This window comes from Lactobacillus sp. LL6, from assembly GCF_007570935.1.
GTDB lineage: Bacteria > Bacillota > Bacilli > Lactobacillales > Lactobacillaceae > Lactobacillus.
This window is the reverse complement of sequence record NZ_VLLR01000002.1, coordinates 57134-114804: the sequence shown is the minus strand read 5'-3', so window position 1 is coordinate 114804 and position 57671 is coordinate 57134. Positions and strand designations below refer to the sequence as shown.

General features: G+C 30.9%; 49 protein-coding genes, 2 pseudogenes and 1 CRISPR repeat array (2 of these 52 running past the window's edge). Of the genes and pseudogenes, 27 read left to right on the top strand and 24 right to left on the bottom strand.

Annotation, left to right across the window (positions count from 1 at the left end):
- Window positions 1-1202, bottom strand: the 5' portion of a protein-coding gene (locus FOD82_RS09025) for an FAD-binding protein (RefSeq protein ID WP_144356142.1). The gene continues 394 nt to the left of window position 1, outside the view; 1202 of the gene's 1596 nt are visible here — the first part of the coding sequence; it begins with the start codon at window positions 1200-1202; its stop codon lies beyond the left edge, outside the window.
- 10 nt (window positions 1203-1212) lie between these two features.
- Window positions 1213-2463 (bottom strand): MFS transporter, encoded by a 1251-nt coding sequence (locus FOD82_RS09020; RefSeq protein ID WP_186277747.1) that lies wholly within the window; start codon window positions 2461-2463, stop codon window positions 1213-1215.
- Window positions 2464-2575: 112 nt separating this feature from the next.
- Here FOD82_RS09020 and FOD82_RS09015 point away from each other — a divergent pair, with 112 nt between their 5' ends.
- Window positions 2576-3487 carry a LysR family transcriptional regulator gene (locus tag FOD82_RS09015; protein ID WP_186277746.1) on the top strand — a complete coding sequence of 304 codons (912 nt, stop codon included), beginning with the start codon at window positions 2576-2578 and terminating at the stop codon, window positions 3485-3487.
- A 153-nt stretch (window positions 3488-3640) separates the two neighbouring features.
- On the opposite strand, the gene FOD82_RS09870 is transcribed toward FOD82_RS09015, so the two are convergent.
- From FOD82_RS09870 to rhaB, 6 genes and pseudogenes are all read right to left on the bottom strand, one after another.
- Complete coding sequence (locus tag FOD82_RS09870; protein WP_197734833.1) at window positions 3641-4318, bottom strand: bifunctional 2-keto-4-hydroxyglutarate aldolase/2-keto-3-deoxy-6-phosphogluconate aldolase; 678 nt, start codon at window positions 4316-4318, stop codon at window positions 3641-3643.
- Between the two features lie 21 nt (window positions 4319-4339).
- Window positions 4340-5278: pseudogene (locus FOD82_RS09865) on the bottom strand (sugar kinase); the annotation flags it as partial.
- Window positions 5279-5586: 308 nt separating this feature from the next.
- The gene (gene rhaD, locus FOD82_RS09005; RefSeq protein ID WP_144356139.1) at window positions 5587-6408 is read right to left on the bottom strand and encodes a rhamnulose-1-phosphate aldolase; all 822 of its coding nucleotides are present in this window, start codon (window positions 6406-6408) and stop codon (window positions 5587-5589) included.
- 22 nt (window positions 6409-6430) lie between these two features.
- The gene (locus tag FOD82_RS09000) at window positions 6431-7699 is read right to left on the bottom strand and encodes an L-rhamnose isomerase (RefSeq protein WP_144356138.1); all 1269 of its coding nucleotides are present in this window, start codon (window positions 7697-7699) and stop codon (window positions 6431-6433) included.
- 12 nt (window positions 7700-7711) lie between these two features.
- Complete coding sequence (gene rhaM / locus FOD82_RS08995) at window positions 7712-8038, bottom strand: L-rhamnose mutarotase (protein WP_144356137.1); 327 nt, start codon at window positions 8036-8038, stop codon at window positions 7712-7714.
- Complete coding sequence (gene rhaB, locus FOD82_RS08990; RefSeq protein WP_242450235.1) at window positions 8039-9460, bottom strand: rhamnulokinase; 1422 nt, start codon at window positions 9458-9460, stop codon at window positions 8039-8041. It lies immediately after the preceding gene.
- A gap of 203 nt (window positions 9461-9663) precedes the next feature.
- On the opposite strand from rhaB, the gene FOD82_RS08985 reads away from it, so the two are divergent.
- On the top strand, window positions 9664-10668 hold the full coding sequence (locus tag FOD82_RS08985; RefSeq protein ID WP_144356135.1) for a helix-turn-helix domain-containing protein: 1005 nt from the start codon (window positions 9664-9666) through the stop codon (window positions 10666-10668).
- Window positions 10669-10755: 87 nt separating this feature from the next.
- Window positions 10756-11052: a hypothetical protein gene (locus FOD82_RS08980; protein WP_144356134.1), complete on the top strand. Its 297-nt coding sequence runs from the start codon at window positions 10756-10758 to the stop codon at window positions 11050-11052.
- A gap of 66 nt (window positions 11053-11118) precedes the next feature.
- On the opposite strand, the gene FOD82_RS08975 is transcribed toward FOD82_RS08980, so the two are convergent.
- The 3 genes from FOD82_RS08975 to FOD82_RS08965 are packed head-to-tail and all read right to left on the bottom strand — an operon-like array spanning window position 11119 to window position 14525.
- Window positions 11119-11958, bottom strand: a complete 840-nt coding sequence (locus FOD82_RS08975; RefSeq protein ID WP_144356133.1) for a sugar phosphate isomerase/epimerase family protein — start codon at window positions 11956-11958, stop codon at window positions 11119-11121.
- Between the two features lie 60 nt (window positions 11959-12018).
- On the bottom strand, window positions 12019-13149 hold the full coding sequence (locus FOD82_RS08970; RefSeq protein WP_144356285.1) for a glycoside hydrolase family 88 protein: 1131 nt from the start codon (window positions 13147-13149) through the stop codon (window positions 12019-12021).
- Window positions 13150-13178: 29 nt separating this feature from the next.
- Window positions 13179-14525: an MFS transporter gene (locus tag FOD82_RS08965; protein ID WP_144356284.1), complete on the bottom strand. Its 1347-nt coding sequence runs from the start codon at window positions 14523-14525 to the stop codon at window positions 13179-13181.
- A gap of 542 nt (window positions 14526-15067) precedes the next feature.
- Between FOD82_RS08965 and FOD82_RS08960 the strand changes: the two genes are divergently transcribed.
- The 7 genes and pseudogenes from FOD82_RS08960 to FOD82_RS08930 all read left to right on the top strand — a co-directional run.
- Window positions 15068-15736 (top strand): rhamnogalacturonan acetylesterase, encoded by a 669-nt coding sequence (locus FOD82_RS08960; RefSeq protein ID WP_144356132.1) that lies wholly within the window; start codon window positions 15068-15070, stop codon window positions 15734-15736.
- Between the two features lie 99 nt (window positions 15737-15835).
- Window positions 15836-16681 (top strand): 5-dehydro-4-deoxy-D-glucuronate isomerase, encoded by an 846-nt coding sequence (kduI, locus tag FOD82_RS08955; protein ID WP_144356131.1) that lies wholly within the window; start codon window positions 15836-15838, stop codon window positions 16679-16681.
- 27 nt (window positions 16682-16708) lie between these two features.
- Window positions 16709-17536, top strand: a complete 828-nt coding sequence (gene kduD / locus FOD82_RS08950) for a 2-dehydro-3-deoxy-D-gluconate 5-dehydrogenase KduD (protein WP_144356130.1) — start codon at window positions 16709-16711, stop codon at window positions 17534-17536.
- 150 nt (window positions 17537-17686) lie between these two features.
- Entirely contained in the window at window positions 17687-18439 is a 753-nt protein-coding gene (locus FOD82_RS08945) for an IclR family transcriptional regulator (RefSeq protein WP_144356129.1), read from the top strand.
- Window positions 18440-19061: 622 nt separating this feature from the next.
- Window positions 19062-20150: a BMP family ABC transporter substrate-binding protein gene (locus FOD82_RS08940; protein ID WP_144356128.1), complete on the top strand. Its 1089-nt coding sequence runs from the start codon at window positions 19062-19064 to the stop codon at window positions 20148-20150.
- A 72-nt stretch (window positions 20151-20222) separates the two neighbouring features.
- A complete protein-coding gene (locus FOD82_RS08935) occupies window positions 20223-21731 on the top strand; it encodes an ABC transporter ATP-binding protein (RefSeq protein ID WP_144356127.1) in 1509 nt (502 codons plus the stop codon).
- Between the two features lie 11 nt (window positions 21732-21742).
- A pseudogene (locus tag FOD82_RS08930) lies at window positions 21743-22351 on the top strand (ABC transporter permease); the annotation flags it as partial.
- Window positions 22352-22515: 164 nt separating this feature from the next.
- On the opposite strand, the gene FOD82_RS08925 reads toward FOD82_RS08930, so the two are convergent.
- On the bottom strand, window positions 22516-23733 hold the full coding sequence (locus FOD82_RS08925; protein WP_144354583.1) for an IS110 family transposase: 1218 nt from the start codon (window positions 23731-23733) through the stop codon (window positions 22516-22518).
- A gap of 208 nt (window positions 23734-23941) precedes the next feature.
- Here FOD82_RS08925 and FOD82_RS08920 point away from each other — a divergent pair, with 208 nt between their 5' ends.
- Both FOD82_RS08920 and FOD82_RS08915 read left to right on the top strand, forming a co-directional pair.
- Window positions 23942-24541 (top strand): hypothetical protein, encoded by a 600-nt coding sequence (locus tag FOD82_RS08920; RefSeq protein ID WP_277950092.1) that lies wholly within the window; start codon window positions 23942-23944, stop codon window positions 24539-24541.
- A 3-nt stretch (window positions 24542-24544) separates the two neighbouring features.
- Entirely contained in the window at window positions 24545-25501 is a 957-nt protein-coding gene (locus FOD82_RS08915; RefSeq protein WP_144356125.1) for an ABC transporter permease, read from the top strand.
- Window positions 25502-25607: 106 nt separating this feature from the next.
- On the opposite strand, the gene FOD82_RS08910 is transcribed toward FOD82_RS08915, so the two are convergent.
- From FOD82_RS08910 to FOD82_RS08895, 4 genes are all read right to left on the bottom strand, one after another.
- The gene (locus FOD82_RS08910; RefSeq protein WP_242450234.1) at window positions 25608-26687 is read right to left on the bottom strand and encodes a serine hydrolase; all 1080 of its coding nucleotides are present in this window, start codon (window positions 26685-26687) and stop codon (window positions 25608-25610) included.
- Between the two features lie 161 nt (window positions 26688-26848).
- Window positions 26849-27910 (bottom strand): serine hydrolase domain-containing protein, encoded by a 1062-nt coding sequence (locus tag FOD82_RS08905; protein WP_242450233.1) that lies wholly within the window; start codon window positions 27908-27910, stop codon window positions 26849-26851.
- Between the two features lie 429 nt (window positions 27911-28339).
- The gene (locus FOD82_RS08900) at window positions 28340-28705 is read right to left on the bottom strand and encodes a hypothetical protein (RefSeq protein WP_144356123.1); all 366 of its coding nucleotides are present in this window, start codon (window positions 28703-28705) and stop codon (window positions 28340-28342) included.
- Window positions 28698-29474: a ParA family protein gene (locus FOD82_RS08895; RefSeq protein ID WP_144356122.1), complete on the bottom strand. Its 777-nt coding sequence runs from the start codon at window positions 29472-29474 to the stop codon at window positions 28698-28700. The genes FOD82_RS08900 and FOD82_RS08895 overlap by 8 nt, the downstream gene beginning before the upstream one ends.
- 1132 nt (window positions 29475-30606) lie before the next feature.
- On the opposite strand from FOD82_RS08895, the gene FOD82_RS08890 reads away from it, so the two are divergent.
- Together FOD82_RS08890 and FOD82_RS08885 are read left to right on the top strand one after the other, a co-directional pair.
- Window positions 30607-32007 (top strand): replication initiation protein, encoded by a 1401-nt coding sequence (locus FOD82_RS08890; protein ID WP_242450225.1) that lies wholly within the window; start codon window positions 30607-30609, stop codon window positions 32005-32007.
- A gap of 613 nt (window positions 32008-32620) precedes the next feature.
- Window positions 32621-34513 carry a collagen-binding domain-containing protein gene (locus FOD82_RS08885; RefSeq protein ID WP_144356121.1) on the top strand — a complete coding sequence of 631 codons (1893 nt, stop codon included), beginning with the start codon at window positions 32621-32623 and terminating at the stop codon, window positions 34511-34513.
- Window positions 34514-34629: 116 nt separating this feature from the next.
- On the opposite strand, the gene FOD82_RS08880 is transcribed toward FOD82_RS08885, so the two are convergent.
- Window positions 34630-34908 (bottom strand): hypothetical protein, encoded by a 279-nt coding sequence (locus tag FOD82_RS08880; protein ID WP_144356120.1) that lies wholly within the window; start codon window positions 34906-34908, stop codon window positions 34630-34632.
- A 280-nt stretch (window positions 34909-35188) separates the two neighbouring features.
- Here FOD82_RS08880 and FOD82_RS08875 point away from each other — a divergent pair, with 280 nt between their 5' ends.
- From FOD82_RS08875 to FOD82_RS08860, 4 genes are all read left to right on the top strand, one after another.
- Window positions 35189-37471 carry a helix-turn-helix domain-containing protein gene (locus FOD82_RS08875; RefSeq protein WP_144356119.1) on the top strand — a complete coding sequence of 761 codons (2283 nt, stop codon included), beginning with the start codon at window positions 35189-35191 and terminating at the stop codon, window positions 37469-37471.
- A gap of 247 nt (window positions 37472-37718) precedes the next feature.
- Window positions 37719-38579: a hypothetical protein gene (locus FOD82_RS08870; RefSeq protein ID WP_144356118.1), complete on the top strand. Its 861-nt coding sequence runs from the start codon at window positions 37719-37721 to the stop codon at window positions 38577-38579.
- A 299-nt stretch (window positions 38580-38878) separates the two neighbouring features.
- A complete protein-coding gene (locus tag FOD82_RS08865; protein WP_144356117.1) occupies window positions 38879-40516 on the top strand; it encodes a peptide ABC transporter substrate-binding protein in 1638 nt (545 codons plus the stop codon).
- 181 nt (window positions 40517-40697) lie between these two features.
- Window positions 40698-41165 (top strand): hypothetical protein, encoded by a 468-nt coding sequence (locus tag FOD82_RS08860; RefSeq protein ID WP_144356116.1) that lies wholly within the window; start codon window positions 40698-40700, stop codon window positions 41163-41165.
- A gap of 42 nt (window positions 41166-41207) precedes the next feature.
- Here FOD82_RS08860 and FOD82_RS08855 read toward each other — a convergent pair whose 3' ends face one another.
- Together FOD82_RS08855 and FOD82_RS08850 are read right to left on the bottom strand one after the other, a co-directional pair.
- Window positions 41208-41813, bottom strand: a complete 606-nt coding sequence (locus tag FOD82_RS08855) for a DUF5052 family protein (RefSeq protein WP_144356115.1) — start codon at window positions 41811-41813, stop codon at window positions 41208-41210.
- Window positions 41814-42060: 247 nt separating this feature from the next.
- Window positions 42061-43278 carry an IS110 family transposase gene (locus FOD82_RS08850; protein ID WP_144355721.1) on the bottom strand — a complete coding sequence of 406 codons (1218 nt, stop codon included), beginning with the start codon at window positions 43276-43278 and terminating at the stop codon, window positions 42061-42063.
- 480 nt (window positions 43279-43758) lie between these two features.
- On the opposite strand from FOD82_RS08850, the gene cas6 reads away from it, so the two are divergent.
- The 8 genes from cas6 (at window position 43759) to cas2 (ending at window position 52680) form a co-directional block, all read left to right on the top strand.
- Window positions 43759-44499, top strand: coding sequence for a CRISPR-associated endoribonuclease Cas6 (gene cas6, locus FOD82_RS08845; RefSeq protein ID WP_144356114.1), 741 nt, complete (start codon window positions 43759-43761; stop codon window positions 44497-44499).
- A gap of 16 nt (window positions 44500-44515) precedes the next feature.
- Window positions 44516-46264, top strand: coding sequence for a type I-B CRISPR-associated protein Cas8b1/Cst1 (gene cas8a1 / locus FOD82_RS08840; protein ID WP_144356113.1), 1749 nt, complete (start codon window positions 44516-44518; stop codon window positions 46262-46264).
- Window positions 46257-47159 (top strand): type I-B CRISPR-associated protein Cas7/Cst2/DevR, encoded by a 903-nt coding sequence (gene cas7i, locus FOD82_RS08835; protein WP_144356112.1) that lies wholly within the window; start codon window positions 46257-46259, stop codon window positions 47157-47159. The genes cas8a1 and cas7i overlap by 8 nt, the downstream gene beginning before the upstream one ends.
- A complete protein-coding gene (gene cas5, locus FOD82_RS08830; protein ID WP_242450224.1) occupies window positions 47140-47883 on the top strand; it encodes a CRISPR-associated protein Cas5 in 744 nt (247 codons plus the stop codon). Before cas7i ends, cas5 begins: the two co-directional genes overlap by 20 nt.
- The gene (gene cas3 / locus FOD82_RS08825; RefSeq protein ID WP_144356111.1) at window positions 47880-50213 is read left to right on the top strand and encodes a CRISPR-associated helicase Cas3'; all 2334 of its coding nucleotides are present in this window, start codon (window positions 47880-47882) and stop codon (window positions 50211-50213) included. The genes cas5 and cas3 overlap by 4 nt, the downstream gene beginning before the upstream one ends.
- Window positions 50214-50389: 176 nt before the next feature.
- A CRISPR array of direct repeats spans window positions 50390-50813; the repeat unit is 30 nt; unit sequence GTTTTTATTTAACTTAAGAGAAATGTAAAT.
- 57 nt (window positions 50814-50870) lie between these two features.
- Window positions 50871-51395 carry a CRISPR-associated protein Cas4 gene (gene cas4, locus FOD82_RS08820; protein ID WP_242450223.1) on the top strand — a complete coding sequence of 175 codons (525 nt, stop codon included), beginning with the start codon at window positions 50871-50873 and terminating at the stop codon, window positions 51393-51395.
- An 8-nt stretch (window positions 51396-51403) separates the two neighbouring features.
- Complete coding sequence (gene cas1b / locus FOD82_RS08815; protein WP_144356110.1) at window positions 51404-52393, top strand: type I-B CRISPR-associated endonuclease Cas1b; 990 nt, start codon at window positions 51404-51406, stop codon at window positions 52391-52393.
- Window positions 52394-52395: 2 nt separating this feature from the next.
- Window positions 52396-52680, top strand: a complete 285-nt coding sequence (gene cas2 / locus FOD82_RS08810) for a CRISPR-associated endonuclease Cas2 (protein ID WP_144356109.1) — start codon at window positions 52396-52398, stop codon at window positions 52678-52680.
- 199 nt (window positions 52681-52879) lie between these two features.
- Here cas2 and FOD82_RS08805 read toward each other — a convergent pair whose 3' ends face one another.
- From FOD82_RS08805 to FOD82_RS08785, 5 genes are all read right to left on the bottom strand, one after another.
- Window positions 52880-54043 (bottom strand): site-specific integrase, encoded by a 1164-nt coding sequence (locus FOD82_RS08805; protein ID WP_144356108.1) that lies wholly within the window; start codon window positions 54041-54043, stop codon window positions 52880-52882.
- Window positions 54044-54212: 169 nt separating this feature from the next.
- Window positions 54213-54911, bottom strand: a complete 699-nt coding sequence (locus FOD82_RS08800; RefSeq protein WP_144356107.1) for a hypothetical protein — start codon at window positions 54909-54911, stop codon at window positions 54213-54215.
- 172 nt (window positions 54912-55083) lie between these two features.
- Window positions 55084-56115, bottom strand: a complete 1032-nt coding sequence (locus tag FOD82_RS08795) for an Abi family protein (RefSeq protein ID WP_144356106.1) — start codon at window positions 56113-56115, stop codon at window positions 55084-55086.
- 350 nt (window positions 56116-56465) lie between these two features.
- Window positions 56466-56918 (bottom strand): hypothetical protein, encoded by a 453-nt coding sequence (locus tag FOD82_RS08790; protein WP_144356105.1) that lies wholly within the window; start codon window positions 56916-56918, stop codon window positions 56466-56468.
- Window positions 56911-57279, bottom strand: a complete 369-nt coding sequence (locus FOD82_RS08785) for a helix-turn-helix transcriptional regulator (RefSeq protein ID WP_144356104.1) — start codon at window positions 57277-57279, stop codon at window positions 56911-56913. The genes FOD82_RS08790 and FOD82_RS08785 overlap by 8 nt, the downstream gene beginning before the upstream one ends.
- 162 nt (window positions 57280-57441) lie before the next feature.
- Here FOD82_RS08785 and FOD82_RS08780 point away from each other — a divergent pair, with 162 nt between their 5' ends.
- Window positions 57442-57671, top strand: partial view of a helix-turn-helix transcriptional regulator gene (locus FOD82_RS08780; protein ID WP_144356103.1) — the 5' portion only. 10 nt of this gene lie beyond the right edge of the window; 230 of the gene's 240 nt are visible here — the first part of the coding sequence; it begins with the start codon at window positions 57442-57444; its stop codon lies beyond the right edge, outside the window.

The following is a 57671-nucleotide window of genomic DNA, read 5'->3' as shown; positions in this document are numbered from 1 at the left end:
GCAAGTTTATTATAACGAGTAATACTTCTCTTTAAATTACCAACAGGTAATTGTAATTTATTTGCAAGCTCTTCAATTGTATCAGCTTTTTGTACTAATCCATCTTTAATCCTTCGATTTACTTCTTCTTGTGCTTCTTCAGCTGTAAAAATACCTGGAAAACTTAGCCTAGAACAACCCAAAGTATGAAATTGTTTTAAAACAGCCTCACTCATCATCTTTTCATTCCAAATAGTTACTTCAAGATAGCCAGGTTGCTTAGAAGCTGAATTCATATCAAATTGATAAGGTGCACTCTCATTAAAGAAGCGTTCACCATTTAAATTTACTTTCAAGAATGGATAGCTACCTAACCATAGATACCCTGGATCATTGGGTGGAGTTAAATTAATTTTATAAAAGTCAATTGCATTAGTTCCAACTGGAACTGCCCCACGATTAAAGACAATTGAAGCTGGTTGTTCATCTTTAACTGCTCCAGCTTCAATGGCAGCAATAATACCTGACCCATCATCTCTTTGACTATCAGAATACATATTAGTTTTTAATCCTAACGGGTTCCACTTCTGCATTAACGCTTCATTTGCACCATAACCACCAGTACAAATAATAACATTTTTAGCATAAATTACATCAGTTTCTTTACTTACTTCATTTCTAACTATTAACCCTTTCACTCTACCATATTTAACTATCAAATGTTCTAATTTAGTTTGCCATGAAAACTCAACTCCTAAGTTTTGAAGTTTTTCTAAAAGCCAATTACCATATTCCATTTCCCAATAACTACCATCTTTATTGGTTACTTCATTTCCAGTTGGAAAAGCTGTATTAATTAAAGTTTTATATGGGGCATCGTTAGTAGCAGACATATACGCACCTCTAGGTTTCAAGATATTATCCTCAATCCAGTCCACTGGTTCAGCACTGTGATCAGCCCATATTCTTAATAATCTTTGATCAACATTATCTTGAGCGAAAGCTGATAAAAAGTTTAATAACTTTGTTTTATTAATTTTTACTCCCGCTCTTTTTTGAGCTTTACTACCAAGGGAAGCAATTGTGTCACGATATAAATAACCTGCACTCTTCATCTTATCAATGACCAATACCTTTTCACTATTTTGAATAGCAGTAGCTGCTGCCATTCCACCAGCATTAGAAGCTCCAACAATTACGATATCATAATTATTATATTTCATTTTTCTCTCCTTATAATTTATTTCCATATTGCTTATCAAAAGTATTGTTTGAACCGTATCCAATTAGTACAATAGTTAATAAAATTAAAATTGCAAAGAAAATATATACTGCATCAAAACCGTTGAATTTTTCAGCAATAAAGTTATTAAGTGGCATCGCAAACGCACCAATTACAAAACTAACTGAACTAACAAATGAAAAACCTTTTGCAAAAGCTCCCTTTCCCAAAAGTTCTGCTGCAATTGCAGTAATACCTGTACCTAAAAAAATATAAATTACATCATTAATCCCAGCACCTAAGATTGCTAAATCAGCTGAATGATTATTAGTAGCTACAATTAATAATCCATAAGAAAGCAAACCTACAATCAACCAAAGAATGCTACCTTTAAAAGCACCAACTTTATCAAAAGTAGCACCAATTAAAGGATTAAGAAAAATATCAAAGAACATTGCAGCTGTAACCATAAAACCACCAACTGTTTCTTTAAAACCAGCACTAATTGCATAAGTTGGAAACATCTGATTTAAAACTGCAGGAAACTGAAATAAACATAATAGAACCAGTAATATCCAAAAAGCTTTAGAGGTAAGAATTTTATGTGTTGACACAATTTTCGTTTTAGAAATTATTTTTTCTTTTTTATCTTCCTTATAACCAAATGGCTTTTTGCGAACCATCTCTGGTGAAAATTTGACTAAAAAAGAAAATGGAATACTTAAAATACCTACAATTATTGCCAAAATACTCAAAGTGGCTTTCCACCCTACTAACGTAATCCAATTGGCTAATAATGGACTCATAACTCCTTGATATACAGAGGTAACTGCCCAACAAATTCCAATAGCTAAATTAGTTTTATTTATAAACCAATTATCAACAATAATGCCGACAGGTACAAAAGACATAAATGAAATACTAATACCAATCACAATCGCTATTGCAAAAAACATCCAAATTTGTGTAAAGTTACCAATTAAAAATAAACTAATTGTCACTAAAATCGATGTAATTAAATATATCAAAGTATTATTAACTTTAGCTAAAATTTTAGGAACAATCGGCATCATCATAGCCATTACTAAAACAATTACAGTATAGTAATAAGAAGTAATAGAAACGGATACTTTCATTGATTGGCTAATTGGTGTTAAAAATGAGCCCATTAAAACCATACTCGATCCTAAACAAGCTGCTGAAATTAAACCCAATGATAGCATGACAATCCAAGGGAATATATTTACCGTAGCTTTTTTCATTACATTACCCTCCTTTTTTATTATCATTTACATGATTAATAATATACTGAAAAATTCTTTAGGTTTAACTATAATAAGAATAATGTCATGACGAATTGGAATGAGGAATATTATGAATAGCAATCAAATCAAAATTTTTTTAAATATAGCTAAGACTTTAAGCTTTACAGAAACTGCACAACAACTCTTTTTATCTCAATCTACTATTTCAAAGAATATCAAAAATCTCGAAAAAGAATTAGATGTTGAATTAATCAAACGTAGTCATCAAAAAATTTCTTTAACAAAAGCAGGTCAATTATTCTATGAACGAATGCAAAGAATTGATTCAGAAGTACAAAATTTAATTACTGAGTTACATGAGACAGATAAAACTATTCAACATACTGTAACTATTGGATATATGGATATTCCTTTTGAACATGAATATTTACCACTTTTTATTCGTCTTTTAGCACATCACACCAATATTGATTTAAGATTGCGACTAATTGATCCAAGTAATCAAGAAGATTTAGCAAGTTTATTAATAAATAAGAAAATTGATTTTTTAATTTATCAAAAAGATTACTTCAAAAATCATACTGAAATTGCCTTTACATCATTTTTAAGTCGGCCACTTTCTGTAATGGTAGGAAAAAACGATCCTATGTATTTAAATAATCATCTTTACCCAAATGAATTGCATAAAAGAAAGCTTTTTATTTGGCAAGCTACTAATCCATTACCAGCATTAGAAAGACTTCAATATGAACTAAAAACAAAGTTTAAAATTAATAATATTAAAACAATTTCAGATAGTTTGGTATTAAATGAACTTATCAAATTAAATAAAGGCCTTGGCATTGTTCCTGGAATTTTATATGACAAAGAGGAAAAAGAAATACGCTATATTCCTTTAGAAATGGACATTCAAAATATTTACGGAGTTGCTTATACACACGCAACTAAAAGAAAGGAAGTTTATCCAATAATTATAAAATATATGAAAAAATCTATTTCGATAGTACGTGAAAGCTGGTAATAAATATTTACTAAAAAACCAAAACCTCCTCAAATATTCTTACTTTTCTATAAAAAATTAAAAAAGTACTATAAAATATAGAAGTATTTTATAGTACTTTACATTAGGGATACTTTTTATAAAATTTTTATTAATAAATCTAAAAATTAAACATTATATACTAATTGGCAAAGCTTGGTTTTTCTGTTTTACATTATTTAATTCATCTTTAAATGCTCGCGCATTTGCAGTAACTCCTTCAAAATCATCTGATTTAGCTGGCTCTACCAAACTTCCTCCAATTCCTACCACATATGCACCTGCATTAAACCATTCATTCATATTATCAATGGAAACACCACCACTCGGCATAACGTTCACATATGGAAATGGTCCATGGATTTCCTTAATCATTTCTTTACCTGCAATAGAGCCTGGGAAAATTTTTACAATATCTGATCCATAGCTTAGAGCTTTTTGTATTTCAGTTGGACTAAAGCAACCTGGAATATATGGAACTCCATATAAATTGCATTCCTTAGCAGTTTCTTCATTAAAGGAAGGACTTACAATAAACTTAGCTCCAGCTATAATTGCTAATCTAGCTGTTTCAGCTTCTAACACCGTTCCAGCCCCAATTACTATATTAGGATTATTTGAATATTCATCGGATAACTTCTTGATGGTTATATTTGCACTTGGAGAAGTAAAGGCTAGCTCAATTGCTGTAATTCCTCCCTTAATACACGCTTGAGCTGTTTTATATGCGTTTTCTTCACTATTGCCTCTTATTACACCAACTATCCCAGCATCATGCACTTTTTCTAATGAAGTAAATTTTGGTAAATTCATTTTCTTTATTCTCTCACTTTCATAAAATTTTTTTAATTGATTTCTGGTAGGATAACCATCATTATCACCATGCGTTTGCACTTGCATAGCACCAATAGCATTTCCTCTCCTAGCAGCTTCTAAGTAACCTTTATTCTCCATTAACGCAGTAATTACTCCAACTGCAAACCCATCTCCGGCCCCAACAGTGTCAACTACTTTCTTCACTTTAAATCCTGGAATAAATTTTCCATGCTCATCAAGTTTCGTCTTTACATAAGAACCTTTGGAACCCACTTTTACAAATACAGCTTTAGTTTGACTACTCTTTAAATAAAAATCGGCAATCTTTTCTGGGTCACTTGTACCAGTTAAAAATTCTCCCTCTTTTTGACCAGGCAATATAATATCTGCATACTTTGCTAAATTGTTTATTACATTTTTCATCTCATTCAAATCTGTCCATAAGTGTGGACGTAAATTAGGATCAAAAGTTAAGAGAACTTTATTTTTATTACATTTTTTTGCAAATTCGAAACAACTTTTTCTGGCTTCTTCAGATATTCCAGGCATGATTCCCGTTAAATGTGCATATTTCACATGATTCAAATTGATTTTTTCAATAATCCTTGAAGAAATATGTGAAGCAGCTGAGTCTTTGCGAAAGTTATAAACATTTGGGTCACCCTGTGAAACCAATTGTTTCATCTGGTAACCAGTTAAATATTTATCAGTTTCTTTTAAATATTTAGTATTAATATGTCTATCTTTTATTTGCTCTTGTATAAATTTCCCCTGAGGATCTTCTCCAACTTGACTGATATATTCCGCACTATGCCCCAACCTATTGACTCCAATAGCCACATTGAGTTCTGCACCGCCGATTACCTTACTAAAATTAGTTGCATTAGTAACAGAAACATTCAATTGAGTTGAACAAAATACAACAAGAGGTTCACCCATTGTAATAAATTCATTCATAATTCCACTTCCTGTTTCTCTATAAGAAATATAGTTTATCTTTTACACTTATATTTTAGTCTTATATTTATTATTTGCAACATATTATCTCTAAATAATAAATATTATTTACTATTAAGAAACAAAGCGATTAATAAATAATATAGTGATCCACGATGCTTTAGTATGAGCTTCATGGGTCACTATAAAATTTTTCACTCGCTCTTCTTTAATCTGTTATTTCACCTTAGAGGGTAGTTATTAAAGTTTTCATTTTTATGTGAGATGATAAACGAAAAACTTTTTCTACTAAATTGTCTATTTAATTTTTAATCCAAGAATCCTTCTCTTGGTGTAACATTAAAGTACTTAGCAATTTCTACTAATTGCTTATCAGTAATTTCGTCGATACGATTTCCTCCTTGAGCTTGAATTGCAGTAAAAATTGTTGCAGCTTTTTCTACAGTTTCAATTAAACCAAAACATTCATCTGGTGTATCACCTACCGCAAAAATCCCATGATGTGGCCACATAACTACTCTAAATTTATCCGCAATTTTTTTAGCAGTATGTTCCCCAATAATTGTCGTGCCTGGAGTTTCATAAGGAATAATTCCTAATCCTTCTGGTAAAACTGGCATACTTTCAGCTTGCATCTTCCAAATAGTTTTTGAGAAGTATTTTTCATCAAGTGGTTGAGTAAATGACATTGCAATTAAGTTTGTTAAGTGACAATGCATAACAACTCTTTGCTTTGGATCAAGCTTAAGTCTTGCAATATGTGCCATTAAATGTGTTGGAAACTCACTGGTAGGCTTTGCACCATCAGTATAGCCCCAAACAATTTCACCTTTTTTACCATCACTACTTATCCGAACTAACCCCAAATCTTCTTCAGTATTTTGAAATACATTCCTAAAGTAGCGTCCCGTTCCCGTGACCAAAAAGGATTGCCCTGCCACGGCACGAGCGTCAAAACCAAGGTCAAACGATCTTTTAACTTCTTTAACATCATCGTATTCACCTATTTCTTCCGGAGTAATACGAATACTCATATTACCTCCGTTACGCTCATCCCAGCCATTATCATAACTTTGACGAGTAATATTTTTCATATCTCTAATAAAAACCGAGTCAATAAATTTTGCCATTTTTCTTCATTGTCTCCTAAGATTAGTTTCTCTTTAATTGAACATTTGCTTCATATTCCTTAAGTTCTTTATACCAATCCATACCTACAGGAACATTATTACGTAAACAGAATTCATCCCAAACTGCTCCAAATGGGAATGACTTCAATTCTTCTGTTTCAGCTAAACGAAGAGTAAAGTCATAATGGTTTTCTGCATCCTTCAATTCATCAATTGGAGCAAGCAAGCCAAGAAGAAGTGCTTTTTGAACTGAACGAGTACCAATTACCCATGCACCCACACGGTTAATAGTAGCATCAAAGAAGTCAAGACCAATGGTAGTTCTATCAAGGAAATTATCTCGTACTAGTGCTCTCATCATTCTAATCAGCATATCGTTCATTGCTGGAACGTGATCACTATCCCAGTGAACTGGACGAGAAATGTGCAAGAACATCCCACGACCAAACTCAAGGAATGATGATAAATAATCTGCTGGGTCTACTGCTTCATGGAAGTGACCAATATCCATACACCAATACTTATCTCGAGTTAGGGCATAGTTATTATAGAAGAGATGAGAACCTGCAGTATAGCTTTCAATACCAGTACCAAATAATTTACCTTCATAGCTTTCCATAGTATTCTTAACTGGATATTCTTTCTTATTGATTTCATCAAGTGATTCAACTAATCTTTCACGCGGAGCTAAGCGACTAATTGGCTCATCTTTATAACCATCCATAATCCAGAAGTTATCTACTGATTGTGCACCTTGTTCTTCACCAAAGTAATTAGAAATTGCACGTGCATTCTTACCAACTTGAATCCAATAGTCACGAACACTCTTTTCAGGACTCGCTAATGTCCAATTTTCTTTAACTTTAGGACTTGAGAAAAAGGTTGGATTAAAGTCTAAGTAAATTCCTTGTTTTTTAGCCCAATCTACCCAATATTTAAAGTCTTCTGGACCAACTTCAGATACATCTTTCTTTTTGCCATCAGTTACAGCATAAATTTGGTGAAGTTGCAATCTTTGCTTACCTGGAATCATCTTAAAAGCTTCTCCCAAGTCACTTGTTAACTCATCAAGAGTTCTAGCACCACCTGGAAAGTTCCCAGAAACACCAATACCGCCTGAAAGAGCCTGATCTGGTGTTAAAAAGCCATGAATATCATCACCTTGCCAACAAGGAAGTGATACTCGAATATTTTGTAATTTCTTTAAAACCTCTTCCGTATCCACACCAACTTCTGCATAACGTTGTTTTGCTACTTGATATGCTGTCTCGACTTCTTTTTCACTAACCATAATTTTCTCCTTTTAATCCATGTGAAATACTTCATGCAAATCGTAAGTAACTGGGCTCTCATCTGGATTAACATCCATTAGCTTTGCCATGTAATGCCACCATTCTTTACAACCTTCAGTTTTTGCAATTGCCTTATATTTTTCAATATTGTCAACTTCAAGATAGGCAAACAGAGTACCTGTTTTTTTATCTAAATAGATTGAATAGTTATGTGCACCTGCTTCCTTCAATGCTTTTTTCATTTGAGGAAATTTAGTAGGTAAACTTCTATGACGTTTTTCATATTCGTCAAAATAGTTTGGATTGACATGCATCATTTGTCCTAATCTGACTGTCATTTAACTCACTTCCTTTTGATTTATACTGTGCAAGAAATCTAGATATTTATTGAGTACTCCATGATATTTACCAGTTTCTGGGGTATATTTCTTAATTTTAAATGAATTACTAATGATTCTTCTTGCCAAATAAACATTCAAAATATCAGCTTTAGTAATCATTTGAACTGTTAGATTACCAATCGCTGTAGCTTCGCCAGGACCTGCATAAACATCAATTCCAGAAACTGTAGCTGTTAATTGATTAAGAAGTGCTACATTGGATCCTCCACCTACAATATTTAAAGCATCAATTTTATAGCCTAGAATTTTATCCATCTTTTGAATTTCTCGCGCATAAAATAGTGCCAAATTCGAATAGATTGCCATACAAATTTCTCCTGGAGTTTCTGGAATTTTTTGATCAGTTTCTCTGCAATAAGTCTGAATTTCCCTAATCATGTTCTGAGGGTTCACGAAGCGTTCATCATTAATATTAATAAATTGTTGAAATGGTTTAACTTTTTCCGCCATTTCTGCCAACTCGCTAAAGGAATACTTATCATTTAATTCTCGTTTAACACATTGAACCATCCAAAGTCCCATGATGTTCTTAAGAAACCGGTAAGTACCATAAGCTCCCCATTCATTGGTATAATTTTCTTCAAATGCTTGAACACCATTTTCCGGAACATTAAGTTCAGTTCCTAAAAGTGACCAAGTTCCTGAGCTCAAATAGTCCCAATGATGACCCATACCAGGAGAGCCCACTACAGCCGAAGCTGTATCGTGAGTTGCTACTGTAATTATGTCAGTATCTGGTAAATCATAAGTTGGAAACTTGCTTCTATCTAATTTTCCTAGAGGACTACCTGCATCAACAAGCTTGGGAAATTGATCTTGTTTAACATTTACTTTTTCAAGCAAATGTTTATCAAACAATCCTTCTCTTAAACTAAGCATTTGAGTAGTTGAAGCATTTGTCACTTCTAAAACTGCTTTACCTGTTAAAACATATCCAATATAATCAGGAATCATCATAATTTTGTCTGTTTTAGCAAGTAAATCTTTATCTTCTTTAAATAATTGATATAAAGTATTAAAATTTAAAAACTGAATTCCTGTTTTTTTATAGATTTCTTCTTTTGATACTTCTGCAGTTAAATCTTTAATTGCAGTATCTGTTCTAGAATCACGATAACTGATAGGGTTTTCTAACTTTTTACCATCTTTTCCTACCAATACGTAATCAACAGCCCATGTATCAATTCCTAATGAAATTTTGTTATATCCAGCTTTTTTTATTTTTTGAAGTCCTATTAAGATTTCTTTGATGATATGATCAATATCCCACCGATCATGACCATCTTTATAAGAAAAGCCATTTTTGAATCTATGCATTTCTTTAAGTGTCATTTTGTTATCCTTTAGTTGGGATAACATCAATCGACCACTAGAAGCACCGATATCAACTGCTACATATATGTTTGTCAATTACATTCACCACACTTTCAAACCTTACACATTATTTATACCGTTATTTGACAGCGCTTACAATATCATATAAACTAATAACTAGTAACATTTGGGTAGATATATTAATAAATACTAGTAATATAAATAATATTTGATATAAGTAACATATAATGAATACTAATCTAACTAATAAATTTAAGAAATTAAATTCCATAGAAAAGAAACAGTTACAAACTAATAATTTTTTCCCTGATTACAAAAATAAATCAATATTTAATACTAATTCGCAATATAAAATTCCAATATTTACCGAAGACTTTTTCAAAAATAAAAAAATCTACATATCTAAACACAATAGATATGCAGATTATCCATCTCACACTCATACATTCCTTGAAATGAATTATATGCTGAATGGACATGCTATTGAGTATATTGGAGAGAACAAAATAGAATTAAATAAAGGCGATATATTAATCCTAGATGTTGGAACTACACATTCTATCAAGGCCTTAGGAACCAATGATATTCTTTTAAATATAATATTTAAAAATAATATTAATTTTTCAATTTCTAATATTCGTACATTAGGTCAAGATGCAAATATTATGTCAAAATTTTTATTAGCTAATAATCAATTCAGTAAATATTTGATTTATCGTTGTAATGATACTGAAGACCAAATTCAAATCATTCTGAACCAAATTATAAAAGAATACTATTTTCCAAAAGCATTTTCAAACAAACTAATGGATTATTATTTAAATGCTTTCCTTATTCTTTTATCACGAAATACCAATTTAAGTTCAAATGAAACTATTAAAAACAAAATTCCAAATATTGTCCTTTATATGTTAAAAGAAATATCTACTAATCCTGAAAATGTTTCACTCAACAATTTAGCAAAAGAGACAAATTATAACAGATCATATTTAGGCTCATTATTTAAAAAAGAAACTGGAAGAACCTTTTCTAAAGCCTTAACAGAACAAAGACTTCTTATAGCATATGACTTATTAACTGCAACTGATATGCCAATTTCAGATATTATTGCTTCCATTGGAATAAGCAATAAAACTTTCTTTTATAATAAGTTTAAAAAGAAATTTCACTTGTTACCCAATGATGTTCGAAAAAATTATAAGTATTATAGCTTCATATCACACAATAAATAAAATTTGTATTTTTAATAGCATTTTATCTGTAATGTAATTCGTATTGATGTTACAATCTTCATGTTTATATTCAGGAGGAATAAAAATATGAAAGATATTGAATCAAATGTGAATTCCACTAAAAGAATATTATATAAAAAAATATTATATAAATTTACAATGCTGTTTATAGCTATTTTATTCGTATGTCTTTCTGAACTTATTATGTTATTAGGAATTTCCAAAATTAGAAATTACTATTTATGGATTGGAGATAGCGGTTCAGCATTAGCATTAGGTGCTTGTATTTTGATTTTAGTTTTTATAAATACTTTAATAGTCGTTTTTTCTTTACAATATGTATTTAAAGATACTAAGATTAGTAAATTATTTCATACAATATAATTAACTTAAAATATAAAAAATAGTAGATTATTTTTGTACATAACATAATCTACTATTTTTGTACCTTTAATGAAAAATTTCTTCAAACTTTTCTATTGATTTATCAAAATTATTTTGTGGTGTCTCTTCTATAAAAACATAAGGTCGAGTTTTAAACTTTTTGATTTCGTCTGCAATTTTATTCATAGGAGCTAAACCGGTACCAAATGGAACAACAATTTTTTTACCATCTTTTTTAAAATCATAATCCTTAATATGAAATGCGTAAATTGCATCATTTAATTTTCTAATTCCATATTTTAAAATTTCTAATTCTGAATCATCCGGAGTTAATACCATATTCATAGGATCAAAAATTATTTTTAAATTTGGAGAATTTACTCTATCAATAAGTCTTTTAGTTATATCTACATTATAAATTGGATGATTTACACCTGGTTCAATACCTACCAATACCCCAAGTTTTTCAGCTGTATTTGTTAACTTTTTGATTTGTTTTACTGTAAGTTCAAAAACTTCTGAACTCCAATTTTCTTTATGTGGACTAAATATATTATCAATACTTCCAGTTTCGGTAGCAACAATAGGACACTCCATAGCTTTAGAATATGCTAAATAATTTTCAAAAAGTTTTATAGCACTATTTCTTTCTCTAATGTCGGGATGAATAATGTTCACATAACATCCTAATATCGCAATATTAATTTGTTTTTGACTTAATATTTCCTTGGAATGATGAGCTAAACCAAAACTCATACTATTACCATTACAACTTTTATTTTTTAAAGAATACTTAGGCGAAAATTGAATATTATATAGTCCTGCATTCCATAACTCATTTGCTAATTGTTCAATATCATCATAAATAGGAAAATCATGTGCTCTAATACCAATTTCACATTTCATTTAAAATTCCTCCTAAATAAAGGCGCTTTATAAATTAAAGCGCTTTTATTTTATATTAAATTAATAAAATTCTGATAGATATTCTGTTAATGCCATTGCTGCCATTGATTGACCATAAGGCATGTTAGAAGTTTTTATTTGCTTATAAAAATCTTGAGTTTCTCCCATTGGAGTACCTGCAGACGTATGTGCTAATCCACCCTCATCATCAATATTATCAAGTAATGCTTTTAATCCTTTCATCGCAACTTCACGATATTTTTTACCATTAATCAAATGCTTATGGAGCGCCATCAATATTCCATAAGTAAAGCCCGCAGTTGCAGAGCCTTCTAAATATGAAGTTGGATCATCAACTAATGTGTGCCACATACCACTTTCATCTTGATATTTAGCTAAAGCATCTATTTGATATTTCAAAGTGGTAATTAAATATTGACGAAACGCATCATCTTTAGGCAAATCAAGTAGAGTAAGTAACTCTGGAATAGCTATAGTAGCCCAGCAATTTCCTCTTCCCCAGAAAGCTCCACCAAAGTGATTCCTATCATTAAACGTCCAACCATGATAAAACAAACCAGTAACTGGATCTTGAAGATATTTTATATGAAGTAAAAATTGCTTTTTAGCTTCTTGAATATACTCTTCTTTATGCAAAATCTTTCCTAATTTTGCTAATGGCAATGCACTCATCATTAATGTATCTATCCACATTTCATTAGGATTTAAATCCCCATATGTAACATGTTGAAATGCACCTTGCTCAGTTCTTGGCAGAGTATTATATAACCAATCTGCCCAACTTTCTAAATGAGGTAAATATGATTTATCACCCGTCTCTTCATATAAATTAGCTAAAGTTAGCATTTGAACCATAGTATTAATATTTTTACCAACAGGTTCTTCCTTAAATCGCTGATCATACCAGTTTTTGATAGTATCAAGTGTCTCTGGTTTTCGAGTTAATTTATAATACTTCATTAAACCATATAGACCTACGCCAGATGTCCATTCCCAAAAACCAAAACTTTTATTGTCAATTACATCACCACTTGCTACTTTAATTGAAAATTCTCCAGTGGGATCCGATAAATTAATTTCATTATTTATTAAACACTCTATCTTTTTTTCAATAAATCTATTTTTTATAGGTTTACCGTCAACTTCTTTATAAAGTTTAACATTGATCATACCCATAATATTTTCCTCGTTTCTTATATTTACTTCTCATTTTGTTTATTAATTTTAGCTAATTTATCATCTACTTCATGAATCTTTTTCTTACTTAAAGGATATGCAAAAGTTAAAATACAAACAGCAATAAATAATAATGCAGCTGGAAGCAAATTAGCTAATCCATAAATTCTATTGATTACTGCCATAGATTGAGCAGCACCTCCAGCAACTGATGATTTATAACCAATCCAAGTAAGCATATAGCCTCCAATCCCTCCTGCAAGGGCCTGACCACATTTTCTAGCAAATGAATTAACAGCATAAATAGTCCCATCTTCACGGTAACCTGTTACATATTGGTGGTAATCAATTACATCCGTAATAAAAGCCCAAACCATTAAGTTAAAGAATGAATATCCAACTGTCGCTAAAAACATAAATATCAAATAAATCCATGGATTTGTAAAATGCATAAAATACATAAATAAATACATGACTACTGAAAATGATAGCGAAATTATCGAAATTTCTTTTTTACCCCAATGCTTAATCATCCATGTAGCAAATGGAGAAAGTAATAATACGGAACCATACGTGAACAACAAAGCTACAGACATTGCAGCGCTATTGTGAAAATAATCACTAAATAAATAAGTTGTTGTTGTTCCTGATAAAATTTGATTAATAACAATAAATAAATCTGTGAAAATTAATGCTAATAAAGCTTTGTTTTTACCTAGAGATTCTAATACTTTCCTTAATGGTACCTTTTCTGCTTTAGCAACTTGAACTCTTTCAGTTGGCATTGATACAGTAAAGTGATAACTAATCCAAGCCAATAAAACACAAACAATTGATGTTAGGAAGAATCTAGTTCCTGACACTACCTTTTGACCATTTGCTAATGTAGTATAAACGACCAATGGAATAACAAATCCTGTAGATGCACCACCTATTGCCGAACCAATGCTTCTAAACGTTGATAATTGAGCACGATCATCAGGATCTCCACTAATAGCGGAAGCTAAAGAACCATAAGGAATGTTTACGCAAGAAAGGAAAATTCCCCATGCTACATAAAATACAAAAATATAAATAATTCTCCACGTCATTGATAATTTATTCACAAATGGCATAAAAAGAAAAATTGTAGCAATTCCAAAGAACCACCGATACTTTCTAATCCAAGGAATAAATCTACCATACTTTGTCAATTTAGATGTATCAGTCAAACGGCCGATTGTAACGTCAGAAAAAGCATCAATAAATTTACCAATCAAAAACATTGTACCTACAACAGCACCTGCTAATCCAACTGAGTTAGTTAAGTAAATCATTAAGAAACTATTTACTAAACCTAAAATAAAACAATTTCCTAGGTCACCAGTCATATAACCAATATTATCGCGCCAACCAAATTTTCTAGCTTTAACCTTAACGGTTTTTAATCCAGCAGCAGCTTCAGCAGGCTGTTCATTAATACTTCCAGATTTAGAAGCTGCCTTTTGGTTTATAGTTCCATGTTTAATATCTGCTTCCATAATAAAACCTCTACTTTAACTTCTTTAACAACTTTCAACCTTCTTTTTGTTATTTTCACTCAAACACCTCCTGATGTTTGCTCTCACTTTATATTTCTAAATAAGAAATACTATTTCCTTCAGCCAATTGAACTATAATATTTATTTTCCATAAATGCAACCGCTTTCTTAAGGCGGATATTGTTTATTTATTAACTAAAATTATCTCATCCGTTCTTAGAGTAAGAATTATAGCATTTTATATTAACAATAATTTTTTTAACCGTTATTAAACTTTTTATTTAAGTTGAAAGATTATTTTTATCTTTTATTTGCAATTCTAAAATAAAAGATTTAAATTTTGTGTTGAATACAGAAAATTATATTTATTATTTAGAAACAAGGAGAGTAATATGACTACAATATTTATTGCTGGAGACTCGACAGCCGCTCATAAAGCAGATAATAAACGTCCAGAAACAGGTTGGGCAGAAAAATTACATAACTATCTTCCCTCACAAATAGTTGTTAACAACCTTGCATTTAATGGGGCAAGTACAAAAACTTTTATTAAAAAGGGATTGTTGAAAAGTATCGATAACAAAATTAAGAAACATGATTATCTTATAATTCAATTTGGTCATAACGATCAAAAAATCGAAGATTTAAATTGGGGAACCACTATTAGTGAATATCAAAATAATCTAAATAAATTTGTTAATGTTGCTAAAAAACATAAAGCTACTCCAATTATTCTTTCCTCAATTGTTCGCAGACGCTATAAAAATAATCACTTAATTAATAGTTTAGGAGATTATCCTAAAGCTGCAGAGAACTACGCAAAAAAGAATAATATATTTTATATCGATATAAATAAAATTACTTTTGAATATTTTGATAAACTAACTCCTGCAGAAAGTTTGAAGTTTTATTTAAATGTCAAATCTTCTCTTAACTATCCTACTGGTATTCATGATAATACCCATTTAAACGAATATGGTGCAATGACTATATCTGGATTAATTGCAAAAGAATTAAAGAAATTAAATATTCCTTTGGCACAAGAAATAAAAATAATTTAATTTTCAAATGAAAGGGGTTGCATTTATTTCTCAAAGAGTTATAGTTTATTTGAACCAAATAATAAATGATATTTCTTAAAACGAAACGGAGGAATAAAATTGACATTAAAACTGACTTACAACTATGCACATGGTCCAGAAGATATTAAGCACTGGGATACAGGTAAATTAAGAAAAGAATTCTTAGTAGAAAAGATTTTCACTCCTGGTGACATTAATCTTACTTATACTTACAACGACAGAATGATTTTTGGTGGAATTACTCCAACAGATAAATCACTTGAAATTACACTATCAAAAGAAATAGGTGTGGATTTCTTTCTACAAAGAAGAGAATTAGGAGTAATTAATATTGGTGGTTCAGGTAGCATCAATATCGACGGTAAAAGGGATCCAATGGTAAAACAAGATGGTTATTATATTGGCCAAGGTGCTAAACATGTAGTATTTTCTTCAGACGATAAGAAACACCCTGCTAAATTCTACATAGTTTCAACTCCAGCTCATACCCATTATCCTAATAAAAAGTTACCATTTAGAAATGCAATCGCAACTCCAATGGGTGACCAAGAACACATGAACAAGAGAACAATTTATAAATATATCCATGCCTCAACTGTTCAAACTTGTCAACTACAAATGGGCTATACTGTACTTGAGCCTGGTTCAGGTTGGAATACAATGCCTGCTCATACTCATGCAAGAAGAATGGAAACATATATGTACTTCGACTTTAGTGATCCAGATATGAAAGTCTTTCACATTATGGGTAGACCAGGTGAGACTCGTCACTTAGTGGTTAATAATGAACAAGCAATTCCCAACCCTAGTTGGTCCATTCACTGTGGTATTGGTACTAGCAGTTATTCATTCATTTGGGCAATGGCTGGTGAAAATTTAAATTATGATGATATGGATAATATTCCAATGGACGAACTAAGATAAATAATTATTTAACAGAAAAGAGAAAAAATAATGGTTGTACATGAATCAGAAGAAGAAATCAGACAACACGAAGAAGAATTAAAAAACAATTTTAGTATGGATAAGTTTAGCCTTAAAGGTAAAGTTGCTGTTATTACCGGAGGTAATACTGGCTTAGGTCAAGGTTATTCAATTGCAATGGCAAAAGCCGGAGCAGATATTTTTATTCCAACTTATGGTAAGAAAGAATGGGATAACACTCGCAAATTAATTGAAAGTGTAGGTCAAAAAGTAGAATTTATGGATTGCGACTTAACTGATCCATCTGTTCCAAAGAAAGTTATTGAAACTGCAATTGAAAAGATGGGACATATTGATATTTTAGTAAATAATGCAGGTATGATTAAACGTAATCCACTTCTTGAATCTAAAGATGAAGATTGGGTACGAGTAATTGACATTAACTTGACTGCTGTATATCGTATGTCACTTGAAGCTTGCAAGGTATTTGCAAAGCAAAAGTACGGCAAAATTATTAATATTGGTTCAATGCTTTCATATCAAGGTGGGAAGTTTATTCCATCTTACACTGCTTCAAAACATGGTGTAGCAGGACTTACTAAAGCATTTGCTTCAGAAATGGGTGCTTATAATGTAACTGTGAATGCAATTGCTCCCGGTTACATTAAAACTGAAAACACAGCTCCAATTCGTGCACAAAAAGATCGTAATGCTGAAATTTTAGGTAGAATTCCTATGGGGCACTGGGCAGAACCCTATGAATTAATGGGTCCAGCAGTATTCTTAGCAAGTGATGCATCAGCATATGTAAACGGCGCAATTTTACCAGTAGATGGTGGATACTTGGTTCGTTAATAGTTATAATTAATTTTTTATTAATGAGTATGCTGTAAATTAAGATTACTTATAAAAAGCAAAGTCTATCTAAAAATAGATTTTGCTTTTTTAATTTTTATTTCTATATTTAATCATTTATAATATTGCTATAGAAAGAGGCATAAAAATATGGAAAAACAATTATATGGAACCGTTCTATTGAAAGCAAAGAAAATATTAGATTATATTGCAGAATCTAATACTCCCCCTACTCTTAAAGAAATTAGTGATGGAATAAATATTCCTAAACCTACAGTTCTAAAAATCCTACAAACATTAGAGTATTGTGGTTTTGTTAGAGCTGCTGGACCAAATAAAGAGTATTATTTAGGAACCACATTCATTAAATATGGCGATCAAGCCGCCAACAGTTTTGATTTAAAGAAATTAGCAATGCCATTTCTAAATAAGCTACGAGATAGTACAACTGAAGCTGTAAATTTAGGTATTGTTGAAAATAGTAAAATTGTATTATTAGATCGTGCTCAAAGCTTAAATAATATTCGCTTAGATTTAAGTTTAGGTGGCACTATGCAGATGTACACATCTGCAATGGGAAAGGCGATATTATCTTATTATTCAGACAATAAACTTAATGAGTATATCGATCACACTGCATTAAAAGCACAAACTCCAAACACTCTTACTACACGTGAAGCTCTTATTGCTGATATTCAACAAGTAAAAAAACGTGGTTATGCAATTGATAATATTGAAAATCAAGATGGTATTTATTGTATTGGTTTTCCTCTTGTTAAGCATGATCATATTTTTGGAGCCTTTAGCATTAGTGCCCCAGTATTTAGAGTAGACGATAAAAAAATTACTCATTGGATTGCCCAAGGCAAGAAAATACAGCAATTAATTTTAAATCAAGTTTAGATATAAAAATATTGTATGATAGATATTGTAGATAAAATTTATATAATTGATTTTATCTATATCACTAAAATAAACAATATATGTTATATAAATTTGATTAACGTTTCAAAATTATTAACAATATCTAAGGAGCTTATGCTTTAACTCATTAGTTATTTCATTAAAAAATATAGAAAAATTCGTATTTATTCAGCATTAACAACATAAACGAATACTTCAAGTCTTAAAAGCAAAAAAATATCACTACTATAAATAATAGCAGTGATATTTTTTATATGGTATATTTTGCCGAAGCTTATTGTCTGATACTTAAATTTAGAGATTATAAAATATCACTACTATGACATATAATAGTGATACTTTTTATATTTATAATTTATATAATATAAAAAATGTTATTAATATTAATAGCATTATACATGTTTTGAATAGTGGCTATTAAAAATAATTTTACTACATCACAACTATGGATTATTATGGATTTTATTTGCTTTATAATTCGTTTTTTATGAAAAATATAATTATTTTTATTGCATTTTAAATAATATATTGACTAAATACGTACATTTATGTATTATAATTACAAAATTGTTAGTAATACATAGTTTTACGGAGGAAAAAGATGAACTTAAAGTTCAGAAAAGTATTAACGTTTGGTACTACCCTTTTAGCTGTAGGTTTAGCATTAACTGCTTGCTCTGGCAAAAAACAAGGTGGATCTGAAAATAAAAATTCAGATCATGGAGTAGCTTTAATTACGGATCAAAATGGTGTAGATGATCATTCATTTAACCAAGCTGCCTGGGAAGGTTTTAAATCATATGGAAAAGAGCATAATTTAAAACAAGGAAAAGGGGGTTATCAATATTTTGTTTCAAGTGGTGCTTCGGATTATGCACCTAACTTTAATCAAGCTGCAAAAGCTGGTTACCAAACTATTTTTGGTGTAGGCTATCAATTGCAACAAGCTGTGTCAACTGCTGCCAAGCAAAATCCAAAAAAGAACTTCGTCATTGTCGATAGTGTTATTAATGGTCAAAAGAACGTAGCATCTGCTACTTTTAAAAGTAATGATGCCTCTTACCTCGGTGGTTTAGCTGCAGCTTATACTACAAAAACAAATAAAGTTGGTTTTATCGGCGGGACTAAGTCAGACATTATTGATTTGTTTGAAGCAGGTTTTAAAGAAGGTGTGGCTGCAGGAGCCAAAGCTCTCCATAAAAACATTACCGTTCAAACTCAATATATTGGAAACTTTACTAGTACGGATAAAGCCAAGTCCATTGCTCAATCTATGTATGCTAATAAAGCTGATATAATTTATCAAGCTGCAGGAAATGCTGGAAATGGAGTTTTCCAAGAAGCAAAAGATTATAATCAAGTTCGCTCTGTAAATAAAAAAGTATGGGTAATCGGTGTGGATGTCAATCAAGAGAACTTGGGCAAATATAAGTCAAAAGATGGCAAAAAGTCTAACTTTACTTTAACGTCAGTTTTGAAAGGACTAAACGTAGCCACTAAGTCAATCGCTAACGATGCCTATAATGGTAAATTCCCTGGTGGAAAGCATTTAGTCTATACTTTGAAAAATAATGGGGTTTCCATTACTAGAGGTTACTTAAATAATAAAACCTGGTCTACAGTTCAAAAAGCTCGTCAACAAATTCTTGATGGCAAAATTAAAGTTTCAACTCATCCTAAGTCTAACTAGGATATGAATTGTTCAATAAAAAGCTCTTTGTACCAGACAAAGGGCTTTTCTTAATATAAGTGAGGATAATATATGTCAGATAATGCAGTCCAAATGAAACACATCGTTAAAGAGTTTAATGGCTTTAAAGCAAATAATGATATAAATTTAGAACTTAAAAAAGGTGAAATTCTAGCTTTATTGGGTGAAAATGGTGCCGGTAAATCAACCTTAATGAATATTTTATCTGGAGTATTAATACCAACCTCTGGAGAAATTAAAATCAATGATACAATCATAAAATTTAAAAGTGCAGCAGACGCTAAAGAAAATGGTATTGGAATGGTATATCAGCATTTCATGCTAGAAAAGTCTTTCACCGTTTTAGAAAATATTATTTTAGGTCATGAACCAACTAAAGGAATATTTTTAAATTTAAAAAAAGCCAAACAAAAAGTATTAGCCTTATCAAAGCAATATGGATTAAGCGTTGATTTAAATTCAAAGGTAGAAGATATTACAATTGCTCAGCAGCAAAAAGTAGAAATCTTAAAAGTCTTATATCGAGGAGCAAATATCTTAATTTTTGATGAACCAACAGCCGTATTAACTCCCCAAGAAATAACCGAATTTATTAAAATTCTTAAAGGTCTATCAAAAGAAGGCCGATCAATAATTTTGATTACTCATAAGCTAGAAGAAATTAAAGCTGTAGCAAACCGAGTAACAATTATTAGATCAGGAAAAAGTGTAGGAACTTTTAATGTCGCACAAGTAAGTGATGCAAAGATGGCTGAATTAATGGTTGGCCGTCACGTAAATATGAAACTTGAGAAAAAGAAATCTCAGCTTGGAAATGAAGTTCTATCTGTTAAAGACCTTAAGGTTAAAGAAAATAGAGGGAACTTAGCAATTAAAGATCTTTCTTTTGAAGTTAAATCAGGTGAAATTCTAGGAATAGCTGGAATTGATGGTAATGGTCAAGATGAACTCGTAGAAGCGATTACAGGATTAAGACAAGTATCTTCTGGAAAAATAAAAATTCAAAATCAAGATATAACCAATCAAAAAGTTAGAAAAATTACTGAAGCTGGGGTAGCCACTATTCCAGCTGATCGACAAAAATACGGTTTAGTTTTGCAAATGTCTTTAGTTAAAAATTTAGTTTTACAGAATTACTACCATCCTCCCTACTCTCGCCACAAAATAATTAATTTTAAAAATATGAACCTCCATGCTAAAAAATTAATTAATATGTTTGATATTAGAGCAGCAAATGAAGATATGGCTGCTGGGGAATTATCTGGTGGTAATCAGCAAAAAATTATTATTGCCCGTGAATTAAACAAAAATAGTAATTTAATTATTGCATTTCAGCCTACTCGTGGATTAGACGTTGGTGCAATTGAATACATTCATAAACAATTATTAAAAGCACGAGCAGCTGGTAAGGCTATTTTATTGATTTCTTATGAACTAGACGAAATTATGCAACTTTCTGATAGGATACTTGTATTACATAATGGACAAAAATCAGGTGAAGTAACTCCTCAAAGTACTAATGAAACAGAATTAGGCCTATTGATGACAGGAATTAAATAAGGATAATAAAAATGATAAGTGTGAGTAACAAAGTCAAAAAAGTATTAATTCCAATTGTATCAGTAATTGCTGGCTTCTTAATTGGAGCATTAATTATGTTAATTTGGAATTATAACCCACTCCAAGCATATGAATCGATGTTTGAAAGTGCATTAGGAAATATGAATAGTATTGGAGAAACTTTAAGAGAAGCTACTCCTTTGATTTTTACAGCCATTGGATTCGCAATTGCCACAAAGGCTGGCTTTTTCAATATTGGCTTACCCGGACAAGCTCAAGCTGGATGGCTTGGTTCAATTTGGTTTGTATTAGCTAATCCGCACCTGCCTAAAGTGATTTTATTACCTGCCGCTATTATTGTAGGAGCACTGTTGGGAGCAATCGTTGCAGCAATTGCAGGTTTTTTAAGAGCTTATTTTGGAACAAATGAAGTTATTACCACTATTATGCTCAATTATATTGTACTTTATGTAGCACAATATTTAATGCAAAAAGTTATGTCTCCAAAACTACGTCTAGATACTGATACTACAAAAACAATTCCCTCAAATGGTAGTTTAAAATTAAATTGGTTGAGTAATTTATTTGGAGATTCAAGAATTAGTACAGGTATTTTTCTACGTAAAGTCAAGTATATCAAGATGTTTAATTATCTTATTTTGATATATTTGGATTTCTTTGTTTTAATGGTGCGAATTATTTCAATTATGAAAGTACTGCAAAAGACTTCAAAGAAATTACCTCTTTGAAGCTAAGTTAGAGTATAATGAAGCTGATCAGTTAATTACGATTTACGTCTTTGATTTTGTTTGGCGACTTCGTAACTATACAACTGATCATTTTTGATTAGTGCATAAATAGTACGGATTAGCTTATGCACTGAAGCTATTGCAATCTTCTTGAAGCCTTTGCTTTGAGAAGATTTTTTATTTTCATAGTAATCCGCAATATGGCAAGGATTGGTCTTTGAAGCATTGTCTATTTGACCAACTGCCCGATAAAGAATCTTACGTGCAATAGCGTTACCATGTTTAGTGATACCAAGGCGGGAATCCATTTGGCCTGACTGGTATCTGCCCGGATCAATTCCAATAAAAGCATCAATCTTGTTAGGGTTGTCGAATCTCCTGATATCTCCGAGCTCTGCCAAAACACGTACTGCAGTAGTCTGGGCGAAGCCAGGGATACTTGTGAGGATTTCTAGATCACGATTAGGCAGCTTTTTAGATATATCAACCATTTGCTTAAGCCGCTCATCTCTGTCCTGATCAAGCTGGATGAGACGTTGGGCATAGTAAATTACATCGCTGGTTTCAGGACTATCAAGCTCTGCTACGGGATATGCTTTATTGGCAAGTTCTTTTAATCCTTGAGCAATTTTTTGAGCACGTTTGATGCCATAGCCTTTAAAATCCTTGATTTTATTGATAATATCTTCTGCTTCAATCTCTCTGACCGTTTGGCAATGCGGAAATAGTTTAACTAATTCCCAATAATTGCGGTTCTTGGGTGTAGAAACCACTGTTTCAATTTCAGGGAAAGTCAATTGCAAGATACGGTGAAGACGATTCTTGGCACTGACAATGTCGGAAGTCAATTCTTCATAAGAGCGGCTTAAGGCACGCAATCTATGATAATCTTCGGCTTCTTGTTTATTTGCCTTGTGTCTGTTTTGAAGCTGAATTCTGGCTAAATTATAGGCATCTGTTTTGTCGGTTTTATTATGACGAAGTCCCTGATCCATTTCTTTCTTAGCTTTTAAAGGATTAAGGATCACGTAATCATAGCCATAGTCTTCTAGAAACTTCTGCAGTCTTCTTGAATAGACCCCGGTAGCTTCAAAAATGATCTGAGGATGCTTTGAGAATACTGCAAGATTCTTGAGCAGCTCTTTAAATCCAAATGAATCGTTAGAGATCTTAAACTCTTTCCTGGTATCATCCATTAACATACAAACACTGGATTCACGGCTGCTTACATCAATTCCAAAAACAATATCCATCTTCAATACCTCGCTGTTTCTAAGTGATAAAACTGATTTATCCAGGCAGTCAGACTTAATTTTCTAAACTCGGCATCAGGTGCCCACATTCTTCGAGGAAGCTACTAACTGCAAGATAAAACTGCCAGTTTTTTATTCGGCGTCATGCGCCTAAACACCTCTCGGCATATTGTTTTATCACTATTTAAAGTTTACGGCTAAACGAAAAATAGTGAATCAATTATCCCGTCGGATAATCAATCCACTATTAAGCTTAGAATGTTTTTTAGCTATTATTGCCGTAGTTGCATATTGGTTTTTAATGAAAAAAACAACCATTGGCTTTGAAATAGAAGCAGTAGGATTTAATCCTTTCGCCAGTCAATATGCTGGTATTTCAGCAAAGAAAAATATTATTTTATCAATGGCACTTTCAGGAACTTTTGCTGGATTGGGTGGAGTAATGGAAGGTTTAGGCACATATCAAAATTACTTTAATCAAACTAGCAGTTTAAGTATTGGTTGGGACGGGTTGTCAGTTGCATTACTTGGAAATTCAACAGCTATCGGAATTTTAATTGCAGCTATCTTATTCTCTATTTTAAAAATAGGTGGTCTCGGTATGCAAACTATTGCAGGAGTTCCCTATGAAATTGTTTCAATTGTTATCGCAGCAATTATATTCTTTGTAGCGATTGAATACATAATCGGATTACTTTTTAAAACTAAAAAAACTGCCACATACTCTCATCCTTTAAAAAAAGGTATCGAATTGGGACCAAATAACAGTGTAGATGGTCCTGATATAAAACTAGCTAGAGAGGAATAACTAATGAATCTTATTACAATATTTACATTGATTGCATCATCAACTTTAGTATATTCAGCTCCCTTAATTTTCACTTCCCTAGGTGGAGTATATAGCGAAAATTCAGGAATCATAAACATCGGACTTGAAGGAATCATGACAATTGGTGCTTTTTCATCAATTATATTTAATTTGAGCTGTGCTTCTATATTTGGTACAGCTACGCCCTGGTTAGGCGCATTAGTAGGAGGAATTGCAGGGCTAATATTTTCTTTATTACATGCAATAGCCACTATTAACTTTCATGCTGATCATATTATTAGTGGTACAGTGCTTAATCTGTTAGCCCCTCCTCTTGGAGTATTTTTAATTAAGGCACTATATGATAAAGGTCAAACAGAAAACATCACTGCAAACTTCGGCTACTTTAGTTTTCCTGTATTCTCTAATATTCCAATAATAGGTCCAATACTTTTCAAAGATACTTCAGCTCCAGCATGGTGTGGCATTATCTTAGCTATTATTTTAGCTTGGATTTTATTTAAAACTCGCTTTGGATTAAGACTCAGATCTGCTGGTGAAAATCCTCAAGCAGCTGATACATTGGGTATCAATGTTTATAAAATGAGATATGTTGGAGTATTAACTTCTGGATTTTTAGGTGGTATTGGAGGCGCCATTTTTGCAGAAGCCATCTCTGGTAACTTCTCTGTATCTACCATTGTAGGACAAGGATTTATGGCTTTAGCCGCAGTTATCTTTGGGAAGTGGAATCCAATTGGAGCAATGCTTTCATCCATATTTTTTGGATTTGCACAAAGCTTGAGTATAATTGGAAATCAATTACCCCTAATTTCTAAAATACCCTCTGTATATATGCAAATTGCCCCTTATCTTATCACAATTATTGTATTAGTTATATTCTTTGGTAAATCTGTTGCACCCGCTGCAGATGGAGTAAATTTTATTAAAGCCAAATAAAGCTCCTCCTAAAAAATAAAAGACAACATCCTAATTAAGGAGTAGATTATTATCCACTTTCTTAAGGATGTTGTCTTTTTTGATTGATATTAAAAAATATAAAGTTTTATTTTTCAGTGAAAGTATTAGCTTTAACATGGTTTAAAATTTCATAACCAATAGCTTTATTTTGACTTTCATTATTTTGGTTTTGGTTCAAAAACATTATCATACCGTCTTTATTATCAGTAGTCATTTGGAACCAGTTACCAAAATGAGTACCATAAAGATTTCCATAAGCCATTTTTAGCTTACCATCATTTTTAATATAAAGACCACCAGAATATTCAGTAACTTTGGCCTGAATATTAGTTAAAAACTTAAATTCATCTTCAGTTAAAATCTTACCATTTGTAAGTCCTACTTGAATTCGGTAATAATCCATTGGTACAGAGAACAAATTACCTGCACCTGGCAATTGACTAGCTAATGATTGTTTTACATATTCGGCATTCTTATAGTTTTTATTAGTAGAATAATTATAAGTATAAGAAATAGCATCAGTTTTAGTCTTAAATGGAATATCCTCATAAAAGAATGTTCTTTGCAAACCAAGTGGTTTAATCACACGATTATTGACAGCATTTGCGTAAGAATCACCAGTTTCTTGACGAATAATTCCAGCAAGCAAAATATAATTGGCATTATTGTAGTAATAATTGCCAGCTGTACCTTGCTTATCGGAATTAATTTTATTTACTACCCAATCAATTGCAGATTGCTCTGAAACAACTCTTCCTCTATTTACTTCTGTACCAGTAGTAACAATACCAGAAGTGTGAGTAAGTAAATTACCCACAGTAATATTGTTGGCATTCTTCAAGTTAGGATACCATTTTGAAATTTTAGTATTTTGATCAAACTTCTTAGCATAGATAAGTTGAGTAATAATAGCTCCAGTAATTACCTTTTGCAAGGAACAAATTGGATATACAACTTTAGTATTACCTGCTCCTAATCGGCGCCCATAATATCCATATCCATAGCTAATTTGCTGAGGCTGTCCATCTTTTACAATAACTACAGTACCACGCACCTTATTCTTAGATAAGGTACTACGCACAAAGCTACGCATTTCAGTTTTATCATAAGCAGCTTCGACTTTATTAGTTTTATTAATAGCAATCGGTGCTGCTACTCCTAACATTGTTGTAAGTGCTGCTAATTTTATTACACTGCGTTTTATTTTTGACTCCATATTAAACTCCTATATTTGGTATATAAAATTATTGTAGCACTCTAATATTTTAAAAACCTTTTCAAATTGTTTACAAAAATATCGTAGCACTTTAGCTACGATACTGATTATTATCTATTAACAAAGGTGTTAGCTTTGATTTTTTTCAAAATCTTGTACCCAATATCCTTATTCTTATTCTTAGAAATTGTTTGATTTAAAAACATTACGATTCCATTTTTATTATCTGAAGTTAATTGAAGCCAATCAGAAAAATAAGTATCTCCAAAATTACCGTATGCTATTTCAAGTTTGCCATTTCTACGCATATAAACTCCACCTGAGTAAGTCGTTTCATTAGATTTGGCTTTCAAATGAGTCATATATTTGAACTGCTTCTTAGTCAAAACTTTACCATTTTGTAAACCGCAGATAATTTTATAGTAATCCATCGGAGTTGAAAATACATCGCCTGCTCCTACTAGTTGAGTGGTAAGAGTTTTAGGAGCTACTCGCGGATCTTGATAATTTTTTCCTTGGGCATAAGTATAAGAAACTCCGTCCGTTTTACCCTTTGGAATTTTAGTATAAATATAAGTATCTTTCAACTTTAATGGTTTTATTATTCTACTCTTTAAATTAGCTGCATAAGACTTTCCTGTTACTTTACGGATAATTCCAGCAAGCAAAATATAATTGGCATTATTATAATTAAACCGTCCTCTCTTTGTCATGCTTTGCGCATTAACTTGACTGATTACACGGTTAATTGCACCTTGCTCAGAATAATTAATTCCTGCATTTGATTCAGTTCCCACTACATTGATACCTGAGGTATGAGTCATCAAATTACCCACTGTAATTTTAGATGAATTTTTCATTTGAGGATACCATCGAGATATTTTGGTATTTTGATTGAATTTACCCTGATAAATAAGTTGGGTAATCATAGCACTTGTTATTACCTTTTGAAGTGAACCTAACGGATATAAAACTTTAGGATTACCTGCTTTAAGACGTTTCTTATAATAACCATAACCGTAACTAATTTGTTCAGCTTTTCCATCTTTCACTACAACGATAGTGCCACGTATATGTCCTTTTTCCATTGCGTTTTGAACATATTTTTTCATTGATTGCTTCTTAGTTGTTTTTTTAGCAGCTAATGCTTCTTCATAATGGATTAGTGGCATACTTGTTGCCAGACTTACTCCAGCTACAATAGAAAAAATTATTTTTTTCAGATTCTTCTTCATTTGTATTCAACCCTTCTACTAGTTCCAAATTTATATTTTAGCAGGTTAAAAATAAGATAAAAGAACTTACTAATGAAAATTTTTATTTCTTACAATATTTTTAACTATTGTAAAGTAAATCACTAGCTGTATTATTCATAATAAGTTTCACATGAAACATGTTTTAGCTATGAAAAAGGGAGACGGCAGTTTGCCGCCTCCTTTTTGGAGATATAAATCGATATGAAGAAAAATGCACTTCACAAGGAAGGACTCGATCCACTTCCATATAATAGTCGCTTTTCAGATAAATGTTAAGTCATAAGTACTTTCTGTATGAAAATATTTATTAAATATGTAAAGCATATAAAATACTAAGGATATATATTATATTTTCCATTCAGATTTGTTTGATTTTTCAAGAAATTTCAATACTGATTGAAATTCATCTTTTTTATCTGTTTTTTTAATTAAATCAATAATAGCTTTATTTACCACTTCATTGATACTATCACCATAATAAGCAGCCATAATACGTAAATCGCTATCAATTTGTTTAGTCACTGAAAGAACTCGTTTTTCAGAACGCAATTCTTCTACTGGTTTTTTACGGTGATCGACTTCTTCACTTAAGTGCTTACCAGTAGAACGGTCTCTTCTTGATATGCTATCAACTAATGCATCAGCAGGATTCATTTCTTGAGCTGCACGTTGAACCGATGCAGGTTGTTTAATATTAATTTTTTTACTCATTTTCTAGTTCTCCCATTAATTCATCAACAAAGTCACTTATGTCTTTTGTAACTTTACTTTTTGGATCATACTCAAATATTGATTGAAACGCATTTTGTGATTCTTTTACAGAAATTGCTTCACGAATTTTAGTATCAAAAACATGAGTATTTAAAGACTTGGCAGCATCATTTAATGCTTCTGACATTGCATTACTAAAAATAGTTCTAGAATTAAATCTACCTATTAGTATTCCAGCAATAGTTAATTTAGGATTACTTCTGCGTTTAATAGCTGCAACAGTTGATCCTAAGTCTCCTAACCCCTTCAAAGAAAATAAATCAGCTTGAGTTGGAACAATCACAGTATCAGACGCTGTTAGCGCGTTCATAACTGCCATACTTAAGGCTGGTGGCGTATCTATAATTACATAATCATAAGTTCCATCAAAATCCTCAAGTTTATCAGATAAAATAAATTGTGCATCCAACATATGATCTTGAGTTAATGTAACATCAAGTTTAGCCATTTGGTTTCCAGCAGGAGCTAAATCTAGTTGATCATTTACATGAACCAAAATGTCATCAAAATTTAAATCTTGAGTTAATAACTCATAAGTTGTCTTACTTGGATCATATTCGACCCCTGTTCCATAACTTGCATCTGCTTGTTGATCTAAATCAATTAGCAAAACTTTTTTACCTTTTTCTATTAAAGCATCTTTTAAAAATAAAGAAGTGGTTGTTTTTCCAGTACCACCTTTTTGATTTGTAACTGTAATAATTTTCATTTTGTACCTCGTAATTCCTATTGTAGAGGGATTTATTCTTACATACTTATTATATCATTGATTTACTTTAAATAGAACATATTCTTTATTTTTAAAATATGTTATATTTATAATACTTATCTAATATTATAGTTATTATAAATATATTATATATTACTAATTATTTAACAATTAATAACTTAGAAATTGATTTTTTTTATTCTTTCGCAGAATGTATTTTTAAGCTCTAAGAGGTCTTAAAAATCGATTTTTAAAAATTTTGCTGAAAAGTGAAAGACTTTTAAATAAACCCTTTATATACCCTTTATATATACCCTTTATATTACCCTTTAGCGCTTTAATGAGCCTTAGAGCCCCAAGGGTTTCCAGACTTAATAAACGACGTGACGTGGAGCTGGTTGAATTGAAAAATATTGTCTAAACGTAGATGGGACAAGGGATTAGACTGTTTTTTTTATAATTTTAATAAGGGTGACGCACCATGGAGCATCTTTTTGCTAAAAATAGGCTTAAAGCATTGGTGCTGTAAGGGTTAGAGCTGATTTTAATAAGAGTGTCGTGACATGGAATCATAAACGACGTGACGTGGAGATAAGGGTGACGCACTGTGGAGCTGAAAAAAGGGGTAAAAAAATAAGGGTGTCATCTCATGGAGATGAGTTATCCACAACTTTGTGGATAACTATAATAAACGACATCATGTGGAACTTATTGTCAATTTTTTTATTTTTTATATTTGAATGCGATTACATGAGATGAAATTGCTAAAAAAATAAGAGTGACATGATGTGGAGATGTAAATTTTGATAAAAAATATAATTATTTAGTGGTCTAAAGGCGTTTATATTAACGTTTTGATATTAAGAGTGTCACTTTATGGAGCAGGGAGTGACATCATCTGGAAGGGTAAAAATTAGACTATTTTTACTTAAAAAGCAATATAATAATTAATTTATACACAATTTTGTGAAACATTTTTACAAATATAAAACTATTTTTTTAATTGATTAATGCTAAAAATGTTGATATATCAAAGTTTATTGAATAAGAGTGTCATTTTATGGAGTAAATTTTAATAGGGGTGTCATCATACGGAAAAATTAATAATCAGCAGTAATAAGGGTGTCATTTCATGGAATTAATTTTAATAAGGGTGTCGTTTCGTGGAGTAAATTTACTTTTAGCTATTGCTGTTATGTCACAAATGTTTTATAGTGACAATATGAAAAACGACGTCCATTTAATCAAAAGTCGCTTATTACGAGGTACAAAAATGCCAGCTAAAAAAAGACCTGTACAAAAAATAATAAAAATAGATAATCGATTTAATGATGACCCGATTTTTGAGCCGATAGATAGTTTGCCGGAAATTAATAGCAATATTTTTTGGCTAATTGCTGCTCAAGTAAAAGATCAGGGCAATAACTTAATTACTTTGTCGCCAGAACAAATTAAGCGTGAAGTCGGTTATAATAGCCATATTTCTAATAAACAAATTGCAAAAAACGTGGATGATACTTTTTCAAAATTGTTGACAATTCAGCTTTCCAAGGAAGATGTGGATGAAAAAACAGGACACATCACCAAAACACGTGAAAATATTTTTCAAAAATCAATTGTTGACACTGATACTCTTGAAACGAGCGTCGAAGTTAGCAACAGTTTTTTGTATTTGTTTAATCACTTAGAGCATTGGACACGTTTTTCAATTACGCAGTATGTCAGATTGCATTCTAATTATTCTAGAAAACTTTTTCGATTACTGAAACAATGGCGAACTACGGGAAAGAAAGAATATCCCATTGATGAGTTTAGAAAGCGATTGCAAATACCCAAATCTTATCGACCAACTGATATTGATCGACGTGTTTTGACAATTTGCAAAGAAGAATTAAGTGCTAATTTTCAAAATTTTAAAATTAGCAAAAACTATCGTAAGGGTGTTCGTGGTCGAAAATTAGAGTCTTATATTTTTACTTGGGTACCGGAAATGAAGAATCAGCAAGATATTTATTATGATTCGAGTATCGAGGACACTAATTCGGTTTATTATATTAAGTCAAATGAAAATTTGACTGAGAAAGAGAAATTTAGGGCCTTAGACCGATTTTTTGGATTTACCTTAGGAACATCACTTAAGGAGCAAAAAGCGGGCGATAGGCGCTCATATTTCCTTCCAAACAAACTTCATGCTAAGAAAAAACGTACGGCTTTTAACCGTACAGACTTAAAGCCGCTTACTCAATATAAACATGTTCAGTTCGGACAGTTGATTGATGTGTATAAACGTGTAGACAAGATGGGGCTGTTAACTGAAGAGGATAAGCAAGATCTAGAATTATTCAAACTTGGTTTTGAAAAGACTAAGGGAGAAGTTGAAATTGCTGACAAGGCTCAAAATGTGCTCCTAAGCGATTTAAAATCAAATGGTGGGTATATACAGCCAAACGAAGTAAAAAGCAATCTAACGCTTGATTTTGGACAATCAGGGGTAGAAACCATGTCGTTCTTTGACGATGAAGAAAATGAATAATATTAAAAAAGTATAGCAGTAGGTATTATCTTCAAGTTGGTGAGAAGATATCTCAAAGCTATACTTTTTATTTTTAATTAATTTGATAGATATTTATAATATCTAAAATATTAACTATTTAAAAAATATAAATAATTTAAAATATATTTATAATAAATATTATATTTTTAACATTATCGTATTTTGCTAATTTAATAGTGTTTTTAATAATAAATCAACTTAGTATTTTTTATTTTTCATTAGGCAAAATAATTATTAACATCATTTTATGTTTTATTATAAATAATAATTTCTAAATTTTTATATTTAATTAATTTGTATATACTAGTTCCATTTTATATGTTTAAAATATTGTATCAATAAAGTATATTACTTAAAATAATTATTATATAAACTATGCTGATAACAGTTGTAAAATATTATTTGTTCAATTAGGTAAACCTAGTATAGAGCTTTTTGCACCATATATAAATATAAATAAAATATTATTTTACTATAGACATGTTATAAATTGTGTGTATAATTAATAAGCATGTATTTATATTTTATTAATATTATTATATAAATACAAAGAAGATATAAAAAGATATAAAGATATAGAAGGTTGAACATTTTGAATAAAACAATTAGAAAAGCGGGGATTGCTACCATGGTTAGCTTTACCTGCTTAAACTGTTTGTCGTCAGTTGATGTTATTTATGCTGCAGAAAATTCTGCATCAGTTTCTGTGAATAAAGAGAACTTAATACCTACTCAAAAAGTAGAGATAACTCAAAATAATGCTACTAGCCAGACTGGCTCTAAATCTGGAATTTACTCTGATAATGGGACACTAGATAATCGTGAGTATAAAACAATTGGAGCAATGGCTAACTATCTTGATCGAGAAAATGCATTAGGAGTTGCCTCTACTTTTCACATTTTTGCTGAAAATATAAATTTAAATGTTGATACTAATGGTAATGTCGCTACTAATAATTTAAATTCAAATGTGGATTTTGGAACACGTGGCAGTGATACAGAAAATAATTCTCAAATAAATAATACTCAATGTGATATTCATTATATTGGTCATGCAGATAATTTGCGCCCAAATTCTTTTAGGAATCAGCAAGATAAAGTTGTTGTAAATTCCGAAACGGATATTAGAACAAATAAAGAAGGTAGAGTTGTACTTGATCAAAAGGACGGAAATAGTTTTTATATTGAACAAGGAAACTTGAATTTAAATGAAGTTCAGAAGGATAATCCAGATATTAAATATATTGATATTGATTCTGAGTTGAATAAATTATCAAAAAGAGCTGATTATTGGATGACTAACAATAATCAAAATTCTAAAGGTGTAAAAATCGACTTTATAGATGAAAATAATCGTACTATTGATATTACTGATGCAGACGTCAGCAAGGATAATTTTATTTTTGTAAATCTTAGTGCAAAGTTATTAAAAAATCGTCCAATTAATATTAAAGGTTTAGGCATCAAGAAAAATAATAAAATTCCGACAGTAGTAATTAATGTTACAAATTCAGATAAAGATTTAAATATTGGAACTGAAACGAAGTTTTATTATAGAAATTCTAATCAACCCTTATCTAACAGTGAGGAACATACTGAACAAAATCAAATTTTATGGAATTTTGGTACTCAAATTAACAGTTTGAGTTTTAATTCTGGAAGATTTATGGGTAGTATATTAGCGCCGACAGCAAGTATTTTTGCAAATGTAAACATTGATGGCAATATTGTAGGAAAAGAAGTATCAATTTCGGGTGGTGAAAGTCATAGATGGGATTTAATTAGTAGAAGTACAGATTATAATGATTTCCCGCATCCAGATTATCCATGGAATTTTATAGAAGAACCATCAACACCAAAAGATCCAAAACCAAATACCAAAAAAGTGCCAGTGACTCCGATAACACCAAAAAATCCAAAACCAAATGACAAAGAAATACCAGTGACTCCGACAACACCAAAAGATTCAAAACCAGATGCCAAAGAAATACCAGTGACTCCGACAACACCAAAAGATTCAAAACCAGATGCCAAAGAAATACCAGTGACTCCGACAACACCAGAAGATTCAAAATCAGCTGATGAAGAATCTCCAGTTACTTTAACTAATGAGACAGCTTCAACTTCTAAAACAGAATCTATTTTTTATCCTCCTCTTGCAAAGCACGGTCAGGATTTAGATGATAATAATTTAAATGTGAAAAAGAGAAAAAGCTGTAGAAAATCTGTTCACAGTGAGGCAGGACTTAAGAAGAAATTATCTATAGTTTTTTCTATGAAAAATGCAAGTCATAATAAACGGTCCTCAAATAAAATTGTAAATTTAAAGCTTACTCAGAAAAATTATAGAGTTTCTACAGCAAAACAATTTCCTGCAACTTCAGAAAAGTCAGCAAATGTTTTAAGTTGGATTGGATCGGCCATTGTTTCTAGCTTGGGTTTATTCAATATTATTGTTAATAAAAGAAAAAATAAGCAAAAGTAGCGATACATACAAATAATATTATACATTGTTAATATATTTATAATATAAAGAATATTAATAATATTTAAAGCAAAATAAAAAGCGAAAATAAAACTTTTCGCTTAATTTCTTCTATATTAATGTAAAGCTGTGAAAAAAGTAATAAGTCCAAAAATAATTCCAGGAAAATTGGCTACGAAAAGGGGCCAATCTTTCTTCTCTTTAAGAACTGCATAGAGTACCCAAATTAAACAATTAATTGCAGCAACTAAAGGCTGAATAGGGTTACCGTAATTACCATTCAAATTATTTAAAATTTGCGGGATATAAGAAACATACATTAAAACAGAGAGGATCGAACCAATGCGGCCGATTGTTAAAATAGTCTTATCATCCAAATTTTTTAGTTTTTTCAAAGAAAGCCTCCTTTGGTAAGATAGTGTAGCTTATTTGATGGTTTAAAGCAAATATAAATCCATATTTATCATTTATATTATATTAAATATATCTAATGAATAATAAATATTTTTTAAATTATAAATATTTAGGAAAATCACTAAATAATCGCATTAAACATGGTTTCTTATATAAAGGAATCATGTTTTTTACTATATCTTTTGGTATAATACATAAAGTATGTTTCTTAGAATATAATTAAGGAAACTTATTAATAATATTTAAAAAGGGGTGTGCGAAATGCAGAAAAAGAAGTTAAAGAAACTTCTTCATGCACGTAAGGAGTGTAAGAGTAGTCCTAATAATGCAACTAATTCAAAGCAGGAAGAATATGATTATCAAATTGACGATAAATTAAAATTAAATTTTGTTACTATCAATCAAATTAAATCAGATGGAATGACAGCTTCCTTTAATAAGATAAGAAGACAAAATACAAAAGAAGTTTTAAATAAATATAATCATCCTGATTCTCAACATATTAGATTAAAACCATATTATGACTCAGGTACTTGGCTTCATTGGATTGGGGTTCTTAGTGATTTAACATTACCTAATGCTATTAATAATTTAACTGGAGAAGTTTTATTAGACAAATTAACTACTGGAGACAATCAAGAATTATTAGATTATCATGTTTGGTTAAACTTAGTAAATGTCAAATATATTCAAGGTGGTAATCAAAAAATTGGTATCGGTGATATTGTTCAAGGCTTTAGTAAAATTAAACGCTATAGTGGCAATAAATACGGATTAGATACTACTGTAATTGTAAAAGCAGGTATTTATAAAGGAGTAGATAAGCCTGATATTCTTGTAAGTAATTATGATAGACAAGATGATTGGGTACTGGAAATTGATAATTCCACTGCTGGTCAACGTGCGTGGGATAAATATGAAGAAACTCAAGACAAAGAAGATTTAGTTAATGAACCAGGCCATGTTGAAGCACGTTTTCAACCAAGTCGTTATGAAAAATATCGTGATCGGTTACAAGAAACAAAACGCGAAACTTCCGAAGAAGTTTTACCACTTATTAGCCCTAAAGAAACTGAATATCATGCAGAAGTTGATAAGATTTATATTGCAAAAGGAACTAAACCTGGTCAACCTAAAAATATGCCTAAACTTCGTTTAAAGAATATTATTGATCCGCATGGCAGATTAATTATGCCAGTTGTGGATTTACCATATATTGAAGAAGCTAGAAAAATGGGTGAGGTTGTTCCAGGTGATATCATCTTATTCCATAGTTCACAAAATCCTCAAATGCCAAATGGATTTGGACTTATGACTCAATTCCGCATTGGAACTCGTCCAGCTAAGCATTCATTTATTCCTCTACCAGAAAGTAATCCAAATACCTTCTTAGGTTATATTATGTGGCTGCATCCAACAGAAGATAATATTCCAGAATTAGTCCTTAACTATCAAACCTGGGCACTTACTCATGGCATTCATGTTGATAAAATTAAGAAACAACTAGAAGAAGAAAAACCAACTCATGATTTAACAGAGCAAGAATTAGCCGAAAAACTAGGAATTTCTGCAGGTAGAGTGTACAATGTTTTCCGCCAAGGCGTGATTAAGCCTTTAGAAGTTAATAATGCAGTAAGAACTTATGATCCAGATGTATGGAATATATTTGTTGATTTGTTATCTGCTCAAGATAGTGAATCCGCACAAAGAGTTAAAGAAAAATATGATCTTTACACTAGCGCAGATATTTCACATTTGGTTAATATGCCAGAAGAGCAAGTTATTGACAAAATTAGAACTAGTTCATACCAACCACTTAATGGTTGGCACTATAAGGTTAATTTATATGGTGTCAATGTTTATCAAATGTTCAAAACTAGTCAAACTGCTAAGAGTTTGCTTCCTCCACGTCAAAATATCCGTATTACTAAAGAAATCCCGCGTGATGTTAGTTATGTAGACAAGTTTGAAGAGACTGCTAAGAAGGAGGAAAAGAAAGAGCAAGTACTTCAAAAGGCTCAACAAGTTGAAGCAAAAGAAACTATTAAAATTTCTGATAAAACTTCTGAAGCTGAAGAACTTGAAACTAAACCAAAAGAACTTAATTCTGAAAATGTAACTGAAAAGACGCTTGAAGTTCAAACACCTAAAGCTGATTCCAAAATCAAGTTTGTTTCTAAAGCTGAACGTCGTCCAGCAATTGAAATTCCAAAGAATAAAGTTACTACAGTTACTCCTTCAAGAAAGATTCCAATCAACAAGAAAGCCAAGCTTCATGCCGAAGATGAAAAGCCTGAAACAATTTTAACTAAGACTAAAATTGAAGAAACTAATTCTGAAGATAATATTACTATTCAACTTACTACTTTTGATGGAGTATATTATAGTGATGAATTTGCTAGTTTTAAAGAAGCTAGGGATTATATTTCAACAACAGCAAGTAATAAATGGGAAAATCATTTTCTAACTGCTAAAAATATTGAAACTGGTAAAGAGGAAATGTTATCAACCAAGGTAATTATGGCTGTAAAGGTCAAAGATTAGTATTCGTGACATCTTATAAACTATAAATATTTTATATTTAGTACATCTCTTTAATATGAGATGTATTTTTTATATAAGTGATATAATATATTTCTATGAAATGTGTTAAACTTGTTGTCAAATAAAGATTACAAAAATGTAAAGAAAGTGTTAATACGTAAGCATTTCTTAATACATTTGAAGTGAAATTTTTGTTACAATTAAGAAAAGAAAGATATTAATATTTTCAAGGGAGTTATTATCTATAATGAAAAAGAAATTTGGTATTACTGCTGCTGCAATTTTGGCAGCTATCTCATTGTCTGCTTGCTCTAATAGTAATCAGTCAAGTTCGAGTTCAAATCAATCAAAGACAACTAGTTCTCAAGTTGAAAAGAAGTCAAGTTCAACTTCAGCTTCTTCAAGTTCAACTTCATCATCTCAAGCAAGTTCAACTTCTTCAAGCACTGCTGCTTCATCATCTTCATCTAAAGCTGATGAACCTTCTTCTCAAGCACCTAAGAGTAGAATGGCTCAAATGACTGCTAAGTTGCGTAAAGCACTTCCAGATATGCTTTTACCAACTAAGGATGGTTTAGGAGCTGGTAGCGATAACTTAAACGTTCGTTATACTAAATCTAGCGATACTAATACTGTTTACTATAGTGTTGGTAGTTCTGCAGCTAACTTTAACTCTTCAAGTGTTAAAAATGAAAAGCCATTTGCAGTTCTTACTCAAACTAAGAATGGTGATGCTGACAGTATTATTAACTATATGCCAAAAGAAACTGGACTTCCAACTGTAAATTTAGATTCTAATACTAAAGCAACAACTCAAGGAGCTGCTGGTTCTAAATATATTCAATGGAATAAAGGTAAGTGGTCATATGTTGTTAAGGGTAATACTCAACTAAAGCAAGATCCAACTGGTCGCGCTAAATCAGTTTTAGCACTTGTTAATGAATATGGTGTTCCTAACACTTCTAGTCATGGTAGTGTAAATGTAGTTATGGGCGATAGTGTAGGTTCTCTTAATACTACTATTGCATGGCAAGATGGTAATAGTGTCTACAAGCTAGAAGCACATGATACAGAAACTGCATTAAAGATGCTTAATAGCTTGAAGTAGAATTACTTACAAAAAATCAGAAAAAACTGTTGACAGGGATAATTTTACCGGTTATAGTTTAATTATAAATTTTAGCAAAAGGAGATGAAGAACATGTTGGTACGTAATATTAAATTGCAAAAGCAAAATACTGTATGTTGTTGCACTAGCTGCAATTTATTTGTCATGCCCAACGTGCGACACATCTCTACAAGTATTGAAATCTAATTAATTAGTTTTAATATAAGTTAACGAGCTGTACTCCAAGTTGGGGTGCAGCTCGTTTTTTTGCTGGTGAAAATTAAAAAGGAGAATATAACATGAAGTTTAAGACATTTGTTGCAAGTATGGTTACTGTTTCTACTGCTTTGGTACTTGCAGCATGTGGTAACAATTCTAACTCAAGCGATACAGAAGCAAAAACTTTGAATTTAAGTACAACTGCTCCCCTTGATACGATTGATATTAGTAAGTCAACAGGTTATGGTCAAACAGGAAATGTATTTGAAAGTTTTTATCGATTAGGAAAAAATGGTAAGCCAACTGCTGGTCTTGCTAAAAGTGAGACAGTCTCAAAGGATGGAAAAACTTGGACTTTTAAACTGCGCAATGCTAAATGGTCTAACGGTGATCCAATTACTGCACAAGACTTTGTATATTCATGGCGCCGAAGCTTAAACCCTAAGACGGCGTCTCCATATTCCTATCTTTTTAGTGGCATTAAAAATGCTGATGAAGTTGCAAGTGGAAAATTAAAGCCTAGTGCAATTGGCATTTCTGCACTTAATAAAAATACTGTAGTGGTGAAGCTAAATAAGCCGATTGCTTATTTCAAAGTATTAATGGCTTACCCATTATTTGGACCACAAAACGAAAAAGTAGTTAAAAAGTATGGTAAAAAATACGCCACTAAAGCGGAATATCAAGTATACTCTGGACCATTTAAAATTAAGGGATGGAACGGAACTAATGATACTTGGTCATTTGTAAAGAATAATCAATATTGGGATAAAAAGGTTGTCAAACTGAACAAGATTAATTATCAAGTAGTGAAGTCTAACAATACCGGTTATCAGATGTATCAACAAGGTAAACTTGATCTTACTCCGTTATCAAGTGAACAGGTTAAAAATTTAAAGAGTAATAAAGATTTCACTACTTATCCATATTCATTAGTTAGATTTTTAATGTATAACTTTAAAGATAGTAATTCAGTTAATAGAAAAGCTTTGAACAATCGTAATATTCGTTTAGCTTTATCACTTTCAATTGATAGAAATATTGTTACTAAGAAAGTTCTAGGAAATGGTTCAACTTTGCCAACTGGTTTTGTTGCAACTGATTTAGCTCATAATCCATCGAATGGGACGGATTTTGCAAAAGAACAAGCTGTAAAGAATACTGTTGATTATAATCCAACTTTAGCTAAAAAGTACTGGAAACAAGGTTTGAAGGAAATTGGTGAAAAACAATTAACTTTTAATTTATTGTCCTCAAATGATGAAGCTGATAGTGAACAACTTACGCAATATTTGCAATCTCAATGGACTAAGGAACTTAAGGGAATTAAGATTAATGTAACTAATGTTCCTGATAAATCAACTACTAGTCGCGCTCAAGAAGGAGATTTTGATATTTATCTATCTCATTGGGGTGGAGATTTCAATGATCCAATGACATTTATGCAAATTCCAAAAACTGGAACTTCATATAATTATGGTAAATGGTCTAATAGTAACTATGACCAATTAGTAAAAAATGCAAGTAATCGTGATGCAAATAATGTTGATAAGCGCTGGAGTGATTTGGTTTCTGCAGCAAAAGTTGTAAATAAGGAACAAGCTATTACACCAATTTATCAACAAACTACAGCTTATTTGCAGAAACCCCAAGTTCATGGTGTAATTCATAATACAGCTGGAACACAATGGAATTACAAATATGCTAGTGTAGATTAGAAAAGGGATAGAACACATACTACATGTATATGTTCTATTTTTTATATTTTAAACATATCATATTTATAAAATATTAATAAAATCACAAATATCAATAATATAATATATTTATTAATAACTCAGTTTAGTCTAAAAGTATGATAAAATATAATTAAATTATTTTAATAGATTGAGTGTGTTTATGGGAAAATATAAAAGAGAATTCATTTGGTTTTTGATTGAGTTTCCTGATAATCATAAAGAATGGTATTGTGTAAGTCATGTTTTAAGAGAGGCATTATTTGCTGAAAGAAGTGTAAATCAATATTGGAAAAATACGATGATTGGCAATTATATCACAGTTTCAATAAGCAAATATGTGAATGGACGTGCACGATTAAGAGTTGGAAAAGTTACTAAAATACGAATTTTACACCATGGATCTAAAGATTATCATTGGACTAGGAACCAATTTGTTACTCCAGACCATTTGAAAAATTTTTCAGATGCATTTAATTATCTTAAGCATAATTATACTTGGTACAATAAGCTTGCTATTGCCACATCCTTATATTACTGGCATAATGAATTGCTTAGAAGTAGAAATAGACAATTAAAGAAAAAGATTCGTCATTTTCGGTATTTATTAAGAAAGCAAATACAAAAATAGGGTAGATTAGCTATTTGACTGAAGGCTAATCTACCCTTTTAGTTATTTTAGACTGGAGATTGGATAAATAGTGTAATCTGCTCTATAGGCAAATAGACGATGTCCATCAATTACAAACTGAGTAGCATTTTTCATATCGCTTTTATGGACGGACACGTGCTTGCCAGCAAAAACAGCAATTGGCATACCAAGCTGACTTCTAATCATCACTACTTTTTCTTGTCCATTCCAATCATTTTTGAAATTTTGATACATTGTGTTTAAAAGTGGAACTGCTAAATTTTGATCTTGAATTTTAACGTGTTTGTTAAAAGTATCCTCATAATTCTTAAGTCCCTCATAAGCAATTAGAGTTGAGCCGACATGTGTCATCCGATTGTGTCCATAATCAACATCAATTACGCTAGATTTTTCACTGCCATTACTATCTTTTTGGGACATTTTTTTATCAGTATGAATATTAACGGACTTCGCTTTAATTTGGTCGATTTTTTGCCCATTCGAGTCATATGTAGAAACTGTCAGTGGAAGAGCTCCAACTTTAGAACGCATTGATAGTTCCCAGTTTTCAAAATTGCTACATCCGCTGAGGCCGATCGATAACAAGATTAAACTTAAAATTAATACTAATTTATTTTTTGATTTCATGAATTGTCGCCCTCTCTTAAAAGCTTTATAGGTTGATTGTAGCATATATTAAAAACATAACATTAAGAGAAGTGATTTTTCTACGTAAAGTCAAGTATATCAAGATGTTTAATTATCTTATTTTGATATATTTGGATTTCTTTGTTTTAATGGTGCGAATTATTTCAATTATGAAAGTACTGCAAAAGACTTCAAAGAAATTACCTCTTTGAAGCTAAGTTAGAGTATAATGAAGCTGATCAGTTAATTACGATTTACGTCTTTGATTTTGTTTGGCGACTTCGTAACTATACAACTGATCATTTTTGATTAGTGCATAAATAGTACGGATTAGCTTATGCACTGAAGCTATTGCAATCTTCTTGAAGCCTTTGCTTTGAGAAGATTTTTTATTTTCATAGTAATCCGCAATATGGCAAGGATTGGTCTTTGAAGCATTGTCTATTTGACCAACTGCCCGATAAAGAATCTTACGTGCAATAGCGTTACCATGTTTAGTGATACCAAGGCGGGAATCCATTTGGCCTGACTGGTATCTGCCCGGATCAATTCCAATAAAAGCATCAATCTTGTTAGGGTTGTCGAATCTCCTGATATCTCCGAGCTCTGCCAAAACACGTACTGCAGTAGTCTGGGCGAAGCCAGGGATACTTGTGAGGATTTCTAGATCACGATTAGGCAGCTTTTTAGATATATCAACCATTTGCTTAAGCCGCTCATCTCTGTCCTGATCAAGCTGGATGAGACGTTGGGCATAGTAAATTACATCGCTGGTTTCAGGACTATCAAGCTCTGCTACGGGATATGCTTTATTGGCAAGTTCTTTTAATCCTTGAGCAATTTTTTGAGCACGTTTGATGCCATAGCCTTTAAAATCCTTGATTTTATTGATAATATCTTCTGCTTCAATCTCTCTGACCGTTTGGCAATGCGGAAATAGTTTAACTAATTCCCAATAATTGCGGTTCTTGGGTGTAGAAACCACTGTTTCAATTTCAGGGAAAGTCAATTGCAAGATACGGTGAAGACGATTCTTGGCACTGACAATGTCGGAAGTCAATTCTTCATAAGAGCGGCTTAAGGCACGCAATCTATGATAATCTTCGGCTTCTTGTTTATTTGCCTTGTGTCTGTTTTGAAGCTGAATTCTGGCTAAATTATAGGCATCTGTTTTGTCGGTTTTATTATGACGAAGTCCCTGATCCATTTCTTTCTTAGCTTTTAAAGGATTAAGGATCACGTAATCATAGCCATAGTCTTCTAGAAACTTCTGCAGTCTTCTTGAATAGACCCCGGTAGCTTCAAAAATGATCTGAGGATGCTTTGAGAATACTGCAAGATTCTTGAGCAGCTCTTTAAATCCAAATGAATCGTTAGAGATCTTAAACTCTTTCCTGGTATCATCCATTAACATACAAATACTGGATTCACGGCTGCTTACATCAATTCCAAAAACAATATCCATCTTCAATACCTCGCTGTTTCTAAGTGATAAAACTGATTTATCCAGGCAGTCAGACTTAATTTTCTAAACTCGGCATCAGGTGCCCACATTCTTCGAGGAAGCTACTAACTGCAAGATAAAACTGCCAGTTTTTTATTCGGCGTCATGCGCCTAAATACCTCTCGGCATATTGTTTTATCACTATTTAAAGTTTACGGCTAAACGAAAAATAGTGAATCAATTATCCCGTCGGATAATCAATCCACTATTAAGCTTAGAATGTTTTCTATAAAAATATAAATTAATGAGTATTAGTGTTATACTAATATTAGTTTATTTAATTTGTGAAAAATGTAAAATGTTTATTTATATAAATCTATTTATATAACTTTTGAGAAATGAAATATAGACCATTGATTAAAAAATCAATGGTCTTTTTTTGTTGTAAGTGGTATCATTGATTTAAATAAACAAACATGGTTAATTAATTAGGAGGAACAAATGAAATTTGGAATACCGATAAAATTACATTCTAAGTCTGAAAAAGTAGGTAATATTGTAATTAATATTGATTATGATGCTAAAGTTTTATCTTTGATTAAACATGGACTTCAACAAGTAAATCCTGAATTATTTGAGAAACTATACTCAAAACCAACCCAAAAGTTATTTACAACTAGTTTATATTTTCAAAATGCAAAGTTTACCAAAGACAAAATCATATTAAATGAAAGGGGAGAAATGAAGCTTTTCTTTTCAACAGATGATACTTACTTAGGATTAAACTATTATAATGCATTTGTTAAATTGAGTCATGATAAGAATCTTACCTTTGGACCAAATTTAAATGCAGATATTGGTAAGTTATATATAATTGAACTAAAGCCCATTATAAGTAATAACGTTAAGTTTAAAACGATGTCACCATTAATATTACGTGATGAAAAGGGGATGTTTATCTCTTGTGATAATGAAAGTAAAATTGAAGCATATAATATTGCTCTTAGAAGAAATACTTTGACTAAACTTGAAAATAAACCAGAGTTACAATCTATGGTAAAAGATTTAACTTTTATTCCAATTAAAACTCGAAAAACTGTTCGTAAATCTTTCAATACTATGGTGGAGTGTACAGTTGGAACTTTTATGCTTAAAGGGAATCCTGCTTTATTAACATTTTTGGAAAATACAGGTTTAGGCGAAAAAACTGGGACTTTTAGCGGTATGATTTCTCCGGCATAGAAAGGTAATTTAAAAAATGGAAGAAAAAGTTAAACATGATGCATCAAAGTCTATTGAATTCCGTACAAATGGTTGGCTTGAAAATGCGGGTATTGTAGGATTAAGCAGAATTTTATCTGAAAAAGATTATAAAATTGACAAAACAGCTTTAATAATCAAATCTACTGCTTTGAATAGTTTCGCAGATAAATATTTTAAATATTTTATTAATAAATATGGAAAATATACTCGTTTTCAACGTATTTTATTTATGGAACTGGTATTAAAAGACTGGCAAGATAATGACTATGAGGAGTTTAATCAAGAAAATTTAAGTCAGTTAACGGATTGGTTTGATAATGTTTTAAAATATTCAATAAATAGTAAATCTTATATTAAAGTGATAAAGTTTATTAACTCAGACTTTGATGTAATTAATAAGACCAAAGCTTGTAGCAAGTTGATTAAAACATTGAAGAAGAAAAATGAATTAACTAAAAGATATGATGAAGCGCTTGATACTTTAAAAGAACTAATTCCACAGTTATTAGAAATAATTGACTATTTTAAGACTCCAATTGCTAAAAAGTATTTTCCTGCTAAAACATTAAGTTATCTTGTCATTAGAAATGCTTGGGATGGGGTATCCTTTCTAAATCCTCAAGCTAAGAATTTGGATTTTTATGATGATTTTCAACATTATTTTGTTGATCCAGTAAAAGAATATTTAAATAGAGATACTAAAAAAGACAAGTATATTTGTTCAAATTGTAATCGTACTATGCCGAAACAGACATATTCTTATGGATTTTTAAATGGGATGGGATATGATTTAAACCGAAAGACAAGTAATGCTTGGAACTTTGCGAATGATTTGTATATCTGCCCAATTTGCCAATTATTGTATGTAGCTACAAGTGCGGGATTTACTTATAATATGGGAAATAGGGGTATTTTCATTAATGATGATAGCAGAATTGAAGAACTAATTAAAAAAAATGATAGCGTTCTCGATGAAATGACTATAGATATGGAAAATAATGCCTATGCAACACCATATCGTGCATTTTCTGCTAATTTTGAAAAAGCTGCTATAACTCGGCAAAAAAATATAATGAGTAATATTCAGCTCATAAGTTTTGATAATGAAAAGTATTCTTTTCAAATAGTTCCTACGATTGCTTCTAAAGTATTCACACTTATTAGTGAAAACAAGTTGCATAATGGAAAAAGTATTTTGGAATCTTTATATTATGCTGGCATTAAAGGATATAAAGGAATTAATTACTATAGTATTTTTGATGAAGTTGTGCGAAGATTATTAAATAGTACAGAATTAATTAGTTTAGTACATATAATGGAATTAATGAAATTAAGTGATTCATCTAGTTGTAGATATAATAATTTCCATATTATGGCAGTTTTACAGATAAATGAAGAATTGATGAACCAACTTAATTTAAGAAAAGGAGAATACAGTATGAGTATTAATATGGAAGACTTTAGTAAGGTTAGAAGTTATGGTATAGCTATTCGTAATGGCTATGCCAACCCAAATAAAGCTCAAGCATTAGCATACAGAATGTTAACAGCATTAAAAGCTAATAATCATCAGCAGTTTTTGGATTTATTGTTAAATGCATATATGTATTTAGGCAAAATAGTACCTAAGGAGTTTATTAATAATCAAGAAGATGATAAGGCTTTTGAAGAATATGGCTATGCTTTTGTTGCCGGTCTTATTGGAAATGTAGATGAATTAAAAGGAGAAAATCAAAATGACTAAACAAGGATTAACATTAACAGCTATTTTTCAAGCTTCAAGTGCAAACTACGGTGAAAGTTTGGGGAATGTGTCATCTTTAAAGAAACTTACTAGAAATGATGGTCAACAATATACCTACATTTCAAGACAAGCTTTGAGATATAACATTATTGAACAACTAGGGGAGCCACTAGCAACGCTCTCTACTGATGGAAGCGGAGATAAAAAAGTTATTCAGTTTGCTAAGGATGCTTCAATAAAAGATTATCCAGAAATTGACTTTTTTGGTTATATGAAAACAGAAAAAGGCAATAACTCAAAAGTTCGCTCTGCTAAAGTTCGTCTATCCAATGCTATTAGTCAAGAACCATATAGAGGTGATATGGATTTCCTAACTAATATGGGTTTGGCTAGTCGTATTAGAAAATCCGAAAAAGATAATTCGATTAGTAATAGTATTGCTCAGTCTGAAATCCAAGATGCATTTTATTGTTATACACTTACTATTGATTTAGATCAGATTGGTATTGATGAAAATGATGGTACAAATTTAGATAACGAGGAAAAGAATCGCCGAGTAGCAAAATTATTGTCTACCATTCAATATCTTTACCGTGATATTCGTGGTCGTCGTGAAGATTTGAAGCCTTTGTTTATTATTGGAGGGGTTTATAATATTAAGAATCCTATTTTTGAAAATGCTGTAAATGTAAAAGATAATAAAGTTGATATTGAAGCATTGAAGAGTTTATTAGATGATAAAGAGATTGCAGATAATACTGAAGTAGGACTCATGGATGGAATCTTCAAGAATAGTAACAAGATTAAAGAGGACTTAAGTGCTGTTAGTGTCGCTAAATTTATGAATAAGCTTAAGAAGGAAGTTGCAAATTCTTATGGCGTTGAAAGCAATTAAATTAACTATCCATCAAGAAACAGCAAATTATCGAGTACCTAATAGTCATTTGTTTAGAGAAAGCTATCCACTTCCACCTTATTCTACTGTTATAGGGATGATTCATTATTTGTGTGATTTTAAGTCATATCATGAAATGAAGTTAAGTATTGGTGGAGATTATGCATCTACTGTTAATGACATGTATACTCGATATGAATTTAAAAATGGTTATAAGTTTGACTCTAAGCGTCATCAACTGAATGTTGAAGGTTTTGGTGTCAGCCGAGGGATTGGATATACACAACTGTTAGTTGATGTAAATTTAGTTATTCATATTGTTCCTGACAACCAAAATGAAGTTGATGAAATATATCAAGCGTTAAAGTATCCTAAAGAATATCCTAATCTTGGTCGTCGAGAAGATTTGGTAAATATTACAAGTATAAAAATAGTAGATTTAAAGAAAAAGCAATTAGATGAAGATTTTCAAGTGAAAAAGGCATATTACCTTAATTTTCGAAACGATGATGATACTAGCTTAATTAAGTTTAATGATGTTATTAAAAATGGACGTGGAACTTATTATGATATTAACAAGACTTATGAATTAACTCCATTAAAACGTAAGCAGTATTATCGCAAATGGAAAAAAGTTCATGTATTATACATTTCTGATTTTGAATTAGCAGAAGATAGTGAATTTCTTTTTGATGATGAAAGGGAGCCAGTCTTTTTAGCATGATGGAATTTTTAGCAAAATCAAATGGAGAAACTTTAATTGATCATACTAATAATTTGCTTAGTCAGTTAAAAATTTTGAAAAATACATATCCTGAGATTTTAACTAGGTCTGATTGGGAGTTATTACAGCTAGCCTGCGCATATCATGACTTAGGTAAAATTAATGATAAGTTCCAAGAAAAAATACGCAAAAACAAATGGCATATAGATGGTGAAATTCCTCATGGATTGCTTAGTATTACTTTGATTCCTAGAAAAGAGTTAGAAAAAAATTTTTCTGAAGAGCAAATTTGGGTTTTAATTAATTCAGTTGCAAGGCATCATAAGAGAGATTTTGAAAAAATAAATGCTTCTGATTATAAAGAAGAAGTAGATTCTTTAAAGCCTTTAGAAAAAGAGTTAGCCAAAAGAATTGATAAATTGAAAGCTCCATTAGAATTGCAAGATCCCAAAAAAGTTAGTCATAAGTATTTTAATTTTAAATCACAGCTATTACTTGAAAATGAGTTAAAAGAGTCTGATGAAGATGAATTAAAAATACGGCATAAGTTTGATGAGTATGTAAAAATTAAAGGTTTGCTTAATCGTTTAGATTATGCCGCTTCGGGACACTATAAAGTTGAGTCATCTCCAAGAGTAATATTATCTCAGAATATTTTACAACATTGGAGAAAATCCGAACCTCAGGCTAATTGGAATGAAATGCAGAAATGGACTTTCAAACATCAAAATAAAAGTATTATTGTTATTGGTCAAACAGGATTAGGTAAAACAGAAGCAGCTTTAAGATGGTTAGGAAATGAAAAATCATTTTTTGTGTTACCTTTGAAGAGTGCAATAAATGCTATTTATCATCGAATTAAAAATGTTGTCTTTAACAATGAATCATATAATTCACTTGGATTAATACATTCTGACATGATTTCTGAAGCTATTACTGAATTTGGTAATCAGAATAACTATAGTGACTTTCAAAAATATGTTGAAGAAGAAAAACAATGGTCAAAACAATTGTCTATTGCTACTCTAGATCAAGTTTTTTCTTTTGTTTATCATTATTCTAATTATGAACCTCAGATGGCAACTTTGGCTTATTCTAAGGTGGTAATTGATGAAATACAAATGTATTCTCCTACATTGTTAGCATATATTATATATGGTCTAAAAGAAATTCAAAGATATGGTGGAAAGTTTGAAATCATGACGGCAACTTTGGCCCCATTCATATTAGATTTGTTGAATATACATGGATTAAAATTTACAATGCCTGAAAAACCATTTTTAGATTCAAAAATTAACCATCGTCATAATGTAAAAACTATCCATGCTCAGTTAGAATCGAAAGATATTTTAGAAAAAGCTCAAGGAAAGAAAACATTAGTAGTTTGCAATACTGTTCAGAAGGCTAATAAGTTATATTTAGAACTAAAAGAAGTAGGTGTTGATGTTCACTTAATTCATAGTAGATTTATTAGAAAAGATCGCAGTATAAAAGAAAATGAAATTATTCATGCAGGCAAAACGACCAATCATAATTTTGAAGTTTGGATTGGCACTCAAGTTGTAGAAGCTTCTTTAGATATTGACTTTGATCTATTATTGACAGAATTGTCAGAACTAAATGGATTATTTCAGCGAATGGGACGTTGTTATCGTAAACGAAACTATAAAGGAGAAGATCCCAACGTTTATATTTTTGATGGTGGTAATAAGGCTACTTCAGGGATTAAGAGAGGACAGCATTCTATAGTTGATTGGACAATGTTCAGCATAAGTAAAAATGCAGTTAAAAATTTGAATGGTGTCTTAACAGAACAAGATAAGATTGATTTAATTAATACGAACTATACTAGTGAAAAAATTTCAGTAGTTGATGATAATTTTATTAGTAGAGTTGAAAATTCAATTAAATATTTACAAGATATTGAAGAAGCGGAACTTATAAAGAAAGATATAGTTTCTAGATTTAGAGGAATTAATAATGTTGATGTAATTCCTGAGCAAGTGTACTTAGATAATAAGGTTGAAATTACAGATAAGTTGATTCAACTTGATCGTAATAAACAAAAAATAAGAGTTTTATATAAGAACGAAAACAAAAATTCAAATGATATTACAAAGTTGAAAATAGAAAATTTAAAACTAAAAAATTATTTAAATTCTATGACTGTAAGTTTTCCTGTTTATCTACTTGATAAAAGTGACCTAGTTAAAAATGGAGATTTACAAGAGGTGGGATATATCATTCTATCTAAAGCTTTTAACTATAATTCAGAAACGGGGTTATCTTTGAATAAGTCAAAAGAGGAAGAAGATGATAATTTTATTTAAAGTCTGTCGATGTCCAATAAGTGAATTATACCTGTAGTTAGACAGATGTTATAGATGTTGCTATAAAAGGATTTGATGAAAAATTTGAAAATTATGGTGTATTTTTTAGTTAAATTAGACAGATAGACAGAAATAGGTCTATAATTATTGTGGCAGCAGGTAAAAATTAGCTTAGAGTTTTTATTTAACTTAAGAGAAATGTAAATTTTTTTATAAGCAGGATTGGTAATCTTGTGCTTTCTGGTTTTTATTTAACTTAAGAGAAATGTAAATTAATCTTAGTAACAGTACCAGATAAACCGGTAATGTTTTTATTTAACTTAAGAGAAATGTAAATTACCAGCGTCAGTAGCTTGACCTGATTCATCCATTAGTTTTTATTTAACTTAAGAGAAATGTAAATACTCAGCTCGTCGGTCGGTCGTCGGTCGTCGTCGCGTTTTTATTTAACTTAAGAGAAATGTAAATCGCAAAATCAAGTCATCTTTACCTTTACGCTGGACTGTTTTTATTTAACTTAAGAGAAATGTAAATCCGTTTACTAATAGGGGAGTAATAAATACAAGAAAAATTTTTATTTAACCTAAGGAAACTTCTATGTACAGTTATTCGTAATTTTCTTAATGTTGTGTAATAATTATATGGAAGCGCATTATAATGTGCTATAAAAAGAAGGCGAATACAAAAATGCGTGTTACTGGAAATATGGTAAATTACTATTTTGTTTGTAAAAGAAAGTTATGGCTCTTTACTCATCAAATTCAATTTGAAGAGACTAGTCAAAAAGTTCAACTTGGAAACATACTTGATAAAACAAGTTATGTAAATGAAGGGCTTCACCATGTTGCTATGGATAATCAAGTGAATATTGATTTAATTCAAAATTGGCAAACTGTTCATGAAGTTAAGAAAAGTAATGCAATTGAGCCAGCAGCTATTTGGCAATTAAAGTATTACATTTATTATTTACGTAAAAAAGGGATAAATATTTCAAAGGGGTTATTAGATTATCCTTTGCTTAAAAAGTGTGTGAAAGTTGATTATATGGATAATGATCAGAGACAAATGGAAAAATATATTGCAGATATAAAATATATTTGTGAACAAAAAAAGCCTGAAAAGCCCCATCTTATGCCAATATGTAAGTCATGTGCATTTTATGAATACTGTTTTTCTAAGTGAGTTCAATTATGGAAGATTATTATTTATTTTCAAGCGGAAAACTCGAAAGAAAAGATAATACTATCAGAATGATTAAAGATGATGGTAAATATAAAGATTTAAAAATAGAAGTTACAAGAGATATTTATATATTTGGTAAATTACAAGTGAATACAGATTGCTTGAATTATTTATCTCAAAATAAAATTCCGATTCACTTTTTCAACTATTATGGTTATTATACAGGTTCATTTTATCCTCGAGAACAGAATGTATCCGGTACCCTGTTAATTAGACAAGTGATGGCTTATGAAAATAGTACAAGACGATTATATTATGCTAAGAAGTTTGTACTGGGAGCTACACAAAATTTGCTTAGAAATTTAAAATATTATAATCGAAAGAAATTTGATTTAAAATCTTATATTAATGATATAGAAGAGTTGCAGAGAAGAATTAATAGCGTACAAAATATTAAAGAACTAATGGGATTAGAAGGTTTAATTCATAAGTCATATTATAGTGCCTGGAATACTATCTTCAATGGAAAGGCAGATTTTATTAAGCGTATTAGACGACCACCAGATAATATGGTAAACACATTGATTTCCTTTTTAAATACATTAATGTATACAACTTGTATATCGGAGATTTACGTTACGCAACTTAATCCAACAATTAGTTATCTTCATACCACTATGGAACGTCGATTTTCATTATGCTTAGATATATCAGAAATATTTAAGCCACTTATTGTAGACAGGTTGATTTTTTCTTTGATTAATAAAAAAATAATTACTGAAAAGGATTTTGAACAAAAATCTAATTACTGTTATTTAAAGACTAAAGGAAAGCAAAAGATTTTACGTGAATATGATAATTATTTAAAAAATAAAATACGTCATCGGACCTTACACCGAGAGATTTCATATCGCCATTTGATTAGATTAGAATGCTATAAAATAATTAAATCTTTAATTGAGGGTGAGGTCTATGAACCATTTAAAATTTGGTGGTAATTATGTATATAATATTAGTTTATGATATTTCATTGGAGGATAAACTGGGAGCTAAGGTATCTCGACATGTTTTTAAAATATGTAAAAAATATTTAAGTCATGTTCAGAAATCAGTTTTTGAAGGAGAATTAACAAAAGCACAGTTAGAAAAACTAAAGTCAGAACTTGATAACTGGCTTCGTAAGGATATTGATTCAGTTATTATTTTTAAGAATAATAATAAAAAATGGTTGAAAAAAGAATTTATGGGTACAGATTTGAGTGAATTAACCGATAACTTCTTTTAAACCAATATAAATAAAAGGAAGGTCACATAGGTCTTCCTTTTATTTATATGAATATGAGTGATATAACTTTTAGCAATATTTAGAGGTGAATCTTGCTAAAATAAATATGAATTAAATAAAAATATGGAATATGTATTAAGTTTAGACTTGATTTTTTATTCAGCCTTACGGGCTCAATGATTTAAAGAAATGATTTGCTTTATTTTTTACCTGAAATCCGTAAAGAATCCGTAAAACTTTCTAGTTTTGAAGCTAAATTATTTTTGGCATGTTTAGTAACATGAAGATAAATTTGCTCTGTAATTCTAGAACTTCCATGGCCAACACGTCTTTGGATAACATAAAGAGGAATGCCCATATCAGCTAATTTTGAAACATGAGTATGTCTAAAGATATGGGTTGTAAGTCTTTTGCGTATATGAGTTTCAGATTGAACCTTTTTTAAGTAAACATCTAGACTTGTTGTTTGCCAGACTCGATTATATCGGTTTTTAAAAATAAATTCATCAGCTTTTTTATTTTTACAATGTGCTTTTGCTAATTGTAAAGCTTCGTCTGATAGTAAAACTTCGCGATTTCCGGCAGCGGATTTTGCATTTTTACTTTTTATCCATTTCTTAAGGTTAGAGTCATAATAAAGAGTACCACAAACAGTAGCATACCAGTGACCATCAGCATCTTTAAAAATATTTTTCTTTTGTAGTGCTGCTACTTCTCCAAATCTCATACCAGTGAGATATATCCAAAGGACCACATCTTTTACGTCTTTTCGTTTATGTTTATCACAAAACTTTAATATTTTTTGAAATTCTGAATCTTCCAAATATTTGTTTTGAATTTCAGCATTTTTTTCTTGAGCTTCGTTTTTAAAGCTAATTTTTATGTTGTGAACCGTATTTTGGTTAATATAGCCATACTTAACTCCAAAGTTAAAACAGCTACTTAGAGCGTGAATACAAACTTTGGTAGCACCATTGGATAAGCCACGATTATAAAGCAATCCTTCAAAATACTTATTTAAAAATTGATTGGTTATATTTTTAACAATAATTCCTTTACCCCAATCTTTGTCTATTCTATTTAGGTTAGAGTAATAGAGTTTATAGGAAGTGGGAGACAATTGTTTTTTTGCAAGCTTAAGATATTTATTTTTAAGATCATGAAAAATGATATCGGTATTATTGTTTTGAACACCATCTAATTTTTTTCGAATCTTTTCGTCTAGAATTAATTGTGCTTCTTTTCGTGTTCTCCGTGTATCTTTAGCATACCTTACACTGACTTGTTGCCATTTACCGGTGAGAGGATTCTTCCAATTTTCACGAAAACTAACTTTGCCATTTTTGAGCTTTTGAGTCCACATAATAAAAACTCCTTTTAAAATATCAAAAATGTACAACAAAATTAACTGCTCTTTGATATAATAAAAGGGCAGAAAAAGTTGCTGACAATTTTTTCTGATTACGATTTAGTTCTGGTGTTCCCGCACCAGGTCATTGTCCCATGGTATTCCCGTACCGTGGGATTTTTTGTTATTGGTTATTTCCTAAAATAGTGTTTTTAATACTATTTGCAGAATTTGATATGTGCATAATTTGTTTTTCAAATTGATCATAAGAAACCGCAGACCAATTACCTTGGGTTAAACCCATTTGCTCCATCAAAATATTTTCTGCAGCATGGCGTTTTTTAGTTGGCATTGCTAAAACTTTATCAAATTTTTCAATATTTCCTACACTTGGATTTTTTAAAAAATTAATTTCTTCAGTTGAAAGTAATGGTGCTGACGGGGTAGTTGAAGTATTTTCTTCTGCTTCGACTTCTGTGTTTGGAAGTTCTTCAATGACCTTAGTTGTTGTAATTACTTTGGTCGTTGTGTGTTTACTTTTAAGGTTAGTAGTAAACCATGAATAGTCTTTTGAACTTCTCATTACGCAATATTTATTATTCTTGCCAACTTTCCATCCAACTTTGCTACCATTAGCTCGAATAAAAATAACTTTTCCTGGTTTTAAATAGCCAACTTTAGCTCCTTTTTTATTTTTGCTTAGTTTATAATAAGCAGTTTTTTTAGTTACTTTTACTTTGTAAAATTTGTTAGAGTAACGTTGCTTTTTGGTTTTAGCAGCTTGGACAACTTTAGTGTTTTCTGATGGCATGTTTGCCATGAAGTTAAAACTACTTACTAATGCAATTGAAGCCACAGTGCTTATAATTAATTTCTTGTTCATTGAATGAACCTCCAAAGTTTAATTTTCCAGCTTTTATTGTCTTCAGGATATTGGACAAGTTTCCGCTTATTAAGTGATATGCTATAATTAAAGCATCATCTAAGACAGCGGGTTTGGGTTTGACCCAAATCAATTGCTCTTGCGCTTTGCGTAAGGGCTTTTTATTTTGCCATTATTCTAGGATATCATCCGAATTGGTCTCTGAATTTCCTGGAAGAGATAAATTGAAGTATTCATCATCTAGTTCCATTTTTGTTAATAAGTATTCCTTATCCTCGGGATGAAACTGCAGATATTGCTTAACATAAACATTTAGTCCAATTTTCAATTCACTATAAGCAGTTTTATCTTGAAACAGATATAAAGAATTCGCCATCACACCTAATCTGCTTTTTCCTTTACCAGCTCTGTAGTCAGCGGGAGTAACATTAAGTAAATTATGTATTACTTGATTATATTCTAAGGCATGCCTTTCAGAAGTATTGCTAAATATTCTTCCACCATGAGCAGCAGTATTTCTATAATTTAAATACAGTGATAAAAGGGAAGATATTCCGTCTGAAAAGTTAGGTATTTCTTCAACTATTGGAATTTCCATTCCAGTTAATCTAGATATTACTTTTAGTTTTTGAGGATTTTTTAGTAATCTAAACCACCAAATTAGGTTTCCAAAATTCAATTTTTTAATGATTATCCAAGGAGGAATATTTTGATAATGTTCTCTATAATGTTTAAATGGTTCCGTATTTGAATGAGTAATTCCATTTAGTACATTTAAAAGAGTATCAATTGGATAAGCTTGTCTGTGCTCCGACCTCGAATATTGTCGCCGTCCAGTTCTGTATAAAGTACGTTTAAGGTATTCATCTTGTTTGTATGAGAAATCTTCAGAAATAGTATAAGCAATAGCTTGTCTTAAATTAGCTTCAAAGTTTTCTAATGCAGCCATAACTTGAGTTCTAATATTTCTATCCAAAGTAAACAGTGCAAAAACATGATCAAAAGTTGTTTCACTTTTAAATATTTCTTCATTATCTGAGGAAGAGTCTAAAAAGCAGTCTTTATAGCCATTGATTATCTCATAATAGCCATAGCTTAATAAGTTTCTACTTGCTTCTTGTTCATTAGGAATTAGTAAATTTCTACTTTTTAATAATGCTATTTGTTGATCTATTGTAAGAAATGGTTTATCGGGGGATGCCATGAATTCTCCTTTCAGTAACACAAAAAGGGCATGTCTACACATGCCCTTTTCGGTACGGTCGCATAGCAACCACTTAACTTGATTAATTAAAGTTTATCAAGTTAAGTAGCACGTGTCAACTAATTTATAATATTTAATAATTTTACTAGACAAATTAATTTAATTATGTTATTCGCGCGCACGCGCGCGTATTTATTATTTATTTATATTTCTATCTCTTCTAGATGGAATAGGTAGCTCACCCGTGAGCTTTAACTTTTTTAGGGTTCACTCATGAGCTCTAATTCTGTGGATAACCCTGTGTAAAATCATAGTTAGGGTTCATCCATGAGCTTTAAGCATTTTAGGGTTCATGGGTGAGCTTTAACTATCCAGGAATCTTTTGAATACCTTGAAAATAATATCAAGACTAACTTCTGTTCTGGATGAAGTACAACTTCTGCAATATTGAAGCAGCGCGTCGGTATCCCAACTTGAGTTATAAAGTCTAAAGTAGAGTTGAATTTCAAATTAATACTACGGCAATAATCATAAAGCAATTTAACGGCGTAGTAGTCGGCATCACTTTCTGTTATATATCCAGCTACCCCGTCAAAATAAACGTCATGTCCAACGATATGAGCTATCTCATGGGCTATTGAGAAGGGATGCTGACGCTTAGGGACTTCAGCAATATTTAGCATTACAATTCTGTCATCTACAAGAGAACAAGTTGTAACGTAAATTTGTTTAAGTACTGCAATATCATTATTACTAGCAAATCCATCAATAAATTTTTTAACTAATTCATTTGTACTAGTCATCTGAATTAGTATTTTTTTGTTTCTTTTCTTTTTTGTCTTGCATAAGAAAGTGAGCATAGCGCCTTATATTATCTGCTTCTTCACCTGTAATCTTATGTCCATCCAAAGCTAAAATAGGGCTGTTTAAGTCGGCAATAGAATCTTGATTAGAAGTATTGAACCCTAATATATTTTCTGATGTTGTATGTAGTGCTTTAGCAAAAAGATGAACTTTATTAATTGGAAATTCTCTAGTTTTATTGAAATATCTTGAAAGACTAGATTTAGCCATTCCAGTTTCCCTTGCAAGCTCATTTAATGATAAATCTTGTTGCTTTCGTAATTTATCAAGATAAGCAATGATCTCGTCGTTGTTCCTCATTTTTTCTCCTTATAAAGTAAATTTATAGTTATTATTATAACTCTATTGTTCCCAAATTGATATTTAAAGTGAAAAAAATATAATTTTTTGTTGACATGTGGGAACCAAGATGCTAATATTTAATTGTTCCCGAAAATGAACGGATTGAAGGGGTGTGATAGAATGCCAGAACTTAAATTAGATTTAAATAGATTAAAAGCAGAAAGAATTGCAAAAGGGATGGATCAACAGCAATTTGCTAATAAAATTGGTATGAGCAGAACAAGCTATTTAAAACGAGAAAAAGGCGTTGTTAACATATCAGTTACGGAATTAGCAAGAATGCTTAAAGTGTTAGGATATGGTAAAGATAAAGTTTCATTATTTTTTACCCAAAATGTTCCCAAAAACGA

Excerpts from the sequence above, each read along its gene's own strand:
- FOD82_RS09020 (WP_186277747.1), bottom strand. The coding sequence starts at position 2,463 with ATGAAAAAAGCTACGGTAAATATATTCCCTTGGATTGTCATGCTATCA.
- FOD82_RS09015 (WP_186277746.1), top strand. The coding sequence starts at position 2,576 with ATGAATAGCAATCAAATCAAAATTTTTTTAAATATAGCTAAGACTTTA.
- FOD82_RS09870 (WP_197734833.1), bottom strand. The coding sequence starts at position 4,318 with ATGAATTTACCAAAATTTACTTCATTAGAAAAAGTGCATGATGCTGGG.
- rhaD (WP_144356139.1), bottom strand. The coding sequence starts at position 6,408 with ATGGCAAAATTTATTGACTCGGTTTTTATTAGAGATATGAAAAATATT.
- FOD82_RS09000 (WP_144356138.1), bottom strand. The coding sequence starts at position 7,699 with ATGGTTAGTGAAAAAGAAGTCGAGACAGCATATCAAGTAGCAAAACAA.
- rhaM (WP_144356137.1), bottom strand. The coding sequence starts at position 8,038 with ATGACAGTCAGATTAGGACAAATGATGCATGTCAATCCAAACTATTTT.
- rhaB (WP_242450235.1), bottom strand. The coding sequence starts at position 9,460 with ATGTTATCCCAACTAAAGGATAACAAAATGACACTTAAAGAAATGCAT.
- FOD82_RS08985 (WP_144356135.1), top strand. The coding sequence starts at position 9,664 with ATGAATACTAATCTAACTAATAAATTTAAGAAATTAAATTCCATAGAA.
- FOD82_RS08980 (WP_144356134.1), top strand. The coding sequence starts at position 10,756 with ATGAAAGATATTGAATCAAATGTGAATTCCACTAAAAGAATATTATAT.
- FOD82_RS08975 (WP_144356133.1), bottom strand. The coding sequence starts at position 11,958 with ATGAAATGTGAAATTGGTATTAGAGCACATGATTTTCCTATTTATGAT.
- FOD82_RS08970 (WP_144356285.1), bottom strand. The coding sequence starts at position 13,149 with ATGATCAATGTTAAACTTTATAAAGAAGTTGACGGTAAACCTATAAAA.
- FOD82_RS08965 (WP_144356284.1), bottom strand. The coding sequence starts at position 14,525 with ATGACTGGTGACCTAGGAAATTGTTTTATTTTAGGTTTAGTAAATAGT.
- FOD82_RS08960 (WP_144356132.1), top strand. The coding sequence starts at position 15,068 with ATGACTACAATATTTATTGCTGGAGACTCGACAGCCGCTCATAAAGCA.
- FOD82_RS08945 (WP_144356129.1), top strand. The coding sequence starts at position 17,687 with ATGGAAAAACAATTATATGGAACCGTTCTATTGAAAGCAAAGAAAATA.
- FOD82_RS08940 (WP_144356128.1), top strand. The coding sequence starts at position 19,062 with ATGAACTTAAAGTTCAGAAAAGTATTAACGTTTGGTACTACCCTTTTA.
- FOD82_RS08935 (WP_144356127.1), top strand. The coding sequence starts at position 20,223 with ATGTCAGATAATGCAGTCCAAATGAAACACATCGTTAAAGAGTTTAAT.
- FOD82_RS08925 (WP_144354583.1), bottom strand. The coding sequence starts at position 23,733 with ATGGATATTGTTTTTGGAATTGATGTAAGCAGCCGTGAATCCAGTGTT.
- FOD82_RS08915 (WP_144356125.1), top strand. The coding sequence starts at position 24,545 with ATGAATCTTATTACAATATTTACATTGATTGCATCATCAACTTTAGTA.
- FOD82_RS08910 (WP_242450234.1), bottom strand. The coding sequence starts at position 26,687 with ATGTTAGGAGTAGCAGCACCGATTGCTATTAATAAAACTAATAAAGTC.
- FOD82_RS08905 (WP_242450233.1), bottom strand. The coding sequence starts at position 27,910 with ATGCCACTAATCCATTATGAAGAAGCATTAGCTGCTAAAAAAACAACT.
- FOD82_RS08900 (WP_144356123.1), bottom strand. The coding sequence starts at position 28,705 with ATGAGTAAAAAAATTAATATTAAACAACCTGCATCGGTTCAACGTGCA.
- FOD82_RS08895 (WP_144356122.1), bottom strand. The coding sequence starts at position 29,474 with ATGAAAATTATTACAGTTACAAATCAAAAAGGTGGTACTGGAAAAACA.
- FOD82_RS08890 (WP_242450225.1), top strand. The coding sequence starts at position 30,607 with ATGGAATTAATTTTAATAAGGGTGTCGTTTCGTGGAGTAAATTTACTT.
- FOD82_RS08875 (WP_144356119.1), top strand. The coding sequence starts at position 35,189 with ATGCAGAAAAAGAAGTTAAAGAAACTTCTTCATGCACGTAAGGAGTGT.
- FOD82_RS08870 (WP_144356118.1), top strand. The coding sequence starts at position 37,719 with ATGAAAAAGAAATTTGGTATTACTGCTGCTGCAATTTTGGCAGCTATC.
- FOD82_RS08865 (WP_144356117.1), top strand. The coding sequence starts at position 38,879 with ATGAAGTTTAAGACATTTGTTGCAAGTATGGTTACTGTTTCTACTGCT.
- FOD82_RS08860 (WP_144356116.1), top strand. The coding sequence starts at position 40,698 with ATGGGAAAATATAAAAGAGAATTCATTTGGTTTTTGATTGAGTTTCCT.
- FOD82_RS08855 (WP_144356115.1), bottom strand. The coding sequence starts at position 41,813 with ATGAAATCAAAAAATAAATTAGTATTAATTTTAAGTTTAATCTTGTTA.
- FOD82_RS08850 (WP_144355721.1), bottom strand. The coding sequence starts at position 43,278 with ATGGATATTGTTTTTGGAATTGATGTAAGCAGCCGTGAATCCAGTATT.
- cas6 (WP_144356114.1), top strand. The coding sequence starts at position 43,759 with ATGAAATTTGGAATACCGATAAAATTACATTCTAAGTCTGAAAAAGTA.
- cas8a1 (WP_144356113.1), top strand. The coding sequence starts at position 44,516 with ATGGAAGAAAAAGTTAAACATGATGCATCAAAGTCTATTGAATTCCGT.
- cas7i (WP_144356112.1), top strand. The coding sequence starts at position 46,257 with ATGACTAAACAAGGATTAACATTAACAGCTATTTTTCAAGCTTCAAGT.
- cas5 (WP_242450224.1), top strand. The coding sequence starts at position 47,140 with ATGGCGTTGAAAGCAATTAAATTAACTATCCATCAAGAAACAGCAAAT.
- cas3 (WP_144356111.1), top strand. The coding sequence starts at position 47,880 with ATGATGGAATTTTTAGCAAAATCAAATGGAGAAACTTTAATTGATCAT.
- cas4 (WP_242450223.1), top strand. The coding sequence starts at position 50,871 with ATGTGCTATAAAAAGAAGGCGAATACAAAAATGCGTGTTACTGGAAAT.
- cas1b (WP_144356110.1), top strand. The coding sequence starts at position 51,404 with ATGGAAGATTATTATTTATTTTCAAGCGGAAAACTCGAAAGAAAAGAT.
- cas2 (WP_144356109.1), top strand. The coding sequence starts at position 52,396 with ATGTATATAATATTAGTTTATGATATTTCATTGGAGGATAAACTGGGA.
- FOD82_RS08805 (WP_144356108.1), bottom strand. The coding sequence starts at position 54,043 with ATGTGGACTCAAAAGCTCAAAAATGGCAAAGTTAGTTTTCGTGAAAAT.
- FOD82_RS08800 (WP_144356107.1), bottom strand. The coding sequence starts at position 54,911 with ATGAACAAGAAATTAATTATAAGCACTGTGGCTTCAATTGCATTAGTA.
- FOD82_RS08795 (WP_144356106.1), bottom strand. The coding sequence starts at position 56,115 with ATGGCATCCCCCGATAAACCATTTCTTACAATAGATCAACAAATAGCA.
- FOD82_RS08790 (WP_144356105.1), bottom strand. The coding sequence starts at position 56,918 with ATGACTAGTACAAATGAATTAGTTAAAAAATTTATTGATGGATTTGCT.
- FOD82_RS08785 (WP_144356104.1), bottom strand. The coding sequence starts at position 57,279 with ATGAGGAACAACGACGAGATCATTGCTTATCTTGATAAATTACGAAAG.